Genomic DNA, 54,984 nt, shown 5'->3' with positions numbered 1-54,984 from the left:
TCAGGGCGAGGTAGGGGTTGGCGGCCAGGTCGACCGGCTTGACCTCCAGGTTGGCGGCCCGCTCGCGCAGGCCCGTGGTGCCGGTGACGATTCGCACCGCGGCCTCGCGGGTCTCGCGGCCCCAGGCGGTGAAAACCCCCGCCCACTGGGAGGGTTTGAGGCGCAGATAGCTGGCGGGGCTCGGCGCGGTGACGGCGGTGAGGGCGGGGAGGTGGGCGAGGACGCCCGCCGCGAAGGACTCGGCCTCGGCGGTCATTCCGTGGCGCCCTTCACCGCCGGAGTGCAGGTTGACGCCGTCACGCCAGGCGGAGAGGTGGATGTGGCCGCCGTTGCCGACGCCCTGCGCGAAGACCGCCGGGGCGAACGACACCACGAGCCCGTGGCGCCCGGCGACCGCCCGGATCGTCTGCCGCACCAGCATGCTGCGGTCGGCGGCGGCCACCGGGTCGAGCGCGCCCACCGAGATCTCGAACTGCCCGGCCGCGTACTCGGGATGGAGTTGTTCGACGTCCACGTCCTGCGCCGCCAGCGCGGCCAGCAGATCGGCGCCGTAGTCGCTCAACTCGACCTGCCGGGTCGCCCCGTAGGCCGGTCCGTGCAGCGCCGGCACGAAGTCCCCGGTGGCGGACGGGCCTTGGCCGACGGCCCACTCGATCTCGATGCCCGCCTCGAAGGACAGCCCGTGCCGTTCGGCGGCCTCGGTGACCAGCCGGCGCAGGACCGTGCGCGAGCACCCCGGATGCGGCTCGCCCTCCTGCGTGATCCGGTCGACCGGCGCCCACGCCCACCCGGGCTGCCCGGCCAGGACGACGAGGTGGTCGAGGTCGGGGTAGAGCCGCAGATCGCCGTCGGGGGAGCCGAGGACGTCCGTGGTGACGATGGAGTCGTTCGCCAGGAAGGTGTCGAACACCGGTGACATGCCGACGCCCCAGGCCGCGGCGGAGGCGAGCTTCGCCGTGGGGATCGTCTTCACCCGGCCGATGCCGGCGGTGTCGACGTAGGACAGCACGACGCCGTGCACGCCCTGCCCGGACAGTTCACCGCTCAGGGCCCTGGCCCGGTCGACGTCGCCGGGGCGGCCGCCGGGGACGGGATCGGCGAGGGTGGTCATACGTCCTCCACGGTCGAGACGTCCGTCAGGGTTTCACGGCCACCGCGCCGTACTGCGGGACCGCGGCGGGGGAGTCCGCCTCGGCGCGCCACCGGGAGCACGACACCAGGCCCGGCTCCAGCAGGTCGAGCCCCTCGAAGAAGGCGGCGATGTCGGTGCCGCTGCGGGCGGTGATGGGCGGGGTGGCGTTCTCGTTCCAGAACTTCATCGCCGCGATCTGCCCCTCGCCGCCGAGTTCCTCGTCGGTGGTCGGGTGGGTGAGGGCCAGACAGCTGCCGGCGGGGACCGCGGCCATGATCTGTCGGGCGATCTCCCGCGCCTTCTCCGCGTCCAGCACGAAGTTGAGGATGCCGAGCATCATCACGCCGACGGGCTTGGTGAAGTCCAGGGTGGCGGCGGCGCGTTCGACGATGGCGGCCGGGTCGTGGACGTCGGCCTCGATGTAGTCGGTGACGCCCTCGTGGGTGCCGGTCAGCAGGGTGCGGGCGTGCGCGAGCACGATGGGGTCGTTGTCGACGTAGACGATCCGCGCGTCCGGCGCGATGCGCTGGGCGATCTGGTGGGTGTTGTCCGCGGTCGGCAGTCCGGTGCCGATGTCCAGGAACTGCCGTACCCCGCGCTCCTCGGCGAGGAACCGCACCGCCCGGCCCAGGAACCAGCGGTCCGCCCGGGCTATCTCCCGGATGATCGGGAACATCCCGGCGACCTGCTCGCCGACCTGCCGGTCGACCTCGTAGTTGTCCTTGCCGCCGATCCAGTAGTTCCACACCCGCGCGTTGTGCGCCACACCGGTGTTCAGCCTGGTCGACCCGCCCGAAGGGGTGTGGCTCTCACTCACGACTCAGCTCCTTATCGCACCGCCCGCGGCTGTCGCCGCCATTGTGCCGCCCGGTGATCACACTGTCCCGGGAATCGGCTGATCAGGCGTGCGGAATCGGCCAGTCGCCGTCCGTCAGCGGGTGCGGCCGGGGCCGGGGGCCGGCGTCTTGCCCGCCTGGACCTGCTTGAGCCGCTGGGCACCTTCCCGGACGGCCTGTTCGAGGGAGTCGTGCGCGCCGCCGGCCAGACCGCCGGCGGTGACGGTGATCGCGTCGTTGCCCACGCGGACGGCGGCCACGTCCAGGGTGAGCGTGGCGGGTTCGCCGTTCGTGGTGCCCTGCACCGTCACGTGCAGTCCCTGCCGGGCGTCGCCCTGGGTGGGAACCGAGGCGGTGGTCACCTGGACCGTGCGCTTGCCGCCCTTGGCGTCGGTCGCGGTGAACTGGTCGCACTTGACCGGCAGCGTCTTCATCCAGCCCAGTGCGGCGCTCAGACGGACCGGGTTGTACGCGGCGACCTGGTACAGCAGCCGGGAGTCGCCCTGCTGGAACCCGGCCAGCGCCGAGGCGCCCGTCGGCTTGCCCAGCAGATCGTCGTCGTAGAGGGCGTCCAGCAGCCGCTGGCAGTCGGCGGCGTTCGTCTTCGCGGTCAGGAAGGCGGCGACGTCGACCTTGCCGACGAGGAGGGTGTCGTCCCAGTGCTCGGCGCCCTTGACCGGGGTCCAGCCGCCCTCCAGGTCCGTCATGGTGATCAGCGCCGCCTGCGCGCCGGCCTGGGTGAGCCGGGCGGGCGGCGTCGAGGTGGTCGCGGACGCCCGGGCGAGGGGCGAGGCGGCGAGGTCGGTGGGCGTGGCACCCCCGCCCGCGCTGTCGCCGCCGTCCGAGCAGGCCGCGGTGGTCAGCAGCGCGCCGGCGACCAGCGCCGAGGCGAGCACACGGACGGGCCGGGACGGACGTCGGATCATGGCGGAGGCCTCCTGAGCGGCAAGCGGTTCTCGCCCCAGCGCACCACCCCCCACCCTGACCCACCAGCGCACCGGTCCGGACGGGTGAGCCCGGCGCGCCGTCGGTCGGCGCACCGGGCCGGAGGGGTGAGTGCTGCCCACCGCCCGTCGGCGCGCCGGGCCGGAGGAGTGAGTGTTGCCCGTCGACGCACCGGCCTGGAGGGGGAGTGTCGCCCGTGGCCTGTCATCTGCCGGTGTACCGGGTCGGAGGGGTGGGCGCTGCCCGTCGTCCGTCGGCGTACTGGTCTGGACGGGTGGGCGCCGCCCGTTGCCCGTCGGCGTAGTGGGCTGGAGGGTGGGCGCTGCCCGTCGTCCGTCGGCGTACGGGTCTGGAGGGGTGGGCGCTGCCCGTCGTCCGTCGGCGTAGTGGGCTGGAGGGTGGGCGCTGCCCGTCGTCCGTCGGCGTAGTGGGCTGGAGGGTGGGCGCGGCCCGTCGTCCGTCGGCGTACGGGTCTGGAGGGGTGGGCGCTGCCCGTCGTCCGTCGGCGTACGGGTCTGGACGGGTGGGCGCCGCCCGTTGCCCGCCGACGCACCGGCCCGGAGGAGGGAGTGTCGCCTGTCGCCCGTCACCTGCCGTCGCACCCGGCTGGAGGGGTGGGTGCTGTCCGTTGCCCGCCGGCGCACCGGTCCGGACGGGGGAGCGTCGCCCACCGCCCACCGCCCACCGCCCACCGCCCGCCAGCGCGCGGCGCCGCACGAGTGCGCTGGCCGCCGCCAATGAGCGCACCGGGCCGAAGGGGTGAGTGCCGCTCGTCGGCGCACCGGGCCGGGCGGCTCGGTGTCGGCCGCCGCAACCCGAACGCCCCGCCCCGCATGCCCGGCCACCCGCGCGCGACGACACTGACCCCATGCCGACCCCTCCCACGGAGTGATGCGTGCTTCCCGGATTCCTCGCCCGCGCGGTCCAGTTGCTGCTCGCCCGCCAGGGCCGCTCGCTGCACGTGAGGGCGGCCGGCGGCGCCACGGTCGTGCTCGGGGCGGTGATGCTGATCGGGTCCTGGGCCGTCGTCGTCGCCGAAGAGGACGCGCGGCGCGCCAACCTGAGGACGTACCCGCAGGCGCTGTGGTGGTCGATCGAGACGGCGACGACCGTCGGATACGGCGACTTCTACCCCGTGACCCTCGGCGGCCGGATCATCGCCACCGTCGTGATGATCGTCGGCATCACCACGTACGGCATGGTCACCGCCGCCCTGGCCACCTGGTTCGTCGGCCGGGAACAGCAGCGGCGTCACCATCTCGCCCGCAGCGCCGAGGAGTTGGGCGAGCAGACCGCCCACGCCCTGCACGAACGCTTCGACCGGCTGGAGCGGTTGATGGCGGGGAAGGGCGAACCGGGCTGAAAACGTCCGGGCTACTGGCGAGTACCCCCACCCTGTGACGGACGGGACACGTGAGGTAAGGTCCCTGCGGTCTACGGGCGACAGTCGTAAGGGGGCCACGAGCCATGGAATCCCACCTGGTCGACATAGGCGGCGCGGCCTCGGGCGAGGCGCGACTCGAGGAACTCGCCCCGCAGCCGCTGCTGACCCGGGACTACGAGACCCGGCCCGCGCTCGTCTACGAGCGGCTGCGGGACCTGCACGGCCCGGTCGCCCCGGTCGACCTGCTGGGGGTGCCCGCCTGGCTGGTGCTGGGGTACCGCGAGTCGCTCGAAGTGCTCCAGGACGACGCAGCCTGGCCCAAGGGGCTGGACAACTGGCGCGCCCGCTCCGAGGGCCGGGTGCCCGCCGACTGGCCGCTGGGCCCCTCCCTGGAGGTCAACCACGTCCTGATCCAGGGCGGCCCCGCCTACCCTGCCCTCCGCTCCGCCTGGGACACCGCCCTGCGCCCGTTCCAGGACCCGCGCCAGCCGCAGGCCAAGCGCCTCAGGAACGCCGTCACCGGCTACGCCGACGAGCTGATCAGCCTCCTCGCGCAGGGCGGCCGGACCGGTCATGCGGACCTCTCGGCGCAGTTCTCCCGCCCGCTGCCGCTGATGGCGGCGAGCCATCTGCTGGGCTTCCCCGGCTCCCAGGGCGACGACGCCCTGATGGACATGTGGCGGGTCCTCGACGCGGGACCGGACGCCGAACCCGCCCTGGAACGCCTGCTGGTGACGCTCGGCGACCTCGCCGCCGCAAAGATCGAGAAGCCGGGCGACGACTTCCCCTCCCTCCTGGTCGCCGCCCACCCCGACCTCCCGGTCGACGCGCTGGCCCGGGAACTGTTCATGCTGCTCGGCATGACCTCCGATCACGTCGGCATCCTCATCTCCAACACCGTCGTCGAGGTGATCTCCGGCGACCGGGAGGGCGGGGTGCGCACCGCGCTGTCCGCGGGGATGGTCCGCGAGACCATGAACCGGGTGGTCATGCGCAAGCCGCCGCTGGTCAACTTCGTGCCGCGGTTCGCCGCCGAGGACACCCGGCTCGGCAACTACACGATCCGCGCCGGAGACCCCGTGTGGGTGTCCTCCGCCGCCGCGCACGCCGACCCGCTGTTCGCCGGGCAGATGACCACGGGCTCCAGCATCAGCAGCCGGGCCCATCTCTCCTGGGGCGCGGGACGCCGCCAGTGCCCCGCCCGCGAGCTGGCCTCCACCATCGCGATGGCCGGAGTGAGCCGCGTCTTCGAACGCTTCGACCATCTGGAACTCGCCCTGCCGGTCGACCAACTCCCGTGGCGCTCCTCGCCGTTCATGCGCGGCCTGCGCTCCCTGCCGGTGCGGTACGAACTCGCCGGGCCGGTCCCGGCCCGGTCGCCGGTGCCCGCGACGGACGTCCCGGACGTCCCCGACGCGCCTTCGGTGCCGGACCAGGCGGCCAAGCGGCGGTCCTCGCTGTGGCGGTACCTGGCCGGGCTGATCCGCTCGAACGGTTGAATCCGCCGGGGGCGTCAGGGCTGGGCGTGGCCGCTCTGCCAGGCCCGGGCCGCGATCTCGGCGTTGGTGCGCCCGAGGGCGACCAGCCGGACCACGTCGAGTTCGCGGTCGGTGAGCGGCTCGGACGGCGGCGTGGGCCGGGGCGCCGGGGCGGGCCGGTCCTCGGCGGTGAGGTGCTTGAGCAGCCGTACCGTCACGGACGGCGAGACCAGCGAGTCGCCGGCCGCGACGGCCCGCACCGTCTCCGCGAGCAGGGTGGGGCCGGAGTCCTTCAGCTCGTACCCGCAGGCGCCGCCGCGCAGCGCGCCGTACACGTACTGGTCGAGGTGGAAGGTGGTCACCACGACCACCCGCATCGGGTCCGGCACGTCCGGTCCGGCCGGCGGTCGGGTCCCCTCAAGACCGTCCATGGGTCGATCATGCCTCAGAGGTGGGCGCGGGACGGTCGGGTCTCAGCGCTCGAAGTTCCAGGTGACGGACGAGTGCGTGGCCCTCACCACGGAGACCGGGATGTCGATCGTCCTGCCGTCGCCGCCCTTGCCGACAGTGCCCGGTGGCCGTCGACCTCGACGGTGCTGAACCCGTCCGGACCGGAGGTGGACCCGGTCCCCCCGATCACTCCGACCACGACCTTGCTGCGTGCCCCGAAACGGTTGCCCCTGGTGCTGGGAGCGGCCGGAGCTGTTCAATGGTGCTGAACATTCCGCGCCCGTGAGAGGAGCCGCCGTGTCCTCTGCCGCCGTGCCGCCCGTCGGGGCGCGCATCCGGCAGGCACGCCTGGCCAAGGGCGTCAGCCTGCGGGCCCTCGCGCGGGAGATCGGCGTCTCCGCCAGCCTCGTCTCCCAGATCGAGACCGGCAAGAGCCAGCCCTCGGTGAGCACGCTCTACGCCATCACCACCGCACTGTCGATCTCCGTCGAGTCGCTCTTCGACGCGTACGAGGACCAGGGCGCCCTCGCCCCTGCGGCGACCGCGTCCGGCGCCCCCGCCACCGTCCTGCACGCCCTCGCCGCCTTCGCCGCCGACCCCGGCCGCCGCATCGGCCCGCTGGTCACCGGCGATGGGCGCGAGACGCTGGAGCTGGACTCGGGCGTGGTGTGGGAGCGCCTCGGCCATGTCCCCGGCACCGACGTGGACTTCCTGCGGGTGACCTACCGGCCCGGCGGTTCCTCCTCCAGCTCCGGCGGTCTGATGCGGCACGCCGGGACCGAGTACGGCTATCTCGTCTCCGGCGAGCTCGTCCTGACCCTCGGCTTCGACGAGCACACCCTGCGCCCCGGCGACGCCGTCTGCTTCGAGTCGACGACCCCGCACCGCTACCGCAATGATGGAGCTGAGCCGGCCGTCGGCGTCTGGTTCGTGTTCAGCCAGGGTGTTCAGTAGCACTTGACAGTCGCAGGCGGCGGTCGTCTACTCCCGAGTGGGGGTGGTCGCCATGGCGATCCGCACATATGGACCCAATGCCGTCGACTGGGAAGAGCGCATCGACCTGGACCGGCTGCGCAGGCAGCGCCTGGCCCGGCTGAACGACACCCTGAACCGCTCCTCGCTGGGCGCGGTGCTCAGTTTCGACTTCGCCAACATCCGCTACATGACCGCCACGCACATCGGCACCTGGGCGATGGACAAGCTGATCCGCTTCGCCCTGCTGGTGCGCGGCGGCGAGCCGGTCGTCTGGGACTTCGGCTCGGCGGCCCGCCACCACCAGCTCTACAACCCGTGGCTGGACTACAGCGACGGCAAGGGCGGGCCGCCCACCGGCGCCCGGGCCGGGATCTCCACCCTGCGCGGCGCCTTCCACCCGGACGCCGGGATCGCTGAGGACGTGGCCCGCAAGATAGCCACCGAGCTGCGCGAGCACGGCCTCGCGGACGAGCCGCTCGGCATCGATGTCGCCGAGATGCCGGTCCTCGCCGCCCTGCGTGCCGAGGGCATCGACGTCGTCGACGGCCAGCAGGTCTTCCTGGAGGCCCGCCGCACCAAGACCGGCGACGAGATCTCCCTGCTCACCCAGGCCTGCGCGATGGTGGACGCGGCCTATGAGGAGCTGTACGGGTATCTGCGCCCCGGGGTGCGGGAGAACGAGTGCGTCGGACTGGTGAGCAAGGTGCTGTACGACCTCGGCAGCGAGTACGTCGAAGGCGTCAACGCCATCTCCGGCGAGCGCTGTTCACCCCACCCGCACGTCTACAGCGACCGTCTGATCCGCCCCGGCGACCCCGCCTTCTTCGACATCCTGCACAGCCACCTCGGCTACCGCACCTGCTACTACCGCACCTTCGCCGTCGGCAGCGCCTCCCGCGCCCAACGCGACGCCTACGTCCGCTGCCGCGCGTACATGGACGAGGCCATCGCCCTCGTCCGCCCCGGGGCCACCACCGCCGACATCGTCCAGGTCTGGCCGCGCGCCGAGGAGTTCGGCTTCGCCGACGAGACCGCCGCGTTCGCGCTGCAGTACGGCCACGGGGTCGGCCTGTCGATCTGGGAGAAGCCCATCTTCAGCCGGCTGGTCTCCCTCGACCACCCGGAAGTCCTCGAAGAGGGCATGGTGTTCGCCCTGGAGACCTACTGGCCGGCCGCCGACGGCTGGTCCGCGGCCCGGATCGAGGAGGAACTGGTCGTCACCGCCGACGGCTGCGAGGTCATCACCAAGTTCCCGGCCGAGGAACTGCTCGTCGCGGGCCGCAAGTACTGGACGGTCGGCGGCGAGCTGAACACCCGGCGCGAGTCCCAGTCCCATCTCAACACCGGGGACCGCTGATGGAAGCGACCGAATGATGGAGGCGACCGAACTCCTCGCGCTGTACGAGCGGATGGCCCTCATCCGCCGTACGGAGAAGGCCGCGCACGACCTGTTCCTGTCCGGCCTGGTCAAGGGCACGACTCACCTGGCCGCCGGGCACGAGGCGATCGCCGTCGGCGCGAGCGCCGCCCTGCGCCCCGACGACTACGTCTTCGCCACCTACCGCGGCCACCACCACGCCCTGGCCCGCGGCGCCACCCCGGAGGAGTGCCTCGCCGAACTCATGAGCCGGGCCACGGGGTTGTGCGGGGCCAAGGGCGGCTCGATGCACCTCACCAAGGCGTCCGCGAACATGCTCGGCTCCTACGCCATCGTCGGCGCCCACCTCCCGATGGCCGTCGGCGCCGCCTGGTCGGCCCGGCTGCGGGGCACCGGACAGCTCGCGGTCGCCTTCTTCGGCGACGGCGCCACCAACATCGGCGCCTTCCACGAGGCGCTCAACCTGGCAGCCGTGTGGAAGCTGCCAGTGCTGTTCGTCTGCGAGAACAACCTGTACATGGAGTACACGCCGATCGCCGACGTCACGGCCGTGGCCCGCCCCGCCGCCGACCGGGCGCCCGCCTACGGCGTCCCCGGCGAGGTCGTCGACGGCAACGACGTCGTCGCCGTCCGGGAGACCGTGGCCGCCCTCGCCGAGCGGGCCCGTGCGGGAGACGGGCCCGCGATCGTCGAGGCCGAGACCTACCGGCACTTCGGGCACAGCCGCGCCGACCCGGCCACCTACCGCCCGGCCGAGGAGGTCGAACGCTGGCTCAAGCACGACCCGTTGGACCTGGCGCGCGGACGGCTCGCGGAGCTCGGCGTGGACGAGGAGACGCTCACCGCCGCCGACGAACGTGCCCGTGACGCCGTACAGCGGGCGGTCGACGCGGCGAAGAACGCGCCGCCGCCCGATCCGCGCGAGGCGCTGACCGACGTGTGGGCGGACGGAGGTGCGGCATGGCGGACGTGATCACCTACCGGGAGGCCGTCGCCGAGGGCATCGCCCGCGAGATGCGCCGGGACCCGGCCGTGGTCTGCCTCGGGGAGGACATCGCCGAGGCGGGCGGGGTGTTCAAGACGACCGTCGGACTGCTGAAGGAGTTCGGGCCCGAGCGGGTGTGGGACACCCCGATCTCCGAACAGGCCATCGTGGGCGCGGCGATGGGCGCCGCGATGACCGGGATGCGGCCCGTCGCCGAGATCATGTTCTCGGACTTCCTGGCCTGTTGCTGGGACTACCTCGCCAACGAAATACCCAAGGTGCGGTACATGACGGGCGGTCAGGTCACGGTCCCGCTCGTCGTGCGCACCGCCAACGGCGGCGGCCTCGGCTTCGGCGCGCAGCACTCCCAGGCCACCGAGAACTGGGCGCTGACCGTTCCCGGCCTGAAGATCGCGGCCCCGGCCACCCCCGCGGACGTCATCGGCATGATGGCGGCCGCGATCCGCAGCGACGACCCGGTGGTGTTCTTCGAGCACAAGGGGCTGCTGGCGAGCAAGGGAGCCCCGCCGCCGCCCGGCCATGTGGTGGAGCTGGGCCGCGCGGCCGTCGTCCGCGAGGGCGCCGACGTGACCCTGGTCGCCCTCGCCTCGATGGTGCCGGTGGTCCTGACGGCCGCCTCGCGGCTGGCCGAGGAGGGCATCGACGTCGAGGTCGTCGACCTGCGCTGTCTGATCCCGCTGGACACCGCCACCGTCCTCGCCTCCCTGGGAAAGACCTCGCGGCTGATGACCGTCGAGGAGAACCCGTACCAGGGGGGCTGGGGCGCGACCCTCGTGTCGGTGGTCGCCGACGAGGGGTTCGGGCTGCTGGACGCGCCGGTGCGCCGGATCGCGGCGGAGTGTGTCCCGCTGCCGTTCGCGGACGCCCTGGAGGAGCAGGTCATCCCCACCGTAGACAAGGTCGTGGCGGCCGTCCGGAGCCTCGCCGCGTACTGAACACCCCTGAGGAGGAAGCGCGATGACCGATCGGACACTGCTTCGCGCCGGGTACGTCATCTCGATGGACCCCGCCGTCGGGGATCTGCCGCGGGGGGACGTCCTCATCGAGGACGGGAGGATCGCCGCCGTACAGCCGGAGATCAGCGCCGACGCCGAGGTGCTCGACATGACCGGCAGGATCGTGATCCCCGGGTTCGTCGACACCCACCGCCACACCTGGGAGGCGCCGATCCGGGGAGTCGCCCCCGACGCCACCCTGGACGACTACTTCGTGGACATCCTCGACACCTTCGCCCCGCTCTACACCCCCGAGGACGTGTACGCGGGCAACCTCGCCGGCGCGCTGGAATGCCTCAACGCCGGGATCACCACCCTCGTCGACTGGTCCCACATCAACAACACCCCCGAGCACCCGGACGCGGCGATCCAGGCCCTCACCGAGACCGGCATCCGGGCCCAGTACGCGTACGGCAGCGCCAACACCTCCCTCGCCGAGTACTGGTTCGAGAGCAAGATCGCGATTCCGGGCGACGACGTCCGCCGGATCCGCGCCAAGTACTTCCCCTCCGACGACGGTCTGCTCACCATGGCCCTGGCCACCCGCGGCCCCGGCTTCTGCCTGAACGACGTCGTCACCTCCGAGTGGGCCCTCGCCCGCGATCTGGACATCCCGATCACCGTGCACGTGGCGATGGGTCGCCTGGCCGGCCGCTTCGGCATGGTGAAGCAGCTGAACGACCTCGGTCTGCTCCGCCCGGACACCACCTACATCCACTGCTGCTACCTCCACGAGGACGAGTGGCGGATGGTCGCCGACAGCGGCGGCACGGTGTCCGTCGCACCGCAGGTGGAGACCCAGATGGGGCACGGCTGGCCGCCCGTGATGAAGGCGATCGAGTACGGCCTGCGGCCCTCCCTGAGCATCGACGTCGTCACCACCGTCCCCGGTGACATGTTCACCCAGATCCGCGCGGCCTTCGGCGCCGAGCGGGCCCGGGTCAACGCGGACTGCTGGCAGGCCAACATGCCGGTTCCGAGCACGATGTTGACGGCACGTCAGATGCTGGAGATCGCGACGAGCAACGGCGCGCATGTCGCGGGACTGGAACACCGCACCGGTTCCCTGACCCCCGGCAAGCGCGCCGACGTCGTCGCCCTCGACGCCACCGCCCTGAATGTGGCGCCGGTGCACGACCCGGCCGCCGCGGTGACCCTGTCGGCCGACGTCTCCAATGTCGAGCTGGTCATGGTCGACGGCGTGATCCGCAAGCGCGACGGCAGGCTGACGGCCGACGTGGCGCGGGCCCGGCGGCTGGTCGAGGAGTCCCGTGACCGGCTGCTGGCCGCGAAGGAGGCGAAGAAGACGGCATGACACGGCACTTGGTGCGCCGGGCCGCCGACCTGCCCACACCGCTCTTCGACCGGCTCGACCACCGGCGGACGACGCTGGTCGGCGAGGAGGACGGCAGCGTGCACACCGGCTTCGGGCTGAACGAACTGCGGCCCGGCGGCCGGGTGCGGGCCCATGTCCACTCGTACGAGGAGAGCTTCCACCTCCTCGACGGGACCGTGATCCTCGACCTGCCCGAGGGCTCGTACCTGCTTCAGGAGGGCGACTACGGACTGCTGCCGACCGGCGTCCCGCACGCCTGGCGCGGCGCCGGGGACACGGTCGCCCACTGGGCGGACATGCTGGCGCCGGTCCCACGGGCCCGCTACGGGTACGACACCCAGACCGTGCCCGAACTGCCCGCGCGCGACCCCGTCCGCGTCGACGTCCGCGACCCGCGCACCCGCCTCTTCGGCCACTTCGAGCCCGCCCAGATGGACCCCGGCAAGCAGTCCCAGGACCTCCTCGCGGTTTCGGCGAGCATGCGCACCGCCCTGCTCGTCTACAGCGGCATCACCGTGAAGATGATGGTCGACAGCGACCTCGGCGCGGTCGCCTCGACCATGTTCATGGTCCAGTACGCCCCGGACGGGGTCGCCGGCACGCACGATCACCCCTTCGAGGAGACGTACTTCTTCCTGGAGGGGGAGGCCGAGGCGGTGTTCGACGGAGAGATCCACCGGCTCGGTCCCGGCGACTGCGCCTGGGCGGGCGCCGGCTGTGTGCACGGCTTCTCCAACACCGGTGCCGGACCCCTGCGTTGGCTGGAGACCCAGGCACCCCAGCCACCACCCCGCCACTCGTACCGGTTCACCCGGGACTGGGAGTATCTGAGGGAGGCACTGGAGTCATGAGCAGTGTGCTCGTCGTGGGCGGTACGTCGGGCATCGGCCGCGAGTTCGCCCGGGCCCGCGCGGAGCGGGGCGACGAGGTCGTCCTCACCGGCCGGGACGCCGAGCGGGCCGCCACGGTCGCGAAGGAGACCGGCGCCCGCGGTCTCGCCCTCGACCTGTCCCGGCCGCGTGAGATCGCGGAGGCGCTGGCGGACGTCGGCCGCGTCGACCACCTGGTCCTCGCGGGTGTCTCCCGTGACGAGAACCGGGCCACCGACTACGACATCACCGCGGCCCTGCGCTTGGTCACTCTCAAACTGGTCGGCTACACCGAGGTCGTGCACGTGGTGCGGCCCCGGATGACCGACGAGAGCGCCATCGTGATCTTCGGCGGTCAGGCCAAGGAGCGCCCCTATCCGGGCGCGACGACGGTGGCCACGGTCAACGCGGGCGTACGGGGCCTGGTGAACACCCTCGCCGTCGAGCTGGCGCCCGTCCGCGTCAACGCGATCCACCCCGGTGTGGTCGGCGACAGCCCGTACTGGAAGGCCAAGCCCGAGGAGGTGCTTGCCGCGCTGCGCGCCAAGACCCCGACCGGGCGGCTGGCCACCATGGCGGACGTCGTGGACGCCGTCGACTTCCTGCTGCGCAACCGGTCGGTCAACGCGGTGGAGTTGAGCGTGGACGGGGGATGGCTGCTCGGATGACCGGCATCGCAGGATGGGCACGGCCATGGCCGTCCTGCTGCGCGCGGTCGGCTTCCCGGTCACCGCGTAAACCGCACCCGCGCCAAGGCCGAGGCCACCGGGGCTGCCGTCGTGGCCACACCCGCGAGGCCGCCGCCGCGGCGGACGTCGTCCTCGTCTCGCTGGCCGACGCCAGCGCCCTCGCCGAGGCGCACGCCGCCCGGGCGCCGTTCGTGCTGCAAGAAGGAGGACCTCGACCTGGCCCTCGCCCCTGACGCGCGCGTGGGAGCGCGGGAGCAACAGACATCCCCCAAGCGGAAGTTGGCGGCCTCAGCGCTTGGCGCCGACGCCTCCGTAGAGCGACACCGGGCCCTCGCCGTCCGGAGTCTCGTCCACCGCGAGCTCGGGGCGCCAGTCCACCACGGAGACGATCCCGGGGTCGACGACCTCGAGTCCCTTGAAGAATCCGGCGGTCTCGTCCTGGGAGCGGGCCACCAGGGTCACCCCGCCCGCCGCATACGCCTCGACGCCCCGCCGCACCTGCTCCGGCTCGAAGTCGGCGGTCAGGGCGGACAGCACCAGGAAGCTGCCCGGCGCGAGGGCGTCGACGAGGGTGCCCACCAGATCGTAGGCGCCGTCCTCGTCCGCGACGAAGTGCATCAGGGCGATCAGCGACAGGGCGACCGGGCGGTCGAAGTCCAGAACCCGGGCCGCCTGTTCGAGGATCGTGGCCGGATCGCGGGCGTCGGCCTGGAGGTACTCCGTCACACCTTCCGGAGTGCCGTGCAGGAGGGCCTCGGCGTGGGCGAGGACGATGGGATCGTTGTCGACGTAGACGACGCGGGCGTCCGGCACGCTGCGCTGGGCGATCTGGTGGAGATTGGGCCGGGTGGGGATGCCCGTGCCGATGTCGAGGTACTGGCGGATTCCCGACTGCTCGGCGAGCAGCCGCGTGGCCCGCCGCATGAACCGGCGGTTGGCCCGCGCGGCCCGCGGAGCACCGCTCTCGATCGAGATGATCTGCCGGCCCAGCTCCTCGTCGACCGGATAGTTGTCCTTGCCGCCGAGGAACCAGTCATAGACCCGGGCCGGGTGCGGCCTGGTGGTGTCGATGCGCTGGGCGGCCGGCTCGGTCCCCGTCACGTACTGCTCCTCTGCTCGCGTCGTCCGCCGGTCCGACTGGACGTCCGAGCAGTCTGGCACGGTCACGCGGCGCGACGGAGACTGTCTTCGGCCACCTCCTTGTCCAGCGCGGCCCGCACCAACGCGGCCGCCAGAACGGCAGGTTGGGTGTCCCCGGCGAGCTCAACGAGCCGGCCGGGATCCTTCGGCAGCCCCAACCGCTCCGCTCCGTCGAGTGCCTTGCGGTCCAGGTACGGTCCCACTTCCGGCCACACCCGCTGGACCTCGCGCAGGAAGATGTCCGCGCCGGCCGGCCCGATCCCGGGTATCTCCTGCAGCAGCCGCCGCAGTTCACCGAGGTCGCCGTCCGCCTCCTCGCGCATCCGGCGCAGATCACCGCCCCACCGGTCGAGCAACAGCTCTGCTCCGTCGCCGAGTTGGGTGGCGGTGCGCTCGTCGTAGCGCCGGTAGCCGCCCCGGCCCAGCGCGTCGACCCGCTCCTGCCAGTCGGCATCGGCGGTCCGCCGCGGACCGCCGAGGCCGGCCCGGGACAGCTCCCGGGCCGTGGCGACGGCGATCGACCCGCGGATACGGGCGCTGAGCAGCAGAGCGAGCACCAGCAGCCGGTACAGCGGCTGCGGGGTGTCCCGCAGCGTGATGCCCGCCTCCTCGGCGAACGTCCGCCCGTGCGCGCCCACCAGCTCCCGCACCAGACGCCGCTGGTCGGTCATGGCCTGAGCGGGTCGTGCCCGAGCGTCATCAACAGGTGCCGGCGCCTGGTCTCCTCCGGCTCCGGCTCGTTCTCCACCTCCGTCTGCGCGGTCACCGTGTCCACCACCTCGTACATCACCTGGATGTCGTCCTCGGTGAGGTCGGTGCGCCGCTTCTGCAGGATCGCGAGGACGTGCTGTCCGGTCGGCGAGCCCGCGTGCTCGGGCAGCGGCTCGGTGGTCTCGTCGGCGTCGCTCACCCGCAGCCAGGCGGCGAGCTCCTGCGAGGTCATGTTCACCACGCGGTGGAAGTCCTCCCACAGCGCGTCGAGTTCGAGGGCGTCGGTCATCACGGCCCCTTTCCGTACGTACGTGTCCGGCCGCGCCCCGCTCAGTTCTCGCGGGGGAAGTTCTCGGCCGCGAACATCCACCGCTGCTTCTCCAGGTCGGCGGTGATGGCGATCAGCAGGTCCTGGGTGACCGGATCCGGCTCCTCGGTCGCGGCGATCCGCTCACGCAGCCGTCCGATGGCCGCCTCCAGCGACTCCACGACCAGCTGCACGACCTCGGTGTCCCGCTGCCAGCCGTCCTTGGAGCCCGGCAGGGTGTAGGACGCGGCGATCGTCTCCGGCCGGCCGTCCGGCGGCAGGCCCAGGGCGGCGGACCGCTCCGCCACCGTGTCGGCGTAGCTGCGGGCCGTGTCCACGACCTCGTCGAGCTGCAGATGGATCGAACGGAAGCGCGGGCCCACGATGTTCCAGTGCGCCTGCTTGCCGATCAGTGAGAGCCCGAGGAGATCGACGAGTGTGCTCTGCAGCGCCTCACCGGCGACCTCGCGGGCCTGCTCGGGCAGCGTGCTCTTCACCACGGTCATACGGTGCTTCTCCTTCTGGCGTCGGTCGTGCCGGTACGGAGCAGTGCGACGCGTTCGTCCTCGTGGGTGCCGCCCCAGACCCCGGAGTTCTGCCCGCTGCCGAGCGCGTAGTCGAGGCACTCGACGGCGACCGGGCAGCGGGCGCAGACACGTTTGGCGGCGGCGATGTCCCGCAGTGCCGGTCCTTCGGTGCCGACGGGGAAGAACAGCTCGGGGTCCTCACCCACGCAGGCCGCCCTGCGCAACCACTCCATGCGGGCGCGGGTGCCCCGGGGCATGCGCAGCAAACGCCACGTATGTCCGTCTCAGCTCTTGATCGCGTCGTCCAGGAAGCGGACGAGCTCCGCGAAGACCTCGGCCCTGTTCGTCTCGTGGAACACCTCGTGGCGGGCGCCCGGGAAGACCCGCTCGGTGAGGTCGCCGCCGCTGAGCCGCTCGACCCCGGCCCGGCTGCCGGCGAGCGGTACCAGCCGGTCGTCGTCGCCGTGTAGCCACAGCACCGGCAGCCGGCCGACGTCACCGCCCTCGGCCACCCGCTGGAGCGTGCGCGCGAACGCCTCCACGGTCGGCCGCTTCATCGGCCCGTGCCACACCAGCGGATCCGCCGCGTACGCCGCCCCCACCGCCGAGTCCCGGGACAGCGCGGCCGGACTGATCGGCGTGTCCGGGATCTCGTCGAGTGCCAGCAGCCGCCCCGGCAGCTCCCAGGCCCCGATCACCGGACCGGACAGCACGAGGGCGGCGAGCTCGTCGCCGTACCGCTGGGCGTACCGGGCGGCGATCAGCCCGCCCATCGAGTGCCCGACCATCACAAGGGGCAGCCCGGGGTACGCGCCCCGGGCCGCCTCGGCCACCGCGTGCAGGTCACCGACGACATCCTCGAAGTCCTCGACCAGCACCCGTTCGCCGGCCGACTTCCCGTGCCCGAGATGATCGGGTCCGAAGACGGCGGCCCCGTGCCGCCCGAGCACCCTGGCCGGCTCCTCGTACCGCCCGATGTGCTCCCCGTAGCCGTGTGCGATCAGCGCCAGGTACCGCGGCCGCTCATGGGGCCACTCACGGGCGACGAGGGCGCCCCGGCTCCCGGCCAGGACGTGCTCGCGGGCATCGGCCATGTCTCCTCCAACCGGCTGGGCAGGGGTCCGTCCTCGTCGGCGCCACCGAACGTCGGGTGCCAACCAGCGAGACGGTACTTACCGCACCGGTTGTCTGCACATAGCATCGGTCCCCGCATGAACACGATGACGCTCTGGCACATATCCGGCTGGGGGTTCGCCGCCCTCGCCTGCGCCGCCCTCCTCGTCGGCTTCTCCAAGACCGCCGTGAGCGGCGCCAACACGGTCAGCCTCGCCATCTTCGCCGCGGTGCTGCCCGCCCGCGCCTCCACCGGCGTCCTGCTGCCCATCCTGATCGTCGGTGACGTCCTGGCCGTCCTCACCTACCGCCGGCACGCCCACTGGCCCACCCTCTGGCGTCTGTTCCCGGCGGTCGCCGCGGGCGTGGTCGTCGGCACGCTGTTCCTGGTGTGGGCCGACGACCAGGTCGTACGGACGTCGATCGGCGCGATCCTGCTGCTCATGGCGGGGGTGACGGTGTGGCGGCGGCGCACGGCGGAGGCCGAGGACGAACCGGACTCGGTGACCACCCGGACCGGCCGTCTCAAGGCCCGCTCCTACGGTGTCCTCGGCGGCTTCACCACGATGGTCGCCAACGCGGGCGGCCCGGTGATGTCGATGTACCTGCTCTCCGCCGGCTTCCGCAAGCTGGGCTTCCTGGGCACGTCGGCGTTCTTCTTCCTGATCGTCAACGTCTCCAAGGTCCCCTTCAGTGCCGGCCTCGGCCTGATCGACGGCCGCTCGCTGCTCCTGGACGCCGCGCTCGCCGTGTTCGTCGTGCCCGGCGCCTTGATCGGCAAATGGGCTGTGAACCGCATCAACCAGCGCCTTTTCGAGCAACTCGTGATCGCGGCGACGGTCGTCGGCGGCCTCCAGCTGCTCCTGCGCTGACCCGGGAATGCGGCGGGGGCCGGGGCTGTTACACCGCATGTGATTGACATGCCTGGATCAAAGATCCTGGGCGTGGGCGAAGGGAGGACCTCATGGCACGCAGTACCGCGCGCCCCGTCGTCAAGCTGAAGTCGACGGCCGGAACCGGTGTCACCTACGTGACCCGCAAGAACCGCAGGAACGACCCCGACCGGCTCGTCCTGCGCAAGTACGACCCGGTGGCCGGCGCGCACGTCGAGTTCCGCGAGGAGCGCTGAACCAGCCGGAGCGGGCCCGCACCGTCGGGCCCGCGGTCCCCGAGGAGGTAACCCCGTGAAGCCCCGCATCCATCCCGACTCCCGGCTCGTGGTCTTCCGCGACCGCGCCGCGGACGTCGCGTTCCTGACCCGTTCCACCGCCGACTCGTCCCGGACGATCGAGTGGGAGGACGGCAACACCTACCCCCTGATCGACGTCGAGATCTCGTCGGCGTCCCACCCCTTCTACACCGGCAGGGCGCGCGTCCTGGACAGCGCCGGCCGAGTCGAACGCTTCGAGCGCCGCTACGGCCGTACCGCCGCGGCCCGCGCCTGACGCGCCAAACGATCGACACGAGGAGGACAGCCCCATGAAGGTGCGCAAGTCCCTGCGTTCCCTGAAGGCCAGGCCCGGCGCCCAGGTGGTGCGCCGACGCGGTGTGGTCTACGTGATCAACAAGAAGGAGCCGCGCTTCAAGGCCCGCCAGGGCTGACGCGGATTTCCCGCACAGGACGGCCGTCCGGCACCATCGCCGGGCGGCCGTCCTGTTCCGGCCGGCCTGGGCGCGCCCGCCCATCTCGTACGCTCCCTCCCATGTCCCCACACGTCCTCGTCCTGGGCGGCACCACCGAGGCCCGCGAACTGGCCGCCGTCCTCGCGGCACGGCCCGGTGTGCGCGTCACCACCTCGCTCGCCGGGCGGGTGAGCCGGCCGGGCGTGCTGGCCGGGGACGTACGGGTCGGCGGGTTCGGCGGGGCAGAGGGGCTCGCCGAGTGGCTGCGCGAGCAGCGGGTGGACGCGCTGGTCGACGCCACGCACCCGTTCGCCGGGACCATCACCGCGAACGCCGCGCGGGCCGCGGCGGCCACCGGAGTGCCCGCCGTCGTGCTGCGCCGCCCGGGCTGGCGGCCCGCCCCCGGAGACCACTGGCACCCGGTCCCGTCCCTGGCGGCCGCCGCCGACCTGCTGCCCCGCCTCGGTCGCCGGATCTTCCTGACCACCGGACGTCTGGGCCTGGCGGCCTTCGCGCACCTGGGCGACCTGCACTTCGTCGTACGCTCGGTGGAACCGCCCGAGCCGCCCCTGCCGCCGCACACCGAAGTACTGCTGGGCCGCGGCCCGTTCACCGTGGCCGACGAGACCACGCTCCTGCGCGAGTACCTGATCGACGTCCTGGTCACGAAGGACAGCGGGGGAGCGGCGACGGCGGCGAAACTCACGGCCGCGCGCGAACTCGCGCTGCCCGTCGTGGTCGTACGACGCCCCCCGCTGCCGGACGGCGTCACTCCCGTGCCCGACGTGGCCGCGGCCCTCGACCGGCTGGACCTCAGCCTGTCGTGACGGACGCCCGCATACGGTCGATCGTGCGCAGCACCTCGGTGCGGTTCTTGGCGCTCTTGATCCACGCGGGAAGCCGCGCGACCAGCGTCATCTTCACCCCGGTGTCGTACCAGGGTGCCCGCTCCCGCAGGTCGGCGGCGACGAACCGCCTGATGAGGTCGAGGTGTTCGAGGTTGTACGCCCACAGCTCACCGTGCCTGGTGCCGGCCCGCAGCCACAGCGGAGGCCGGTGACAGGGCCGGCTCGCGCGCGCCGACGGGCGGGCGGGACCGGTGTCGATCCGGCACAGACCACAGGACCGGCAGACCACACGCCGCTCCGGGTACCTCACCCCACGGGCATCGGAGGTGCGGCCCGGCCGCTGCTCGAAGTGGGCGACGCGGTCGCAGCGCGGGCAGCGGACGAGCAGCGACGCGCTGAAGTCGTACACCGTGCTGCGAGGGTCGCGGAACCGGACGGGTGAGGCGGACATGCGCCGAGTATGACCACCGCCGTGTCCGCGCGGCACATGGTTTTCCCGTGCCGCCGAGCGCCGGGCGTCAGGCGGCGGTGCCCGACGTCGACTCCCGCTACCCTTCCGCGAGCCCGTTGCTCGGAACCCCACCGGCAGGCGCTTCGCGAACCCGCCCCTAACGCTCCCCGGGATGTCTGCGCAGCAGATACGTGTCCATGATCCAGCCCTTGCGCTCCCGGGCCTCGGCGCGCAGCCGCTCGATGCGTGGCGCGGCCTCGGCGATCGGGCCGGAGGCGAGGATCTCGTCGGGGGTGCCTATGTAGGCGCCCCAGTAGATGTCGATGTCCTGGTCCGCGTACTGCCGGAAGGTCTGGTGGGCGTCCAGCATCACCACCACGTCGTCCACCCCCTCCGGGAAGCCCTCGGCTAGCCGCCGCCCCGTGGTGATCTGGACGGGCCGGGCGACCCGGTTGAGCCCGGTCCGGTGCCGGGCGACCAACGCCGAGACGCTGCTGATGCCGGGCACGACGTCGAACGCGAAGTCGACCGCGCCCCGCTCCAGCACCTCCTCGAGGATCCCGATCGTGCTGTCGTACAGCGCGGGGTCCCCCCACACCAGGAACGCCCCGGTCTCCTCCTCGCCCAGCTCCTCGGCGATCAGCCGCTCGTAGATGCCGGCCCGGGCGCTGCGCCAGTCGCCGACGGCGGGGGAGTAGGCCGCGCCGCCCGCCCTACGGTCCCGCTCCGGGTCTCGCGCCTCGACCACCCGGTACGACGTCCCGTCCGGCAGGTGCGCCTCCAGCATGTCCCGGCGCAGCCGTGTCAGGTCGCTCTTCACCTCGCCCTTGTCCAGGACGAAGAACACGTCCGTGTCACGCAGCGCCCGGACCGCCTGCAGGGTCAGCTGGTCGGGGTCACCCGCGCCGATACCGATGACATGAATCTTTCGCACGCCCCGAGTCTGCCGCACGCCACTGACAACGTGGGCACCGCCTCCGCCCCGGTGACCAGGAGGGACGACGCCCTGCCACGGGTCAGCCCCGAGGACGGGTCGGCCGTTCGCGGGTCGTCCCCGAGGTCGGCTCGGCCGTTCGCGGGTCGTCCCCGAGGCGGGGCCCGTTCACGGGTCATCCCCTGGAGCCGGAGTTGGCGGTTCGGGGTCAGCCGCGGAGCCGGGGTGACCGCGCCGCCGCGTCGACGAGCTCACCGCCCCGCTCGACGGCCTCCGCAAGCTCCCGGGCCCAGCCCGCCAGGGACGCCAGATCCATCCCGTACGGCATCGGCTCTCCCGCACCCGCCGCCCACTCCTCCACGGCCTCGGCGCCGCGCCGCAGCAGCCGGGGACCGCCCGTGAGGTTGCCCCGGGCGGAGTGGGTGAGCCCGACGGCGAGCTGCGCGAGCCCCCGCCACAGCTGCTGTTCCTCCTCCGGCCCCGACTTCCAGGCGTCCTCGAACACCTCGTGCGCGTGGAACGGCTTCCCCGCGTCCAGCAGCTCCTGCGCCTCGGCGACGGTCTGCGGCGGAGTCCGTACGACCCCCTCCGACTGCCGCTCCACCCCGGCCGCGCCGTACGGCAGGGGCCGCCCCAGCCCGTCCCGCGGTCGGGCGTTGCGGGCCCGGCCCTCCCCGTCCCGGTCCCGTCCCGTCACCGACCGCCCTGCGGATGCGCTGCCCATACGCCGATTGTGCCGCGCCCCACGGCCCGCTTCGAGGCCGCCCCCGTCGTGGGGTAAAGTGCTGTTCGCGTGATCACGCGGTTCACCGCGCGGCACGCACCGGGACGTGGCGCAGCTTGGTAGCGCACTTGACTGGGGGTCAAGGGGTCGCAGGTTCAAATCCTGTCGTCCCGACCAGCTCTGATGCGGGTCGGAGGCCGTTTTCTCACCATGAGAAAACGGCCTTCTTCATGTCGCCGCCCGCCCCCGCATGTCACATTCCCGGACCCTGCGGCGTCTGTCTGGTGTCGGACCCCGTCCTCTGGCTTCCGTGCGGTATCCGAGGGACGCTTTCCTCACGAGCGGTGTGGCTCAGGGCTCCGGCGCGCGCCGGGCGGGTGAGGAGGCCGCGGCATGATCATGTGGAGTTCACGTTTCCGTCGGGGGTACACCATGGACGCACGTGAGGAGGCCGCTCGCGGCCTGGGCGACATCGAGACCTTTCTGTACCGCGAGGCTCATGTGGGAGCGGCGCAGCGGCGCGTGGCATCCTTCACCGCACGGACCGAAGGGCTGACGCCGGAGCAGAAGCGCGACATCGAGCGGTGGTATCTCGCCGAGCAGACGTACGTCGCCCGCATGGTCACCGATCACATCGCCGAGCGTGTCCAGGCGGTGGAGGCGCAGCACCACGTCCGGATCCGGCAGTGGCTGCGTGGCACCCTCATCGCCATGGTCCTCATCACCGTGGCCATGATCGCGTGCGTGGCGGTGGTACTGGCGTCGCGGGGCTGAGCGGGCCCCCACCTGCGCCGGGACGGGGGACCCCGGTTGACCGAAGACTCCGGTCGATCTGAGACCCGGTTGAGCGGGGCACCTCCCGCCACCTGACTCTGTCATTGACAGCCAGCTTCAAACAGGGCTAGCTTCGATTGACATAGCCAGAGGGAGGTGACGTGACGTGACTCCAGACCGCTGCGTCCGGACGGGCGGCCCGCCCGTCACGAAGTCCACCGGCACCATCCGGGTCGACCGGACCGGAGGGCTGGTCAGGATCACCATCGACCGCCCCGAGGTCGGCAACGCCCTGACCCTGGCGATGTGCCGGGCCCTGGCCGACGCCGTCGCCGAGGCGGACGCCGATCCCGGCGTGCGAGTCGTCGTCCTCACCGGCGCCGGCGAGGACTTCTGCGCCGGCAGCGACCTCGACGACCTCGCCGCCGACCAGGAGACGGCGCTCGGCCTGCGCTCACCGCTCGCCGAGTTCCACCAGGCCGTCCTGCGCAGCGACACTGTCCTCGTCGCCGCCGTGGACGGGGCCGTCGTCGGAAGCGCCGCCACCGCCCTGCTCCACTTCGACCTCGTCTACGCCACGCGCCGCAGCCACCTCAAGTACCCGTTCGTCGCCCAGGGGCTGGCCCCGGACGGCGCCGGCACCCTGCTGCTCCCCCAGCGTCTCGGCCCCCAGCGCGCCGCCCAACTCCTGCTGCTGGGCGAGCGCGTGTCCGCGGCCCAGGCGGCCCGGCTCGGCCTGGTCACCGAGGTGGTGGAGGACCGGGAGCATCTGCACACGCGCGTGGCGGAGCAGTTGACCACCCTCCTCGCCGCCCCGGCGGCGGCCCTCCGCGCGACACGGGCGCTGCTGCGGACCGCCGACAGGGACGCGGTGCTGCAGATGGCGGCGGAGGGGGCGACATCGGCGCGGCTGTTCGCAAGCGTGGCTCGTGGTGGGCGCGCCTAGGGCGCGCTCCCTCACACGGGCGGCGCCGCCGGGATGCCTCACGTAGGCGGCTCCGGCGGGATGCCTCACGTAGGCCGCTCCGGCGGGATGCCTGGCGCGGGTGACGCTGGCGAAACACCTAGCGCCGGCCTCGGCGAGATGCCTCCCGTAGGCGGCTCCGGCGAGATACCTCGCGCGGGGTGACGTTGGCGAAACGCCTGGCGCGGGCGGCCCTGGCGGGATGCCTCGCGCTGGCAGCCCCGGCGAGATGCCTCACGTACGCGGCTCCAGCGAGATGCCTAGCGCGGGCGGCCCGGCGGGACGTCTCGCTCAGGCAGCCCGGCGAAACGCCTTGCTCAAGTGGCCCCGGCGAAACGGTCGAGCAGGGCGTCCAGCCCGGCCGCCAGCCCCTCCGCTCCACCCGGCTCGATGAGGGTGGGCGCGGCTTCCCGCAGGCCGGGCAGTTCCTGGGGCGGCATGCGATGCAGCCCCAGACGGAAGGCGGGATCGGGTTCGTCCGGGTTGTCGATCACCGGCCGCAGCTCCACGGAGACGTAGCCGAGCAGCCAGGCGGTGAAGGCGCGGAAGGCGTTGGCCGTACGGGCCTCGTCCAGCCCGGCCTCCTTGAGCAGCCTGAGCACCCGCTCGTGGTCCTTCAGCACGGCCAGCGGCCGCCGGGCGAGCGGGACGGCCAGCATGCGCGTGGTCAGCAGGGGGACCACCTGGGGATGGGCGAGGCAGACGTCGTACGTCGCCCGGGCGACGCGATGGAGGCCGGCCCGCCAGTCGACCGCCTTGGTCTCGGCGGCCAGCCGCTCCTCCAGCTCCAGATAGAGGGCCTCCACCAGGCCGTCCAGCAGACCGTCCTTGCCTTCCGCGTACCGGTAGAGGGCCATCGCCTCCACGCCGAGTTCGGCACCCAGCCGTCGCATGCTCAGCGCCGACAGGCCCTCACGGTCCACCAGCGCCAGCGCGCTGGCCAGCACGCGCTCCCGGCTCAGCCGGCCGTAGCGGCCGCGGTCGCTCGCGCGGCGGGCGGGGGACCCGGCGGGTTTTGCCATCGTCCGGTCTCCTCACCGCCCGACGAACCTCTGGCGCCAAGCCTACGGCGTACATGTACGTGGCGAGGCATGGGCGGGCCCGGGCATGATCGCCCGAGATGCCCGTCTTGTTCCCGCGGATTAGGATCGATGGGCGCAGTCAGGCGGCGCCCCAGGCAGGCAGGAAAGGCCGTGAACGCACCCGCTGTACTCCTGATCGACACGTCGGCCGGGCCCGTGCGCGTGACCACCCCGGTGCCTCGGGACACCTGGTGGGGGCTCGCCGACAAGGACGGGGCGACCAACGTCACCCAGACGCCGGCATGGCTCGACTGCGTGTGCGCCACGGGGCCGTTTCAGGACGCCGGCCGGTTGTACGAGTTCGAGAACGGCAGCCGGGTCGTGTTTCCCCTGGTGTCCAGGCGCCGGCGGCCGCCGTTCACGACGACGCAGGAGTCCTGGCCGGGGGAGTGGGGCATCGGTGGGCCGGTGTCCTCGGGAAGCGTCGGCCCGCGGGAGGCCCGGGTGGTCTTCGAGGACCTCGCGCGGCTCCCGGCCCTGCGCGTGGGTGTGCGGCTGCGTCCCGAGGACTCGGACGTGTGGGCACGTGCCGTACCCGAGGGCTTCCGGGAGGACCTCCACACGGTGCATGTGCTCGACCTGGACGGCGGCTTCGACACGATCTGGGAACGCCGCTTTCATCGGAGCGCCCGGCGCGCTGTCCGTCGCGCGGAGCGCTCGGACGTCGACGTCGAGGTGGACCGGGCCGGCCGGCTGGTCCCGGAGTTCTATCACCTGTTCGAGCAGTCCATCGTGCGCTGGGCCGCCCGTCAGCACGAGCCGCTGGCGCTCGCCCGGTGGCGCAGGAAGCGAGCCTTCCCGAGGGAGCGGCTGGAGACAGTCGTCGAGCGGCTCGGAGAGTCGTGCACGATCTGGATCGCTCGGTGCGCCGGGGAACCCGCCGCGGCGATCGTCGTCCTGCGTCGCGGTCAGCACGCCAAGTTCTGGCACGGGGCCATGAATCGGGACCTGGCGCATCCGGTCCGGGCCAACAACTTGCTGCACCGCCTCGCGATCGAGGACGCGTGTGCCGCCGGCTGCCGCTGGTACGACCTGGGTGGGTCCCGCCAGGGGGCGTCGCTCGCCGCGTTCAAGGAGTCCCTCGGCGCGGACCTCCTGCGCTCCCCCCGCTACTACCGGGAACGCCTCCCCGTCTCCGCGGTCGACCGAGGCCTGCGGACGGCCGTGAAGCGCGCCGTCCGCTTCCAGGAGGGGTGATCCGGATGGCCGGGGGAGTGAGGCTCTCCGGCCCGGCTAGCGACGAGTGTTGACGGCCTTGAGCGCGAGCCGTCGTAGGACGGGATTCCCCGCCACCAGCGCTCGTGCCTTCTGGCCCGACACCATCTGGGCGTGCCGGAGCGCGGCCGGGACGGTGCCCAGCGTCACCCACCCCTCGCCCAGGGGCAGATCGCCCGTCTTCAGCTCCTGTTTGTAGCGCTCGTCGCCCTTGCCGAGGTCGAGGTGTTCGATGCCCTGCGCCGCCGCTGCCCGCGCCATCCGCAGCAGGAGGAGGAGGCCCGGTGAGAAACGCGCCGCCTCGGGGTCGTAGGCGGGGAACCAGTACTGCAGCACCCGTCCCGAGCGCAGCCCGAAGTGCATGGCGACGGGGCGGTCACCCGCGTACAGCGTGGACAGCGTGCCCGTGCAGGTGGTCGACCTGGTGCGCATGAGCGCGTGGAGGAGCGCCACGACCGCGGGTTTCGCGAACAGGTCCACCTGGCCCTTGGCCCGGTACTGCGCGGACTTCAACCGCATGAGCGTCTCGAGACGTTCGGGTGCGGTCTCCTCGAACACCAGCCGCAGCTCGCCGACGCGACGCGTCAGCCGGCGTTCCTTGGCCTCCAGTTGACTCACCTGCGCCGGCGACCTGTCGCGCAGCCCCGCGAGGTAGGCATCGAAGCCGGTGGTCAGGTCGATGACGGGTGACGTGGAGCGGTGCATGACGCCGCTGTCGAAGGGCCGCTGGCCCGCGGTGAGATGGTCGTACCGCCACAGGCGCAGTCCGCAGGCGCGCAGCAGCGCCCGCACGTCCCAGTCGAGGCCCGGCGCGTGGACCAGCCCCTGCACGTCGCACAGCCCGCTGCCGATGGGCAGTCCCAGTCCCAGGCTGTGGTGCTCGTGCGGGAAGTAGCCCACCGGCCCGGATCCGTCCGAGAGCACGGCGACGCGGGCGGTGGGGCGGTGCCGGCCCACGGCCCGGGTGAACTCCGGCGACAGGAAGGGGCTGGCCAGGGCCGGAGTTGTGTGCTGCATGGCCTGCCAGGTGGCGATGTCCGCGGCGTGGAGGCGGTCGGGGGTGAGCACGGTCACCGTCATGGTGTGTCTCCTCTCTGCAGCTTCGTGATCACCGAGGCGTAGTCCCCGAGCGAGGATCCGGGAGTACCGTCGTACAGGTTGTGGTCGAAGGCCCACATCAGTCCCGTCAGTCCGCAGGACTTCAGCTGACGTCCGGCCTGGTTCATGACGCCGGGGTAGTAGGCGGCCACATGAGGTCCCGCGCTCTCCCCGCTGATGGGGAAGCCCTCCTGTGCCGCGATCCGGGAGATCCAGCGCACCGACGACCAGGCCCGCACGCGGGCCTGCGCGGCCGGGTCGAGAGCGTCCGGGGTGACGCTGGTGTCGGCGGCCTGGCAGGCGTTGTTCCTGGGGGTGCCCGAGCCGTCCACGAGCGCTGTGGAGACCAGTTGCACATTGGGCCGGTGGTCGATGAGCGCGATGGTGCGGAAGAAGCCGGCGCCGCGGCTGATGAGCCCCCCTTCGGCCGTCTCGCGGAGATGGCCGTCGACGGCCGCGGACAGGTCGCCGGGGTAGAACCCGGCCCCGGGGATCAGCACCAGCAGCAGTCCGCGGTAGCCCAGTGCCTCGTACTGCCCGGTCTGCCAGTTCACCGCGTCGGCGAGCGCGCCGAGGTACCAGTCGTACCACCGGGACACCTGGCGCGTGCCGAAGGCGGCGCCGTTGTAGGTGCCCTGGCCCGGTCGCCAGCCCGGATAGGGGTTCGGGGGCACGGTCGGGGGCCGGCCGGGGTCCGCGCCGCTCGCCTGCGCGTGCCGGTCGTAGGCCCAGTACGACATGGGGCCGCGGGTGCTCCGGGCCGGCGGCGGATAGGTGAACTCCCCGGCGTCGTTCACCCCGACGCGTATCGCCCAGAAGCTGCCCAGGCCGATCTCGCTGTCCAGCTGTCGTAGATAGCCGGCCACCTCGTTGCGGATCTCCTGGCTGAACACCAGGTTCGGGCTGGAGGTGAACCGTGCACCGCGCTGGTCGGTGAAGGAGTCCTCCGGGTACTTGCCGAGAAGCCAGGACGGCGGGTTGTTGAGGCCCAGGCCCGCCTCCACGCGCAGGCCCGCACTCCGGAACAACCGCACTCTCGCCCTGAGCGCGGCGACGTAGCGTTGGTCCACCTGGCCGGGAGCCGGCTCGAACCGGTCCCACTGGACGGTCAGATGCGCCACCCGTATGCCGTGGGTCTCGTCGGCGCGGGCGGTGCGCGGGCTCGTCTGCAGGGTGCCGAAGAAGTACTGCTCGCGGGGCTGGGTGGGGTCGCCGAGGCGGGTGAAGGAGACCACGGCGGCGATGACGGCGGCGACCGCCGCGTACAGCACCCACCGGCGGACGGGACGGCGCCGCCTCGTGCCACCGGACCGCACGGGCGTGGACCTGGCCGCCGTGGACCGGTCGGCCACGCCCCTCGGGCCGCTGTTCCGGTGGCCGCCTGCGTCCGTCATGGCAGCAGCTCCTCGTACAGGCGCGCGTACTGCGCCGCGAACCGTGCCACGCCGAAACGCTCCTCCACCGTCATGCGTCCCCGCTCCGCCAGGTTCCGCCACCATCGGGGCCGGTCCAGCACGTGCCGCAGCAGACGGCCGGTCTGCTCGCAGTCGCCCGGGGCGGCGCGCAGCACGGCGCCGCACAAGGACGCGAACTGCGGCAGGTCGCTCAGCACGACGGGCCGCCCCGTGGCCAGGGCCTGGAGCACGGTGAGCGGAACGTCCGCCTTGCCGCCGAGCGCGCGGGGCACGTAGAGCAGGACGTCCGCGGAGGCCAGCAGGCCGTGCATGTCGCGGACGGGGCCCAGCACCTCGGTCTCCGCCAGCCCCTGGCGGGCGGCCCGGGCACGCAGGTCCGCCTCCAGCGCGCGGGTGTTCAGTCCCGGCCGGTCGCGCAGCGCGAGGACCAGCCGGAAGCGGGCGCCGGCCCGAGCGGCGACCCCGGCCGAGGCGATGGCCTCCTCGGCGCCGCCCCCCGGGTCGTGATGACCGGTGACCAGCACGGTCGGCCGGTCCGAGGCCGGCCGGGGCAGCAGGGGCCATTCGTCCAGCCGGACGACGGGGCGGATGACCCGGACCTCCCCGAACCCCGCCGAGCGCATCCTTCCCGCGGTGTCCTCGGACAGCGCCACGGTGCGGCCCAGCGGGCGGCACCGGGCGAGAAGGGCCGGGTCCATGACGCCGGGGACGGTGTGCAGGACCGGCGTGTCGCCGACGATCCTCGGCCAGAGGCGGGAGAACGGGGGAAAGGTGGTGCCGATGGTCATCACGGCGTGCACGAGGTCGCACCGCCGGGTGAGCACGGACCCGGCGGCCACCGCCTGGACCCGCACCGGCAGCCGCGGAACGCCGTCGCGCGACAGCAGCGGAACCGACCGTCCCGGCAGGTCCCGCACCGCGTCGTCGGCTCCGGGCCACTTCCGGAACCAGAGGTGGCGCACGACCGGAATCTCCCGGGCGAGTGCCATCGCGAGATCGGTGTCGCCTCCCCTCCCGCCGTCGACGGGACCGCTGGTGAGGAGCAGCACCCGAGGAAGGCGGCGGTCACGGGCCATGGTCGGCCCCCGTCCGCCGGTGCGGGGTCGCTGCCAGATGGTGCAGGTAGGCCTTGTCGGGCAGCGGTAGCTTGTACAGCGCGAGCGTGCCGTAGGTGCGCCCGTGGAAGGAGAACAGCAGGTGGCCCTCGCGTGCGAGGTGCCGGGCGGTGCCCGCGTCCATCGTGCCGTACCCCTGGTCGATCACCTTCCACGGGACGACCAGATAACGGGCGAAGGCGCGGGTGCGGGCCTCGGGCGTGACCCAGTCGCCCATGACGTACCGGTCCCTCAGCGCCCACGACGAGATACCGCCGCTGGCCCCGCCGTCGGCCGCGATGACCGTGCTGCCGACGGGCACGTGCCGGGCCATGTAGGCGCGCAGCCGGGCGTATCCGTCGTCGCTCCCGGAGTGCACCCTGGCGTAGGAGACGCCCGAGAAGGCGACGGTCGCGGTGAGGAAGCCGACGAGGGACACGAGCAGGACGGTGCGCAGCGCCCGGCGGCCGTCCAACTGCCGGAAGCGCTCCGTCACCACGCCGAGCGCGGCACCCAGCACCACCACGGTGGGCACGATGAGCAGGTACAGCGCCTGCTCCTCCAGCGTCCCGTGGGCGAGCGCGAAGGCCAGGGTGAGACCGGCGCACAGGTGGAACAGGCCCAGCATCCGCAGCACCGGATCCTTGCGGCGCAGCAGCACCACCAGGGCGACCGGGCCGAGCAGCAGCAGCGCGTAGGTGGAGGCGAACGTCGTCACCTGGTCGATGAGCCGGCTGGTCAGCGAGGGCGTACCGGCCGCGTGGAACCCGGACTCCTGCACGATCCCGATCAGACGGGCGGCCCCGTGGCTCTTGTCGTACCAGAACGGTGTGAAGTGACCGCAGAGCCCCACCAGCGCCACATACAGCCCGTACGGCACGACGCCGGCTCCCAGCGTGATGAGCAGCAGCCGCCTGGGTGGCCCCCAGCCGAGGAGCAGCGCGAGGAGCAGCGGCAGCACGGTGATCAGCGCCGAGTGGTCCTTGGTCAGCAGGGCCAGCCCGAACAGCAGCCCGGCCGCCAGGGCCCTGAGACGGGGCCGGCCGGGCAGCGGCTGACGGGCGAGCGGGAGGAGCACCAGGTATCCGGCCAGCACGAACAGCACGGTCTGGGTGTCCAGCATCACCCGGTCGTTCTGCCGGATGATGTACGGGTCCAGGGTGAACAGCAGGGCGGCCACGACACCGCCAGTGCGGGATCCGGCCCTGCTGACCAGCAGCAGCACCAGGACCGCCGTGGCGGCTCCGAGGAAGGCGTTGATCAACCGGTCCTGGTACACACCGCTGACGAGGTCCGGGCCGGTGCCGACCAGCTTGTCCCAGCCGGCCTCCACATAGAAGTAGCCGGGGGGATGCAGGAAGAACAGGCCCTCGGAGGTGCGCGGGAATCCGCCCTGGCCGGCGCTGACACCGAGCTGCCGGTAGATCACCTCGTCCACGAAGAGGTCCGCGGAACGGCCCACGTTCACCAGGCGCAGCGTCGCGGCCAGCAGGAAGACGCCCGCCGACAGGACGGACAGCGGCACCGCGCGGCGGGTGGGCGGCGGTGCGGTCCGCGCTCGTCGTGCTTCGAGAATGGTCATGATGAGCCCCTGGGGAACAGGTAGAACTCGGGGGCGAGCGGGACCCGGCCGTCGTGGAACAGGGCCGGGGCCTGTGTGCGGTATCCGAGGATCGAGGCGGTCTTGGAGTGCAGCCCGTGGGTCCACGTCACCGGTCGGCCGAGGTCGTGGTGCCGTACGAAGTCGGAGTCCACGGTGGCGTTCCGGTTGTAGGGGAAGTCGCCGTAGTAGACGACGCGGCGCCGGCTCAGCGCTGCCGCACTCCTGACCAGCAGATGGTCGACATGCCCGCCGATGGCGAGCGGCGCCAGCAGCAGCGGCCCGGCCCCGCCCGGCGCGTCCGGGACGTCCAGCGCCCCGACAGTACGGGTGATGGCACGCAGGACGTCGTCGTCGTGAGGAGAGACGCGGCCCGCGGCGAGATGCGCGCGGTAGGTGGGGTAGACGTGGTCGCGTTCGGGCAGCAACCGGCTCGGCCGTCGTGGCTCACCCGTGCCGGGCCGGGGCTTGCGGCGGAAGAGTCCCTCTGTGAGGCCCGCGTGCCGCCAGTCGACGCCCATGGCGGTGAGCACCTCCCGGTCCTCGGCGCGACGGGCGGCGTACAGCTCCTCGGCGTCGCGCATGCCGGACAGGCGCACGAAACGGCGAGCGGACAGGGTGTACGGCGGCGGGGCGGCAGCCGTGAACAGCGTGACGACGGTGACGGGCACCTGCTCCCGGACATGCGCCATCAGGGCTCCGCAGGACAGCACCGCGTCGTCGAGGTGGGGCGAGAGCACCACCAGGGGGCCGCCACCCCGCACCACGGCAGTGAGGAGATCAGGAGTCACTGGCGATCATCTCCCGCGGAGGGATCTCCGGCGCCGCGGCGGTCGATCCGAGAACGTTCCGCACCAGCGTCAGATACCGGCCGGTCATCGCCTCCCAGGTGTAGTGCCCGGCCGCGCGATACGCCTGCCGGCCCAGAGCGCGCCGGAGGTCCGGGTCCGCGGCGAGCCGGCCGATCTCCTCGGCCAACCGGTCGACGTCGAAGGGGGGCACGCCGATGTTTCCCCTGTCCTCCATCCAGCTCAGCGTCGGCAGGGCGAAGTGGATCACCGGTTTGCCGTGGGCCATGCTCTCGAGCGCGGCGAGTCCGAACGTCTCGCTGCGCGAGGGCAGGACCATGAAGGCGCTTTCCCGGAGCAGGCGTTCCTTGCGTTCCGGGTCCGCATAGCCGAGCCAGTGGACGTTCCCGCCCGCGTCGGCGAGCAGCGTCCGCACCCTGCGCTCCTCGGCCGGCGTGCCGTGTCCGGCGATGTAGAGCGGCAGGCCCGGGGCGGCCGCCGCGTACGCGGCCAGCAGCAGGTCGAGGCCCTTGAGCCGTACGTCGACCCGGCCCAGGAAGAGGATGTGCTCGCCCCGGCCGAACTCGCTGTCGTCGACGGTCCGTTGGTCCACGCCGTTCTCGATCAGGTGCACCGCCGCCCCGGGGCTGTGGCGGCGGGCGTCGGCGGCGTCCGCCTGGTTGAGGACGACCAGGTCCCGGTAGCGGCGCAGGGCGAGGTGTTCGAGGGGAAAGACGGGAACGTGGTACTTCTGCCAGGTGGCCTCGCCGCACCGGCACTGGTTGATCCCGATGACGGGCTTCGGAGCGAAGAGGGGCAGCAGGCCCGTCGTGAACGGGGGAGTGAGGTTCTCCAGCCACACGTCGTGGGGGATCCTCTGGGCGAGAAGGGGCAGCACCGCCTGGAACAGGAGTTGGGCGGCTCGGGGGCCGGCCCGGCAGACGGGCACGAAGCGGTAGCGCAGTCCGTCGCGCACCTTTGTTCCGCCGTGCCGCGCCGCGGTGACGACGGTGACGTCGAAGTCCTGCGCCAGGCGCCGGGCCACGTGATCCACCACGGCCGAACCGCCGCCGCGGTACTCGGCGCTGCGGGTGTTGTCGAAGGCCGAGACGACCACCCGGCTTCGTGCCGGGCCGGCCGCGCAGGGCTGCTCCTCCTGCCGCAAGGTGTTCCAGCGCGCCGCCATGAGCCAGCAGGCGGCGTCCGCGGCGAGTGCCGGCGTGGTGCCGCGTGCGTCGAGGCCGACCACGTCCGCCGTGGAGCACGCCCAGCGGCGGTAACGCTCCTGCCAGTGCCGTCCGGGGTCCCCGCCGTCGTCGGCGGCTTCCTCGGCATGACTCCTCAGGAGCAGTGTCAGGTCGTACGCGCTGGCCAGACGGCGGAAGAGCGCGGCGGTCCGGGAGCCGGGCGGGGGGTCGAACTTCGCCAGGGAGTCAAGGGGGCCACGGTCGGTGAGGATCACGCGGGGGCGGCGTGCGAGGCCGCGCACGGCGGACCGCACCCTCGCGGCCAGCAGCCGTAGGGCGAGTTCGGCGGCGTCGACGCGGGCATGGAGGGCGTCGAACCGGGTTCCCAGCGGTGACGGCGGGCCCGCAGGACGTGCGGACCGGGGACGGCCCGGGAACCGGCGGCACAGCACGCAGCCGTAGCAGTAGGTCCTGGTGACCGTGCAACCCCGCTCCCGCAGTGTCGTCACGACCTCGTCCACCAGAGTGGACTTGCCGGAGTCGTCGGGGCCGGACACCGCCACCACCAGTCGGGCCGGGGTGCGCGGGCGGCTGTTCGGCCTGACGCGGATGCCGGTCATGAGGTGCCCGCCTTTCGGCTCTTGGCCACGCACAGCGGAACCCTGAGCGCTGCCTCTCGTACGGCGCCCTCGATCCGTCCCTCGCGCAGCAGACGGGGGGTGTGCTCCAGCGCCACCTGCAGGGAGACCTTCGTCGGAAGGGGCATGGGCAGGGGGACGAACTCACCCCGGTCGAGCCGTCCGACGGTCTCCACGGCGACGGCGAGGGCCTGGTCGTGGGCGGTGCCCCAGCCTTCCCGGGCAGACGCGCTCCGTGCCTCGGCCAGGACGTCCGGCCGCAGCAGCGGCCTGATGGCGAGAAGCTCCGACAGTTCGAACGACAGGTTCTGGAAGAGCGCGTGGGCCAGCCAGATGCGCAGCCGGTCCGCCGGACGGGGCTCCAGCCAGGGACGGTCGTCGCAGGCCGAGGCGCGAGCAAACAGCCGGGTGTTGGGGATCACCGGGACGCCGAACCACGAGACGGAGGCGTGCAGGTGGACGGCCGGGCCAGTGGGCGGCCACAACAGCACCTTCGTGGCCCGCTCCAACCAGTACCGCTCGCGGCGCATGCACCAGCCGGACAGCGTCTCGGCCGCCGCCGCCCATGTGCCGTCGGGGACGACCAGGTCGAAGTCGCCCCCCACGTGTTCGCCCGGTCCGTCCGCCTTGATCAGGACACTCGGGATGCCCGCCGCGAGCAGCCGCTCCGTCGCCTCGCGCGCATTGCTGCGGAAGGACGCCTCGCACTTCTCGGCCTCGGCCACGGTCTCGGCCAACTGCCGGGGATAGGCGGCGGCGAGCAGGGCTTCCGTGTTGCCGGCACGGGCCAGGGTCAGGGCGCGGCGCAGTTCCTCGTCCCCGGCGGGGCGGACGTCGTGGCGCCAGACGGCGTCGAGGAGGAGCCGGGTGGCGGCGGTGTCCCCGCTCGGGCGCCCGGCACCGTGGACCGGGCCCTCCTCGGGTCCCTTCGGGGTGTCCTGCCCGGACCCCGCGTCGTCCGAGCGGTCCTGAGACGTGGAGTTCACCCGGTGCCGCAGGAACCGCATGGCCGCCAGGGCCCCGGTGGCCGTCGCGGCGACGAGCCAGGCGACGGGAACCGGACGCAGCGCCACGAGCACGCAGGTGACGGCGAGCGGTTCGACCAGCGGTAGTCCCACGAAGACATGGAATCCCTGCCGGCGCACCAGCAGACCCATCAGCAGCAGCAACGCCGCCAGGGCGCCGCAGCAGCCGCCGAGCGCCAGTCCCGGTATCCCTCCGGCCCGCCAGCCGACCAGCAGGCCCACCAGGAAGAGCAGTACCCCGACGGCCTGACGAGGCTGGCAGGACTGGTCGTTGACCGCCTGGAAGAAGGTGGAGACGAGGTTGATACCGCCGACGGCGAACCCCGAGACCGCGGTGTACACCGCGATCCTGCTCAACATGCCGTAGTTCGCCGGGAAGATCACGCCGAACACCTCGGGTGGTGTGGTCGCGTAGACGGCCGTGAGGGGGAGGGCGACGATGAGGTACATCCGTACGGCGCTGGCGGCCAGCGGTGTACCCATCCGCCGCCGGGACAGCGCGGGAAAGAAGGCCACCGAGATGGCGCCGGCCAGGAAGAGCGGCGCCCGGCCCATCATCACGCTCGCCTGATAGCCGGCCGTGGCCGCCGCGCCGGTCGGAAGCAGCGCGACCAGGACCAGGTCGACGGTGGCCATCAGCGCCACCAGGCTCTGCACACTGCCCAGTTCCAGCGCACGGCGCCACAGGTCGCGGTTCGCCCGTGCCTGAGCCCACCACCTGCCCCCGCGCGTCATCCGGTACGGCCACCACAGCAGCAGGGCGACCGCCCCGATCCCGAACGCGGCCAGGGCCCCGGTGGCACCGAGGCCGAACACCGACACGAGCAACAGGCCCGCGAGGACCTTCAGGGCCGCCTCACCGGTGAGCACGCCGGCCAGGGTCCGCATCCGCTCGGTGCCCTGGAGCCAGCCGCCGCTGACCCGGGTGACGTAACTGAGCAGGGTGACGACGCCGAGTGTGGCGACGGTGGCCGCACCGGCGAACCGCGTGGCCACCAGGGCGACCGCACCGCCGGCCACGAGCCCGCCGGTCACCGCGATCACCACGGCGAACCGCACGGCCTCACCGCGCTCGGACTGCGAACGGGCGCGTGCCAGGGCCTGGGCCAGCACCCACGGGATGGCGACGAGAGCGATGGTCGCCGCGCACAGCACCAGTCCCTGTCCCGCGGCGAAGGTCGCGAAGTCGTGCACGTCCAGCAACCGCGTCAGCAGCAGGGCGTAGCCGTAGTTGAGGGCTCCGACGGTCAGCCACGCGGCGGTGACCCAGCGGGCTCCCTGCACGGCCCTGACGTCGTCCGGGCGTGCGACCGGGTGGGGGGCGGAGATGCGCGTGGAGGTCATGGCGTGGTGCGGTCGCTTTCGCTCTGGGGGCCGGCCGTTCCCACGAGGACGTCCTGTCGGCTGGCCAGGGTGAGTTCGCTCGGCCGGACGCCCAGACGGCGGAGGGCCCGAGCGGCGCGGACCTCGTCGCAGCCGTGCAGCAGCACCCGGAAGGTGTCCCCGCACCGGTTCCAGGCGTCGGTCAGGCGCAGGGCCTGCCTGAGCACCTGCTCCATCGCGTTGCCGTCCGTCACCCGGAAACTGCCGATGACGGAGAGATCGCTCGGCCGGCGGCGGGAGTGCCGGTGGCGCCGGGTCCGTGACATCTCCTCCAGGACCACGGCGGCAAGCCGCTCCGCGGTGTCGTCCCAGGAGAAGGTCGCGGCCCAGGAGCGGCATCGGCCGGCCACCCGCTCCCGCGCGGCGGCCTCGGTGAGCTCCGCCAGCGCGTCGGCGACTCCGCCGGCCAGGTCCGCTTCCGGTGGCAGAAGCCATCCGGTGTGCCCGGGCCGTACCGCGTCGCGCAGTCCCGGCACGTCGTAGACGACGGCGGGGGTACCGACGGCGTTGGCCTCGATGACGGTGAGGCCCCATCCCTCGGCGACGGACGGAACGACCGTCAGCCATGCCTGGGCGAGCAGCTCCCACTTGCGTTCGTCGCTCACCCGGCCGTGGAAGGTGACGGCGTCCGAGACGCCGAGCCGTGTCGCGAGGGCGCGCAGGCGGGGCAGCTCAGTGCCGTCCCCGGCGATGTCGAGCCGCACGCCGGGCATCTTGTGCACCAGCGCCGGCATGGCGTGCACCAGCAGGTCCAGGCGCTTCTGCGGCACGAGCCTGCTGACGACCGCGATGGCCGGAGTCCGGCCCCGCGGATCGTCGGCGGACCCGGCCGGTCCGTGGGAGGCGGGGGCGAGCGTGTTGCCGTTGGGGACGATGTAGACCGGGTTGCGGAAGCCGAGTTCACGCCGGATCCCCTCCAGGGTGGAGGGGGAGACCACGACGACCGGACGCCCGCGGTAGACCACCTTGCTCACCTGCTTCTCCAGGACCCTGCCGACGGTGTTCAGCGGGCGGGGCAACAGCAGGTCGAACTGGGTCTGGTGGACGTGGTGGACGACGCAGATGTCCGCGGTCCAGCGCGGTGTGAACAGCGGCGAGAAGAAGGGGATGCCGTTCTGGCAGTCGATGACGGCGTCGTAGGTGTGGCGGTGGCGCAGCAGGTGCCGGGCCGCCGCGGCGTAGACGCCGTAGGTGCCGCCGCCGCGCAGGATCCGTGTGCCGTCGGACACGGAGTGGGGTTCGGAGCCCGGGTGGCGTGCCGTGAAGACCGTGACGTGGGCGCCGGCGGCGCTGAACCGGCGGGCGGTCTCACGGCAGAACACCTCCGCGCCGCCGGCCCGTGGGTGGGAGGGGTCGCGCCAGTTGAGGAAGAGTATGTCAGCTCGGGCGAGCTCGTTCAGTGCAGTCATGGCGGTCACCGCGCTATCGAGATCCTGATCAGGTCGGCCATCGAGCGCAGCCCGTCCCGGCGGGCCGAGAACGTCGATCCCGGCACGTCGCACCAGGCGACCGGCACTTCTGTCACCCGGTGTCCCCGGCGCCCGACGCGGGCGAGGATCTCCACGTCGAAGGCGAATCCGTCGACGTGGCAACCGTCGACGATCTCGCGGATGAGGGGCCCGTCGAAGAATTTGAAGCCGCACTGGGTGTCGGCGATGCCGGGGAGGGAGAAGCGAGCCATGCGCCGGAAGAGCCAGCCGCCGCAGCGGCGCAGCGCGGACTGTTCGATCTCGTAGTGCGCGCCCGGGGCCCGCCGGGAAGCGATCACCGCCGCGTGCCCCTGCTCGAGCAGGGCCATGACGGGTTCGAGCGTCTCGATGGGGGTGGCGCTGTCGGCGTCGGCGAACCCCACGTACCGGGCCGAGGAGGTGGAGATGCCCCGGCGGACGGCGGCTCCCTTGCCGCGGTCGCTGCAGCCGATGGTGTACACGGGGACGGGCGCTCCGGCGAAACGCCGCACGACGTCGTGCGTGCGGTCGGCGCTGTCGTTGTCCACGACCACGACCGCGGAGGTCCAGGGCCGCTCGGCGAGGTAGTCGACGGTGAGCTCGATGGTGGACGGGAGGCGATGCTCCTCGTTGAGCGCCGGGAAGATGAGCTCCAGGTCGACCTCGGGGCGGCTGAGCGCGAAAGTCATGAGCAGTCCGCTCCTCTGAGAAGGATACGGTGTATACGTACACGTTCATCTCATGTCGGCACAAAGTCAAGCGGAACGGTCAGAGGTTGACGTGGACCCCTCGACGGTGGACCCTGTACATATACGACGTAAACATACGTGGCAAAGCACGGTACTCGTCATGACCTCGACCCGCATCCTCGTCACCGGCGGAGCCGGCTTCATCGGCTCGCACTACGTGCGCACGATGCTGGGCCCCGGCGGCCCCCCGGACGTGGCGGTGACCGTCCTGGACAAGCTCACCGAGGCCGGCAACCCCGCCAACCTGGACGACGTCCGTCACGCGCGGGGCTTCTCCTTCGTCCACGGCGACATCTGTGACCTCGACGTCGTCGACGCGTTGGTCGCGGCGCACGACCAGGTGGTGCACTTCGCCGCCGGCGCCCCCGCCGTCCGCACGAACGTCCTGGGGACGCAGACCCTGCTGGAGGCGGCGCTGCGGCACGGGCCGCGCAGGTTCGTGCACATCTCCTCCGCCGAGGTCTACGGCTCCGTGCGCGCCGGCTCCTGGCTCGAGACCGACCCCCTGCGGCCCAACTCGCCCTACTCCGCGTCCAAGGCGGCGTCCGACCTGCTGGCGCTGGCGTACCACCGCACGCACGGCCTCGACGTGCGGGTGACCCGGTGCTCGACGACCTACGGGCACCACCAGTTCCCCGAGCGGGTCGTCCCGCTGATCATCACCCACCTTCTGGAGGACAGGCCCGTGCTGTTGTACGGCAACGGGCTCACCGTCCGCGACTGGATCCACGTCGACGACCAGGTGCGCGGCATCGAACTGGTCCGCAGGGGCGGGCGCCCGGGCGAGGTCTACAACATCGGCGGCGGGGACGAACTCTCCCACCGGGAGCTCGCCGGGCTGGTGCTGGGCGTCTGCGGGGCCGACCCGGGGACGGTCCGGTTCGTCGATGACGGCCGGGACGGCGGCGACCACCGCCGCTCGGTCGACTGCACGAAGATCCGCACGGAACTCGCGTTCGCGCCCCGCAAGGACCTGGTCACGGGCCTTGAGGAGACGGTCGACTGGTACCGGACGCACCGCTCCTGGTGGGAGCCGCTGCTGCGGCAGGACCCCGCACGCCGGTGCGACCACGGGCGCAGCGACTCCGAACGGTGCGACTCCGAGCGGTGCGACTACGAGCGGCTCCCGTCATGAACGCGCCCATCGAGGACTACGCCCTCATCAGCGACCTGGAAACCGCCGCGATGGTCGGCCGGGACGGATCGGTCGACTGGCTGTGCCTGCCCCGGTTCGACTCGCCGGCCTGTCTCGCCGCGCTCGTGGGCACCCGGGACAACGGGTTCTGGAAGGTGGCCCCCGTCGCCGGCGGCCGGTGCACCCGCCGGACCTACCGCGGGGACACCCTGATCCTGGAGACGGAGTGGCACAGCGCGGCCGGCGCCGTGCGGGTCGTCGACTTCATGCCCCCGCGCACCCAGTCGCCGTGCCTGATCCGCATGGTGGAGGGCCTGTGGGGCCGGGTGACCGTGCGCAGCGAACTCCGGCTGCGCTTCCACCAGGGCCGCGTGCTGCCGTGGGTCCGGGTCGGCGAGTCCGGCACGGTCGCGGTCGCCGGTCCGGACGCCGTCTGGCTGCACGCCGACGGGCCGGTGCACGGGCCCGACCGGGCGGACCGCACGGTGCACGACTTCACGGTCACGGCCGGCCGTAGGCTCGCCCTGACGCTCGTCTGGTCCCCGTCGCACCTGACCGAGCCGCCCCCACCGCTGTACGTCCCGGCGGAGACGGCGCTGAAGGAGACCAGCCAGTTCTGGCGCCGCTGGAGCGCCCAATGCCGTTACGCCGGACCGTGGCGCGAGGCGGTGATGCGCTCCCTGATCACCCTCAAGGCGCTCACCTACGCCCCCACGGGCGGCGTCGTCGCGGCACCGACCACGTCCCTTCCCGGCTGCGTGGGGGGAGAGCGCAACTGGGACTACCGGTACTGCTGGCTGCGCGACTCCACCGTCACCCTGTCCTGCCTGCTGCGCAGCGGCTACCGGGAGGAGGCCACGGCCTGGCTGGACTGGCTCGTACGGGCCGTCGCGGGTGACCCGGACCATCTGCAGACCGTCTACGGTGTCGAGGGCCAACGGCTCCTGACGGAGACCGAGGCGCCGTGGCTGACCGGTTACGACGGGTCGCGGCCGGTCCGGTTCGGGACCGCGATGCCTCAGTTCCAGCTGGACGTGTACGGCGAGGTCATGGACACGCTCTGGCTGTCGCTGCGCGCCGGGATCCCCATGCCGGCTCATGTGTGGGACCTGGTGGAGGTGCTCATGGGCCACCTCGAGCGGCACTGGCGCCGGCCGGACCAGGGGATGTGGCAGGTACGGGGAGCGCCCAGACAGTTCGTCCACTCCAAGGTCATGGCCTGGGTGGCCGCCGACCGTGCCGTGCGCATGGGCGTGCTGCTCGGCAGGAACGGCTCCTCCGGTGTGTGGCGGGCCATGCGCGACGAGGTCCACCGGGACGTCTGCCGCAAGGGGTGGGACAGCGGGCAGAGGTCCTTCGTGCAGTTCTACGGCTCCTCCGCCCTCGACGCCTCGGCGCTGCTGATCCCCCGCCTCGGCTTCCTGCCCGCCGGGGACGAGCGGGTGCGCGGCACCGTGCGCGCCATGCGGCGGCTGGCTCACGGAGGGTTCGTGCGACGGTACGCCGCCGGGCGTGCCCTGGACGGCATCCGCGACTCCGAGGGGACGTTCGTCTCGTGCTCCCTGTGGTACGCCCAGAGCCTCGCCGCGACCGGGCACCCGAGGCAGGCCCGGGAGGTCTTCGAACGGGTCCTCGCCATCCGCAACGACGTCGGTCTGCTCGCCGAACAGTGGGACCCGGACGCGGGCCGTCAGCTGGGCAACGCGCCCAAGGCGTTCAGCCATGTCGCCCTGGTGGAGACGGCGTTCGCCCTGTCGTCCCTTCCCCCGGCCGGTCGCTGAGGGCGCGTCCGTCGAGCACCACCGCCGCGCCCTCCCGCACCGTCATCGGCCGCGCGAACAGGAAGCCCTGTCCGTACCGGCAGCCCATCGCCGTCAGCAGCTCGCGTTGCAAGGACGTCTCGACGCCCTCCGCGATCACCTGCACCTCGAGCGTGCTCGCGAGGCGGACGATCCCCTCGACGAGTCTGACCTGCCGGGTGTCCTCGGGGATGTCGTCGATGAACGACTTGTCGATCTTGAGGACGTCGACGGGGAAGTCGTGCAGATAGCGCAGCGAGGAGAATCCGGTGCCGAAGTCGTCCACGGCGATGCGCACGCCGAGATCCCTGAGCTCGCGGACGAGCTCGTCGATCCGCTCGTCCCGGCGCATCAGTACCGACTCCGTGAGCTCCAGCTGCAGTGAGCCCGGGGCCAGGCCCGGGGTTTCCAGAGCGCGGGAGACCTCGTCCACGAAGCCCTGTTCCTGCCACTGACGACCGGAGACGTTCACGCTGACGTACGGCGGCGTCGGCCGCCCGGTCTGGAGCTGCAGCCGGGCCATGTCGGCGGTGGCGCTGTGCAGCACCCAGGCGCCCAGCGGCGTGATGTGTCCGGTCTCCTCGGCGAGCGGGATGAACTGGCTGGGCGGTACGGGCCCGTGCCGGTGGTGCGGCCAGCGGGCCAGCGCCTCGAAGCCGACCACCTCGTCCGTGACGAGGTCCACCACGGGCTGGTACAGCAACGCGAACTCGTCCCGGGCGATCGCGTCGTCCAGCCGCACCCGCAGATCCTGACGCTGTGTCATACGGGTCCGCAGCTGGGGCCGGAAGCGCCGCCACTGGCGCTTGCCGGCCGCCTTCGCCGCGTACAGGGCCACGTCGGCGAGGGCCAGCAGTTCCTGGGCGTCCGTGGTGTCGAGAGCGGTGGCCACGCCCACGCTGGCGGAGACGTTCACGGTGTCGCCGGCCAGCCGGAAGGGCCGGCCCAGGGTCTGGATGACCTGCGCCGCCAGCAGTTCGGCGTCCAGCGGCAGCTTGGCGTCCTCCATCAGCACCGCGAACTCGTCGCCGCCGAGCCGCGCCGCCGTGTCGGTACGGCGCAGCGTCCCCTCCAGCCGTTCGCCGACCGCCTTCAGGAGCAGGTCGCCGCAGGAGTGGCCCAGGGTGTCGTTGACGTTCTTGAAGTCGTCCAGGTCGATGAAGAGCAGACAGGTCAGCGCGGGTTCGCGTCGTCCGCGCAGCAACGCACGGTGGGTCCGCTCCAGCAGCAGGGTGCGGTTGGGCAGGCCGGTGACCGGGTCGTGGAAGGCCCGCTGGGTCAGTTCCTGCTGCAGCCGGCGCTGTTCGGTCACGTCTCGCAGGGTGACGACCAGTCCGCCCACGGTCTCGTCCCGCCGCAGGTCCCGGCAGCGCACCTCCACCTCGATGTGGCCGCCGCCGCGCAGCACCCGCCAGTGGTCGTGGCTCTCCCGGCTCGCGTCGCCGTCGGGGGCCATGAGGGTGCTCTCCACCCGGTCGCGGTCCCGGGGGTCCACCAGTTCCCGCAGCGCCGTGCCGGTCAGCGCGGCGCTGCCCAGGACGGCCTCGGCGGAGGGGCTGGCGTACCGCACGGTCGTGTCGTCGCCGACGATCAGGATGACGTCCGAGGCGCTGCGGACCAGCGTGCGGAAGTAGGCCTCGCTCTCCCGGTGCACGATCTCCCGGCGCAAGGCGATACGGTCCGCGGCCAGTCCCGCGTGCGAGGCGAGTATCTCCACGGAACCGCGCACGTCGGCGAGCCGGCGCTCCGGTCCCGCGGCCACCAGCATGCTCGGGAGGTCGTCGCCGGCCCCGCGGTCGGGCTGGCCGACGGCGCACACCAGGGCGTACGGCAGCTCGCCGAGGGCGGGGGCGAGGTCCGGACCGAGCCGGTCGGCGGGGACCAGGCGGCAGCCGTGGCGAGGACCGCCCCGCGGACCCCCGGGAGCGTCGGCGCCCGCGAGGAGCCCGTGGAGGTGCCGGGACCGCCCGGGCGGCACGAGCAGGGTCAGGTGGGGCACGTCCGGCCCCACCAGGGCGGTGATCGCCGTGTCGCAGGCCCGCGCGATCTCGTGCGGTGCCATGGCCGCCACGAGGGAGGCGGTCGCAACGCGCAGCGCCTGTTCGCGTGACACGGCCTTGCGGTGGGCGACGACCATGCCCGCGAGCCGCAGGATGACCAGCAGGAACAGCATGGCCGAGAACGTGGCCGGCACGGTCGCGTGCCGCAGGCTGCCCGTCCGTGCCTCGATGACCAGGATGCCGGGTGCGATGAGCGTGGCGAAGGTGAGCACGACGAGCCTGCGCCACTGCGGGCGCAGGGACTCGGGCCGGGGTTCCGGATCGGTCAGCCGGGCCATCGAGGGGTGCAGGCCGGCCAGCCCCCACGTCAGGTAGAAGACGATCCAGCCGACGTCCAGCAGGGTGTCGGGCGGCTGGCTGTCGTCCAGCCGCAGGATGCCGTAGGCGATGTCGAAGGCGAGCAGCGTGACCATGCCCAGACCGAGCAGTTGCACGGTTCGGTTGTGCAGAGTTCCGGGGCCGGCGGCGACCAGCCGGACCAGCATGGCCAGCAGCAGGAGGTCGCCCAGCGGGTAGGCGAGGCTGATCGCGCGCTGCTGCCATGTGAGCCCGTCCAGCGCGGCGAGCGGCTGCACCAGGTAGATCCACACCGGCAGCCCCACACCGGCGGTGACGATCATGGCGTCCAGCAGACTGGGCAGGTCACGGCGGACACGGCTGTAGCGGACGAGGCCGAAGAGCCCCGCGGCGAAGAGGGGGTACACGGCGAGATAGCAGGCGTCCGCGGGAGAGGGGTCCAGAGCCCGGAAGTACTCGTTCTGCACGTCGTAGTACGTGTCACCCGCGGTGAACACCAGCAGGCCGGCGGCGAGGGCCAGCCACGGCCAGCTGCGCGCGGGACGGTGCAGTCGCACGCCGGTGAGGACGGCCGCGGCGCTGCCCAGGCCGATGAGGGCCTCGACCAGGACGTGTGCGTCGGCGAGGGTCATGGAGACACAGGTGAGGCCCGCGACGACGACGGTGTAGGCGGTCATCGACCAGCGGGTCTGCGACATCGGCACACGCCTCCGGGCGGGCACCGTCCCCGGATCACCGGGAACAGTCCGCGTAGCCATGGGGATTGAGCTGCTGGAACCGCCAGGCGTCCCGGCACATGTCGGTCAGGTCACGGGTGGGCCGCCAGCCCCAGGCCCGGGTGACGGCGCTCGCGTCGGTGACCAGTCCGGCGACGTCGCCGGGACGGCGCGGACCGATCCGGTACGGCACCTGCGCACCGCACACCTCGGAGAAGACGGCGACCACGTCCAGGACCGAACTGCCCTGACCCAGGCCGACGTTGTACACCCGCATGCCGGGCTTGTCGACGAGATGGTCGAGCGCCACGCGGTGCGCCTCGACGGTGTCCATGACGTGGATGTAGTCGCGGATCGCGGTGCCGTCGGGGGTGGGGTAGTCCCCGCCGTGGACGTCCACCAGGTTCCGGTGGCCGGCGGCGGTCCGGGCCACGGAGGGCATCAGGTTCTCGGGTTCACCCGGCGGGTCCTCGCCGAGCAGTCCGCTGGGGTGCGCGCCGGCCGGATTGGCGTACCGCAGGCACAGCACCGTGTACTCGGGGCAGCGGTGGCAGACGTCCGCCAGGATCTGCTCGCACAGCCACTTCGAGGCCGCGTCCGGCGTCACCGGCCGGGCGGGGGTGGCCTCGTCGAGCAGACCGGGGCCGGCGTCGCCGTAGACCGCGCAGGAGGAGGCGAAGACCAGGCGGTGCACACCGTGCTCGTGCATGGTCGACAGCAGGGCGGTGGTGCCGCCGACGTTGGTGTCGTAGCACTCGACGGGCCGCTTCAGGGACCCGCTCGGGGACTTGACGGCGGCCAGGTGCACCACGGCGTCCACGGAGTGCCGGGTGAAGACCGACGACAGGGCGTGCCGGTCCCGGATGTCCAGTTCGTAGACGGTGCCGACGAAACGGCCGGCGATCCGCTCGACCCGGGAGAAGACCTGCGGCGTGCTGTTGGAGTAGTCGTCGACGACGATCAGCTCGTAGCCGTGGTCCAGCAGGTCGACGCACGTGTGACTGCCGATGAAGCCCGCCCCACCGGTGACCAGGACTGTTGACGGTGCGCTCATGGGCGCTCGGCCCTTCGTAGGCATCGTACATTTACGATGTATCCATACGATTGTTCCGGCCCGCCCCCGGTGAGTCAAGGGCGGACGGGCCCGCCCTCGTCCCCGCTACGCCCGCACCAGCAGCTGGAAGTCGAACGCGTACCGCGACGCCCGGTAGATGTGCGTGCCGTACTCGACCGGGCGGCCCGTGTCGTCGTACGCCGTGCGCTGCATGGTGAGCAGGGCGGCGCCCTCCTTCTCGTCGAGGCGGCCGGCCTCCTCGGCGGTGGCGGAGCGGGCGCCGATGGTCTGGCGGGCGCTGTGGAGGGTGATGCCGGCGGTGCGCATCATCCGGTACAGGCCGGTCGACTCCAGCCGCTCGGTGTCGAGTGCGAAGAGGGCCGTCGGGAGGTAGTTGGACAGCAACGCGACCGGCTGGCCGTGCGTCAGGCGCAGCCGCTCCAGCGCGATCACCTCGCTGCCCTCCGCGATGCCGAGCGCGGCCGCGACGTCGGCGCAGGCCGCCTCGCGCTCGTTGCGCACCACCCGCGTGGTCGGGCCCTGGCCGGCCGCCTCCAGGTCGTCGTAGAGGCTGGAGAGCTCCAGCGGGCGCTTGACCTGGCTGTGCACCACCTGGGTGCCGACACCCCGGCGGCGCACCAGCAGACCCTTGTCGACCAGGGACTGGATGGCCTGCCGGACCGTGGGTCTGGACAGGCCCAGGCGGGTCGACAGGTCGATCTCGTTGCCCAGGAGGTTGCCCGGGGCGAGCGCCCCGTGCTCGATCGCCGCCTCCAGCTGCTGCGCGAGCTGGTAGTACAGCGGTACCGGGCTGCCCCGGTCCAGCGCGAAGTCCAGCGATTCGAGCGCGGGAGCGGTCGCGGCACGGGTTGCGCCACGGGTCCTCGCCATGGACGCACCTCCCTCCGATGAGTCTGACGTGACGTCAGGAGTGGCTGGGGAAACCGAGGTTGATGCCCGAGTCGGCCGGGTCCGGCCAGCGCGTGGTGATCACCTTGCCCTGGGTGTAGAAGGCGATGCCGTCGTTGCCGTAGACGTGCAGGTCACCGAAGAGGGAGTCCTTCCAGCCGCCGAAGCTGTGGTAGCCGACGGGGACGGGGATCGGGACGTTCACGCCGACCATGCCCGCCTTGACCTCCAGCTGGAAGCGGCGGGCGGCGCCGCCGTCCCGGGTGAAGATCGCGGTGCCGTTGCCCCAGCGCGAGCCGTTGATCAGCTCGATGGCCTCGTCGTACGACTCCGCGCGCACCACGGCCAGCACGGGGCCGAAGATCTCGTCCCGGTAGGCGTCCGCCGTCAGCGGCACCCTGTCGAGCAGCGACACGCCGAGGAAGAAGCCGTCCTCGTGGCCCTCGACGGTGTACCCGGTGCCGTCGACGACGACCTCCGCGCCCTGCTCGGCGGCCGAGGAGACGTAGGAGGCCACCTTGTCACGGTGCTCGCGGGTGATCAGCGGGCCCATCTCGGAGGACGGGTCGTCGCCGGGGCCGATCCGCAGGCTCTTCGCGCGCTCGGCGATCTTCGCGACCAGTTCGTCGCCGGTGTCGCCGACCGCGACCACGACGGACACGGCCATGCAGCGCTCACCCGCCGAACCGTAAGCGGCGTTGATCGCCTGGTCCGCCGCGAAGTCCAGGTCGGCGTCGGGCAGCACCAGCATGTGGTTCTTGGCGCCGCCGAGGGCCTGCACGCGCTTGCCGTGCTCCACCGCCTTGAGCTGGATGTACTTGGCGATCGGCGTCGAGCCGACGAAGGACACCGCCTCGATGTCGGGGTGCTCCAGGAGGCGGTCGACGGCCACCTTGTCGCCCTGCACGATGTTCAGGACGCCGTCGGGCAGGCCCGCCTCGGAAGCGAGTTCGGCGAGGCGGAAGGAGGCCGAGGGATCCTTCTCACTCGGCTTCAGCACGAACGTGTTGCCGCACGCGATGGCGAGGGGGAACATCCACATCGGCACCATGGCCGGGAAGTTGAACGGCGTGATGCCCGCGACCACGCCGAGCGGCTGACGGATCGAGGCCACGTCGACCCGGGTCGAGACCTGTGTCGACAGCTCGCCCTTCAGCTGCACGCTGATCCCGCAGGCCAGCTCCACGATCTCCATGCCGCGCGCGACCTCGCCGAGCGCGTCGGAGTGCACCTTGCCGTGCTCGGCGGTGATCAGCGAGGCGATCTCGTCGCGGTGCGCGTCCAGCAGCTCCCGGTACTTGAACAGGATCGCGGTGCGCCTGGCCAGCGAGGAGCTGCCCCAGGTCTCGAACGCGGCCTTCGCGGAGGCGACGGCGGCGTCCACCTCGTCGACGGTCGCGAAGCCGACCTGCTTCTCCTGCGCGCCGGTCGCCGGGTCGTAGACGGCGCCGAAGCGGCCGGAGGCGGACTCGACCGGCTTGCCGCCGATCCAGTGGGTGATGGTCTTCATGGTGCACGGGCCTTTCACAGGGTGGGGGTTCAGAGGTGGCGGCGCCGGTCGGCGACCTGACGGTCGTACTCCTCGCGGGCCCGCACGGCGGCCTCGCGGGAGGCGGTCGCGGCGACCGGCACGTCCCACCAGGCCTCGGCCGGGGGAGCGGTCGGGGTGGCGGTGTCGGTCTCGACGTAGACGCAGGTCGGGCGGTCGGAGACGCGGGCCGCGGCGAGCGCCTCGCGCAGTTCGCGGACCGTCTTGGCGCGCAGAACGTCCATGCCGAGGCTGCCCGCGTTGGCGGCCAGGTCGACGGGGAGCGGAGCGCCGGAGAAGGTGCCGTCGGCGGCCCGGTAGCGGTAGGCGGTGCCGAAGCGCTCACCGCCGACGGACTCGGACAGGCCGCCGATCGAGGCGTAGCCGTGGTTCTGGATGAGGACCAGGTTGACCGGCAGGCCCTCCTGGACGGCGGTGACGATCTCCGTCGGCATCATCAGATAGGTGCCGTCGCCGACCAGGGACCAGACCGGGGTGCCGGGGGCGGCCTGCTGGACGCCGATGCCGGCCGGGATCTCGTAGCCCATGCAGGAGTAGCCGTACTCCAGGTGGTACTGGCGCCGGCTGCGGGCCCGCCACAGCTTGTGCAGATCGCCCGGGAGCGAACCGGCCGCGTTGATCACCACGTCCTCGTCACCGACGACCGCGTCCAGGGCGCCGAGCACCTGGGTCTGGGTCGGGACGGCGCTGTCGTCGGCGGCGGTGAAAGCGGCCTCGACGACCTGCTCCCAGCGTTCCTTTCCGGCGCGGTACTCGTCCTCGTAAACCGGGTTCACACGGTGACCGGCCAGCGCGTCCGTCAACGCCGTGAGCCCGGCGCGCGCATCGCACACGACCGTGCGCGCGGCCAGCTTGTGGGCGTCGAAGGCCGCGATGTTGAGGTTGACGAAGCGGACGTCCGGCCGCTGGAAGAGCGTGTTGGAGGCGGTCGTGAAGTCCGTGTACCTGGTCCCCACACCGATCACCAGATCGGCCGTCCGTGCGATGTCGTCGCTGACCGCGGTGCCGGTGTGGCCGATGCCGCCGAGGTCGGCGGGGTGGTCGTGGCGCAGCGAGCCCTTGCCCGCCTGGGTCGAGGCGACCGGGATGCCGGTCGCGTCCACCAGCGCCTTCAGCGCGTCCTCGGCCCGGCTGTGGTGAACGCCGCCGCCCGCGACGATCAGCGGACGCTCGGCGCCCCTGATCGCCGCCACCGCCTGGGCCAGCTCCTGCGGATCGGGGGCGGGACGCCGTACGTGCCACACCCGCTCGGCGAAGAACTCCTCCGGCCAGTCGTACGCCTCGGCCTGGACGTCCTGGGGGAGGGCGAGCGTGACCGCGCCGGTCTCCACCGGGTCGGCGAGGACGCGCATGGCGTTGAGCGCGGAGGGGATCAGGGCCTCGGGGCGGGTGACGCGGTCGAAGTATCGGGAGACCGGGCGCAGGGTGTCGTTCACCGACAGGTCCGCCTCCACCGGGTGCTCCAACTGCTGCAGCAGCGGGTCGGCGACGCGCGTGGCGAAGTAGTCGCCGGGCAGGAGCAGGACCGGGAGGCGGTTGATGGTGGCGAGGGCGGCACCCGTGACCAGGTTGGTGGCGCCGGGGCCGATGGAGGTGGTGACCGCCTGCGCGGAGAGCCGGTCCAGCTGGCGGGCGTGGGCGACGGCCGCGTGCACCATCGCCTGCTCGTTGCGGCCCTGGTGGAACGGCATGGTGTCCTCGCCCGCCTCCAGGAGGGCCTGGCCGAGGCCGGCGACGTTGCCGTGGCCGAAGATGCCCCAGGTGCCGGCGATCAGCCGCTGTCGAACGCCGTCGCGCTCGGTGTACTGGGCGGACAGGAACCGCACCAGGGCCTGGGCGACGGTCAGGCGGCGGGTGGGGGTGCTCATCAGGACTTCTCCGGTGCCGTGTAGAGGGGGAGGCGGGGGTCGACCGGCCGGCCGGCCCAGGTGTCGCGGATCCAGGCGTGATCGGGGTGGTCGCAGATCAGCCAGGCGCGCTCGGGCTCGGGGCCCGCCATGACGTTGAGGTAGTACATGTGGTGGCCGGGCACGGCCATGGACGGTCCGTGCCAGCCGTCGGGGATCAGGACGACGTCGCCGTCGCGCACCTCGGCCAGGACGTCGGTGCCCCGTCCGTGCCCGGAGGGGGAGACACGCTGGTAGCCGAGGCCGGGGATGCCGTCGTGGCCCGCGAACTCGAAGTAGTAGACCTCTTCGAGGACGGACTCCTCGCCCGGCCGATGCTCGTCGTGCTTGTGCGGTGGGAACGACGACCAGTTGCCGCCCGGCGTGATCACCTCGACGGCGATGAGCTTGTCGCACTCGAAGACGCCCGCCGCGCCGAAGTTGTTGACCTGGCGGCTGCTGTTCCCGGTGCCGCGCAGTTCCACCGGCACCGAGGAGGCCGGCCCGTAGCGGGCGGGCAGCCGGCGGGTGCAGCGCGCTCCGGTGAGCGCGAACCGTCCGCCGCCGGCGCTCGTGACGGTCGTACGGGCGTCCCGCGGCACGTAGGCGAAGTCGCTGACCGCGCTGAACACGCTCTCGCGGCCGGTGAGTTCGAAGGTGTCGTGGCCGAAGTCGTCGTCGGACGTCACCGTGCAGCCGCCGCTCAGCGGCAGCACGATCCACTCGCTCTCGCCGGTGTCGAAGGAGTGCGTGCCGCCCGGCGACAGTTCCAGCACGCGCAGGCTGGAGTAGCCCCAGCCGGCCTTCTCGGGGGTGACGTCCACGACGTAGGGGCCGCCGAGGGCCTTTCCGGCGGGAAGGTGGTAGGTCATAGGGCACTCCTCGTCCGTGTCATGACAGCCGCGGTCACAGCAGCCCGACAGCCGTGTCCACCGCGTTCTCCACGTTGCCGTCGGCCGGGTAGAGCAGCGACCGGCCGACGACCATCCCCAGCACCGTCGGCAGCCGGAGCGCCTTGCGCCAGCGCTCGTAGGCGCCCTCCTGGTCCTCGCCCACCTCGCCGCCCAGCAGGACCGTCGGCAGGGTGGAGGTCTCCAGGACCTCGCCCATGGCGTCCGGGTCCTCGGTGACGGGCAGCTTCAGCCAGGTGTAGGCGGAGGTGCCGCCGAGGCCCGAGGCGATGGCGATCGACTTCGTGACGGCCTCGGCGGACAGGTCGTTGTGGACCCTGCCGTCGATCCGGTGGGAGACGAACGGCTCGACGAACAGCGGCAGCCGGCGCTCCGCCATGGCGTCGATCGCGCGGGCGGTGGACTCCAGCGTGGTCAGCGAGCCCGGGTCGGCGTAGTCGATGCGCAGCAGGAGCTTGCCCGCGTCGAAGCGGAGGCGGGCGATGTCCTCGGCGCGGTGGCCGGTGAAGCGGTCGTCCAGCTCGAAGGCGGCGCCCGCGAGGCCCCCGCGGTTCATGGAGCCCATGACAACCTTGTCGTCGAGCACGCCGAGCAGCAGCAGGTCCTCCAGGATGTCGGCGGTGGCCAGCACCCCATCGACGCCCGGCCGGGACAGCGCCACGCACAGGCGCTCCAGCAGGTCCCTCCGGTCCGCCATGGCGAGGGGTCGGCCGCCTACGCCGAGGGCGCCGCGGGCCGGGTGGTCGGCGGCCACGATCATCAGGCGGCCGCTGTCGCCGAGCAGCGGCCGGCGCCTGCGCCGGGCGGCCGCCTCGGCGATCGCCTCGGGGTGCCGGGCCCGGACCGAGACGAGCTCGGGGATGCTGAGGGTCAAGGGATGCTCCGTTTCAGGCAACAGTGGCTCGCGCCAGCAGGTCTTCGACCTCGGCCTCGGTGGGCATCGCGGAGGAGCAGGCGAGGCGGGAGGCGACCAGTGCCCCGGCCGCGCCCGCGTACCGCATGATTTCGGCCAACTCCCATCCGGACAGCAGCCCGTGCACCAGCGCTCCGCCGAAGGCGTCGCCCGCGCCGAGTCCGTTGGCCACCTCCACCGGGACCGGCGGGATCTCGGCGGTGGTGCCGTCGCGGTGCACCGCCAGCACGCCCTCGGGGCCCTGCTTGACGACGGCCAGCTGCACCCCGGCCGCAAGCAGCGCCTCGGCGCAGGCGCGCGGTTCGCGCGTGCCGGTGGCGATCTCGCACTCGTCGAGGTTGCCGACCGCGACGGTGGCGTGCTGCAGGGCCTCCGCGTAATAGGGCCGGGCCTCCTCAGGGTCACTCCAGAACGCCGGGCGCCAGTCGAGGTCGAAGACGGTGACGCCGGTCCTGCCGCGGGCCTTCAGGGCGGCCAGCGTGGCGGAGCGGCTGGGCTCCTCGCTCAGGCCGGTGCCGGTGATCCAGAAGACGCGGCTCGCCCGAATGGCGAAGAAGTCCAGGTCCCCGGTGTGTATCTCCAGGTCAGGAGCCTTAGGCTGCCGGTAGAAATAAAGAGGGAAGTTGTCCGGCGGAAAGATCTCGCAGAAGGTCACCGGTGTCGGGTACGCGGCGACGGGTGCGACCCAGCGGTCGTCGACGCCGAACTCCTTCAGCGCCTGGTGCAGAAAGGCGCCGAAGGGGTCGTCCCCGGTGCGGGTGATCACCGCGGTGGACCGGCCGAGCCGGGCGGCGGCGACCGCGACGTTCGCGGCCGAACCGCCGAGGAACTTGCCGAAGGTCTCGACCCGCGGCAGGGCCACACCCGACTGCAGGGGGTAGAGATCGACTCCGATACGGCCCATGGTGATCAAGTCGAAGGGCTGGACTGACTCGGCCATGTGTGCTCCTCGGACGGGACTGGGGACGCGGGTCCCAAGGGGCCTGCCGCCTCCCAGGTGTAGGCCCCGACCGAGGGCGCTGTCAATAGTTTGTACTTACATTCGGACTAGCTCGTGAAATGATGTCTTAACAAAGTATTGACAGCGGGCGCGGCCAGGGGTTTGATCCCGTCCCAGCGAAACCGCCGCGTTTGCGGCGGGCGACCCGAACATGCCAAGATCCCGGGCTCTGGATCTTCGAGATCCCTTCCTTTCCCCCGAAAGCACAGTGAGGTGCCAGGAAAGATGGACCGCTCTTCTCACCCCCGCTCCCGCAGACTCGTACCCCTCGTCGCGGTGGCTGCGGCGGCTGCCCTGACCCTCGCCGGCTGCTCCAGCAGTTCCGGGGGCAAGAAGTCCGAGGACAACGGCGCGGCGGCCTCCGCCGGCAAGGCCAACACCCCCCGCATGACCGTCGCGCTGGTCACGCACCAGTCGCCCGGCGACACCTTCTGGGACATCGTCCGCAAGGGCGCCGAGGCGGCCGCGGCCAAGGACAACATCAAGCTGATCTACTCGGCCGACCCGAACGCGGGCAACCAGTCCAACCTGGTGCAGAACGCGATCGACCAGAAGGTGGACGGCATCGCGGTCACCCTCGCCAAGCCGGACGCCCTCAAGGCCGTCATCGCCAAGGCCAAGTCGTCCAACATACCGGTGGTCGGCCTCAACTCCGGCGTGAGCGACTGGAAGAAGCTCGGCCTGATGGAGTTCTTCGGCCAGGACGAGACGGTGGCCGGTGAGGCCTTCGGAAAGAAGCTCAACGCGCTCGGCGCCAAGCACGCCGTCTGTGTCGTCCAGGAGCAGGGCAACATCGGTCTGACCCAGCGCTGCGACGGCCTGAAGAGCACCTTCTCCGGCAAGACCGAGGTCCTCAACGTCAACGGCACGGACATGCCGTCCGTGAAGTCGACCATCACCGCCAAGCTGAAGCAGGACACCTCCATCGACTACGTCGCCACGCTCGGCGCGCCCTTCGCGCTGACCGCGGTGCAGTCGGTGTCGGACGCCGGCTCCAAGGCGAAGGTCGCCACCTTCGACCTCAACAAGGACCTCACCACCGCCATCAGCAAGGGCACGATCCAGTTCGCGGTGGACCAGCAGCCGTACCTGCAGGGCTACCTGGCGATCGACTCGCTGTGGCTCTACAAGAACAACGGCAACTACAGCGGCGGCGGTGAGCAGCCCGTGCTGACCGGCCCGGCCTTCGTCGACAAGTCCAACGTCGCCCAGGTCGCGCAGTTCGCCGCGAAGGGCACCAGGTGACGAGTATGACCCAGCACGCCGAGCCGGCGGTGAAGACACCGCCGGCCCCCGGCCGCAAGGAGACCGACGGCCGCACGGCCGAACGTCCCCTGGCCGTACGCCTGTTGGCCCGGCCCGAGGTGGGTGTGTTCCTCGGTGCCGTGGCGGTCTACGTGTTCTTCCTGATCGCCGCCCCGCCGGTGCGCGAGGCCAGCGCCATGGCGAACATCCTCTACCAGTCCTCCACCCTCGGCATCGTGACCATCCCGGTCGCCCTGCTGATGATCGGCGGCGAGTTCGACCTGTCGTCCGGCGTCGGCGTGATCACCTCCGCGCTGACCGCGAGCATGACGGCCTACCAGCTGACCCTCAACGTCTGGGTCGGCGTGTTCGCCGCACTGATCGTGTCCTTGGCCATCGGCTTCTTCAACGGCTGGATGGTCGTCAAGACCGGTCTGCCCAGCTTCCTGGTCACCCTGGGCACCTTCCTGATCCTCCAGGGCGTCAACCTCGCGGTGACCAAGCTGGTCACCGGCAACGTCGCCACCGACGACATCAGCAACATGGACGGCTTCAACACGGCCAAGGACGTCTTCGCCTCCAGCTTCGACATCGGCGGCGTGCAGGTGAAGATCACCGTGTTCTGGTGGCTGCTGTTCGCGGCGATCGCCACCTGGGTGCTGCTGCGCACCAAGTACGGCAACTGGATCTTCGCGGTAGGCGGCAACAAGGACTCCGCCCGCGCCGTCGGTGTCCCCGTGGCCTTCACCAAGATCTCCCTGTTCATGCTGGTCGGCTTCGGCGCCTGGTTCGTCGGCATGCACCAGCTGTTCTCGTTCAACACCGTCCAGTCCGGTGAGGGCGTCGGCATCGAGCTGATCTACATCTCCGGCGCGGTGATCGGCGGCTGTCTGCTGACCGGCGGCTACGGCTCCGCCATCGGCCCGGTCTTCGGCGCGTTCATGTTCGGCATGGTGCAGCAGGGCATCGTGTACGCCGGCTGGAACCCCGACTGGTTCAAGGCCTTCCTCGGCGTCATGCTGCTCGGCGCCGTCCTGATCAATCTGTGGGTCCAGCGCACCATGACCCGGAGGTGACCCGATGACAGACAACGGAACCGGAACCCACGGAGCGATCCTCGCGGACACCCCGCCGGAGGGCGGGGACACCCCGATCGTCGAACTCCGCAACGCCGGCAAGTCCTACGGCAACATCCGCGC

At 72.1% G+C, this 54,984-nt stretch carries 51 protein-coding genes, 1 tRNA gene and 2 pseudogenes (1 of these 54 only partly in view); 23 read left to right on the top strand and 31 right to left on the bottom strand.

The annotated features are described in order from the left end of the window. From ABZZ74_RS19585 to ABZZ74_RS19575, 3 genes are all read right to left on the bottom strand, one after another. Nucleotides 1-1,111, bottom strand: partial view of a glutamine synthetase family protein gene (locus tag ABZZ74_RS19585; RefSeq protein ID WP_356766480.1) — the 5' portion only. The gene continues 293 nt to the left of window position 1, outside the view; 1,111 of the gene's 1,404 nt are visible here — the first part of the coding sequence; it begins with the start codon at nucleotides 1,109-1,111; its stop codon lies beyond the left edge, outside the window. Nucleotides 1,112-1,136: 25 nt separating this feature from the next. Then, nucleotides 1,137-1,949 (bottom strand): SAM-dependent methyltransferase, encoded by an 813-nt coding sequence (locus ABZZ74_RS19580; protein ID WP_356766478.1) that lies wholly within the window; start codon nucleotides 1,947-1,949, stop codon nucleotides 1,137-1,139. Between the two features lie 114 nt (nucleotides 1,950-2,063). Continuing rightward, on the bottom strand, nucleotides 2,064-2,894 hold the full coding sequence (locus ABZZ74_RS19575; protein ID WP_356766476.1) for a hypothetical protein: 831 nt from the start codon (nucleotides 2,892-2,894) through the stop codon (nucleotides 2,064-2,066). Between the two features lie 914 nt (nucleotides 2,895-3,808). On the opposite strand from ABZZ74_RS19575, the gene ABZZ74_RS19570 reads away from it, so the two are divergent. Both ABZZ74_RS19570 and ABZZ74_RS19565 read left to right on the top strand, forming a co-directional pair. After that, nucleotides 3,809-4,276 (top strand): potassium channel family protein, encoded by a 468-nt coding sequence (locus ABZZ74_RS19570; RefSeq protein ID WP_356766474.1) that lies wholly within the window; start codon nucleotides 3,809-3,811, stop codon nucleotides 4,274-4,276. 104 nt (nucleotides 4,277-4,380) lie between these two features. After that, entirely contained in the window at nucleotides 4,381-5,796 is a 1,416-nt protein-coding gene (locus ABZZ74_RS19565; protein WP_356766472.1) for a cytochrome, read from the top strand. A 47-nt stretch (nucleotides 5,797-5,843) separates the two neighbouring features. Here the strand turns inward: ABZZ74_RS19565 and ABZZ74_RS19560 are convergent. Continuing rightward, a pseudogene (locus tag ABZZ74_RS19560) lies at nucleotides 5,844-6,224 on the bottom strand (response regulator transcription factor); the annotation flags it as partial. A gap of 298 nt (nucleotides 6,225-6,522) precedes the next feature. Between ABZZ74_RS19560 and ABZZ74_RS19555 the strand changes: the two are divergent. From ABZZ74_RS19555 to ABZZ74_RS19525, 7 genes are read left to right on the top strand one after another with little or no spacing between them, the layout of a single operon-like run. Further along, nucleotides 6,523-7,179 (top strand): XRE family transcriptional regulator, encoded by a 657-nt coding sequence (locus ABZZ74_RS19555; protein WP_356766470.1) that lies wholly within the window; start codon nucleotides 6,523-6,525, stop codon nucleotides 7,177-7,179. 52 nt (nucleotides 7,180-7,231) lie between these two features. Then, entirely contained in the window at nucleotides 7,232-8,557 is a 1,326-nt protein-coding gene (locus ABZZ74_RS19550; protein ID WP_356766468.1) for a M24 family metallopeptidase, read from the top strand. A 16-nt stretch (nucleotides 8,558-8,573) separates the two neighbouring features. After that, nucleotides 8,574-9,551, top strand: a complete 978-nt coding sequence (locus tag ABZZ74_RS19545; RefSeq protein WP_356766721.1) for a thiamine pyrophosphate-dependent dehydrogenase E1 component subunit alpha — start codon at nucleotides 8,574-8,576, stop codon at nucleotides 9,549-9,551. Continuing rightward, a complete protein-coding gene (locus ABZZ74_RS19540; RefSeq protein ID WP_356766466.1) occupies nucleotides 9,539-10,519 on the top strand; it encodes an alpha-ketoacid dehydrogenase subunit beta in 981 nt (326 codons plus the stop codon). Before ABZZ74_RS19545 ends, ABZZ74_RS19540 begins: the two co-directional genes overlap by 13 nt. A gap of 22 nt (nucleotides 10,520-10,541) precedes the next feature. Then, the gene (locus ABZZ74_RS19535) at nucleotides 10,542-11,894 is read left to right on the top strand and encodes an amidohydrolase family protein (RefSeq protein ID WP_356766464.1); all 1,353 of its coding nucleotides are present in this window, start codon (nucleotides 10,542-10,544) and stop codon (nucleotides 11,892-11,894) included. Further along, on the top strand, nucleotides 11,891-12,766 hold the full coding sequence (locus ABZZ74_RS19530; RefSeq protein WP_356766462.1) for a cupin domain-containing protein: 876 nt from the start codon (nucleotides 11,891-11,893) through the stop codon (nucleotides 12,764-12,766). Before ABZZ74_RS19535 ends, ABZZ74_RS19530 begins: the two co-directional genes overlap by 4 nt. Then, nucleotides 12,763-13,452, top strand: coding sequence for an SDR family oxidoreductase (locus tag ABZZ74_RS19525; RefSeq protein ID WP_356766460.1), 690 nt, complete (start codon nucleotides 12,763-12,765; stop codon nucleotides 13,450-13,452). Before ABZZ74_RS19530 ends, ABZZ74_RS19525 begins: the two co-directional genes overlap by 4 nt. Before the next feature lie 309 nt (nucleotides 13,453-13,761). Here ABZZ74_RS19525 and ABZZ74_RS19520 read toward each other — a convergent pair whose 3' ends face one another. The 6 genes from ABZZ74_RS19520 to ABZZ74_RS19495 form a co-directional block, all read right to left on the bottom strand. Next, complete coding sequence (locus ABZZ74_RS19520; protein WP_356766458.1) at nucleotides 13,762-14,574, bottom strand: SAM-dependent methyltransferase; 813 nt, start codon at nucleotides 14,572-14,574, stop codon at nucleotides 13,762-13,764. Nucleotides 14,575-14,636: 62 nt separating this feature from the next. Continuing rightward, a complete protein-coding gene (locus ABZZ74_RS19515; RefSeq protein ID WP_356766456.1) occupies nucleotides 14,637-15,284 on the bottom strand; it encodes an endonuclease in 648 nt (215 codons plus the stop codon). Continuing rightward, a complete protein-coding gene (locus ABZZ74_RS19510) occupies nucleotides 15,281-15,613 on the bottom strand; it encodes a DUF3140 domain-containing protein (protein ID WP_356766454.1) in 333 nt (110 codons plus the stop codon). Before ABZZ74_RS19510 ends, ABZZ74_RS19515 begins: the two co-directional genes overlap by 4 nt. Before the next feature lie 41 nt (nucleotides 15,614-15,654). Then, a complete protein-coding gene (locus tag ABZZ74_RS19505) occupies nucleotides 15,655-16,137 on the bottom strand; it encodes a DNA starvation/stationary phase protection protein (RefSeq protein ID WP_356766452.1) in 483 nt (160 codons plus the stop codon). Next, nucleotides 16,134-16,415 (bottom strand): WhiB family transcriptional regulator, encoded by a 282-nt coding sequence (locus ABZZ74_RS19500; protein WP_356766450.1) that lies wholly within the window; start codon nucleotides 16,413-16,415, stop codon nucleotides 16,134-16,136. The genes ABZZ74_RS19505 and ABZZ74_RS19500 overlap by 4 nt, the downstream gene beginning before the upstream one ends. Before the next feature lie 27 nt (nucleotides 16,416-16,442). After that, nucleotides 16,443-17,252 (bottom strand): lysophospholipase, encoded by an 810-nt coding sequence (locus ABZZ74_RS19495; RefSeq protein WP_356766448.1) that lies wholly within the window; start codon nucleotides 17,250-17,252, stop codon nucleotides 16,443-16,445. 117 nt (nucleotides 17,253-17,369) lie between these two features. Between ABZZ74_RS19495 and ABZZ74_RS19490 the strand changes: the two genes are divergently transcribed. The 5 genes from ABZZ74_RS19490 to ABZZ74_RS19470 all read left to right on the top strand — a co-directional run bounded on the left by ABZZ74_RS19490 (nucleotide 17,370) and on the right by ABZZ74_RS19470 (nucleotide 19,721). Then, nucleotides 17,370-18,143: a sulfite exporter TauE/SafE family protein gene (locus ABZZ74_RS19490; protein WP_356766446.1), complete on the top strand. Its 774-nt coding sequence runs from the start codon at nucleotides 17,370-17,372 to the stop codon at nucleotides 18,141-18,143. Nucleotides 18,144-18,235: 92 nt separating this feature from the next. After that, nucleotides 18,236-18,400, top strand: a complete 165-nt coding sequence (gene rpmG, locus ABZZ74_RS19485; RefSeq protein ID WP_133048041.1) for a 50S ribosomal protein L33 — start codon at nucleotides 18,236-18,238, stop codon at nucleotides 18,398-18,400. 55 nt (nucleotides 18,401-18,455) lie between these two features. Then, on the top strand, nucleotides 18,456-18,716 hold the full coding sequence (locus ABZZ74_RS19480) for a type B 50S ribosomal protein L31 (protein WP_356766443.1): 261 nt from the start codon (nucleotides 18,456-18,458) through the stop codon (nucleotides 18,714-18,716). 34 nt (nucleotides 18,717-18,750) lie between these two features. Then, entirely contained in the window at nucleotides 18,751-18,873 is a 123-nt protein-coding gene (gene ykgO / locus ABZZ74_RS19475) for a type B 50S ribosomal protein L36 (protein WP_133048039.1), read from the top strand. A 101-nt stretch (nucleotides 18,874-18,974) separates the two neighbouring features. After that, the gene (locus tag ABZZ74_RS19470) at nucleotides 18,975-19,721 is read left to right on the top strand and encodes a cobalt-precorrin-6A reductase (RefSeq protein WP_356766441.1); all 747 of its coding nucleotides are present in this window, start codon (nucleotides 18,975-18,977) and stop codon (nucleotides 19,719-19,721) included. Here the strand turns inward: ABZZ74_RS19470 and ABZZ74_RS19465 are convergent. From ABZZ74_RS19465 to ABZZ74_RS19455, 3 genes are all read right to left on the bottom strand, one after another. Beyond that, nucleotides 19,708-20,193, bottom strand: coding sequence for a hypothetical protein (locus ABZZ74_RS19465; protein WP_356766439.1), 486 nt, complete (start codon nucleotides 20,191-20,193; stop codon nucleotides 19,708-19,710). The two genes, ABZZ74_RS19470 and ABZZ74_RS19465, sit on opposite strands and share 14 nt — an antisense overlap. Before the next feature lie 157 nt (nucleotides 20,194-20,350). Beyond that, nucleotides 20,351-21,127, bottom strand: a complete 777-nt coding sequence (cobF, locus tag ABZZ74_RS19460) for a precorrin-6A synthase (deacetylating) (protein WP_356766437.1) — start codon at nucleotides 21,125-21,127, stop codon at nucleotides 20,351-20,353. 208 nt (nucleotides 21,128-21,335) lie between these two features. Further along, nucleotides 21,336-21,851: a DUF309 domain-containing protein gene (locus tag ABZZ74_RS19455; protein WP_356766435.1), complete on the bottom strand. Its 516-nt coding sequence runs from the start codon at nucleotides 21,849-21,851 to the stop codon at nucleotides 21,336-21,338. A 100-nt stretch (nucleotides 21,852-21,951) separates the two neighbouring features. Here ABZZ74_RS19455 and ABZZ74_RS19450 point away from each other — a divergent pair. The 3 genes from ABZZ74_RS19450 to ABZZ74_RS19440 all read left to right on the top strand — a co-directional run bounded on the left by ABZZ74_RS19450 (nucleotide 21,952) and on the right by ABZZ74_RS19440 (nucleotide 23,571). Then, nucleotides 21,952-22,028 (top strand) — tRNA-Pro (locus ABZZ74_RS19450). A 255-nt stretch (nucleotides 22,029-22,283) separates the two neighbouring features. Continuing rightward, nucleotides 22,284-22,625, top strand: a complete 342-nt coding sequence (locus tag ABZZ74_RS19445; RefSeq protein ID WP_356766433.1) for a hypothetical protein — start codon at nucleotides 22,284-22,286, stop codon at nucleotides 22,623-22,625. Between the two features lie 166 nt (nucleotides 22,626-22,791). Continuing rightward, complete coding sequence (locus ABZZ74_RS19440; RefSeq protein WP_356766431.1) at nucleotides 22,792-23,571, top strand: enoyl-CoA hydratase/isomerase family protein; 780 nt, start codon at nucleotides 22,792-22,794, stop codon at nucleotides 23,569-23,571. Between the two features lie 335 nt (nucleotides 23,572-23,906). Here the strand turns inward: ABZZ74_RS19440 and ABZZ74_RS19435 are convergent, their stop codons facing one another. Next, nucleotides 23,907-24,611: a TetR/AcrR family transcriptional regulator C-terminal domain-containing protein gene (locus ABZZ74_RS19435; protein ID WP_356766429.1), complete on the bottom strand. Its 705-nt coding sequence runs from the start codon at nucleotides 24,609-24,611 to the stop codon at nucleotides 23,907-23,909. 171 nt (nucleotides 24,612-24,782) lie between these two features. Here ABZZ74_RS19435 and ABZZ74_RS19430 point away from each other — a divergent pair, with 171 nt between their 5' ends. Next, nucleotides 24,783-25,868: a GNAT family N-acetyltransferase gene (locus tag ABZZ74_RS19430; protein ID WP_356766427.1), complete on the top strand. Its 1,086-nt coding sequence runs from the start codon at nucleotides 24,783-24,785 to the stop codon at nucleotides 25,866-25,868. A 36-nt stretch (nucleotides 25,869-25,904) separates the two neighbouring features. Here the strand turns inward: ABZZ74_RS19430 and ABZZ74_RS19425 are convergent, their stop codons facing one another. From ABZZ74_RS19425 to ABZZ74_RS19385, 9 genes are read right to left on the bottom strand one after another with little or no spacing between them, the layout of a single operon-like run. Beyond that, the gene (locus ABZZ74_RS19425) at nucleotides 25,905-26,966 is read right to left on the bottom strand and encodes a GNAT family N-acetyltransferase (RefSeq protein ID WP_356766425.1); all 1,062 of its coding nucleotides are present in this window, start codon (nucleotides 26,964-26,966) and stop codon (nucleotides 25,905-25,907) included. After that, nucleotides 26,963-28,378 carry a beta-galactosidase gene (locus tag ABZZ74_RS19420; protein WP_356766423.1) on the bottom strand — a complete coding sequence of 472 codons (1,416 nt, stop codon included), beginning with the start codon at nucleotides 28,376-28,378 and terminating at the stop codon, nucleotides 26,963-26,965. Before ABZZ74_RS19420 ends, ABZZ74_RS19425 begins: the two co-directional genes overlap by 4 nt. Further along, on the bottom strand, nucleotides 28,375-29,475 hold the full coding sequence (locus ABZZ74_RS19415) for a glycosyltransferase (protein WP_356766421.1): 1,101 nt from the start codon (nucleotides 29,473-29,475) through the stop codon (nucleotides 28,375-28,377). The genes ABZZ74_RS19420 and ABZZ74_RS19415 overlap by 4 nt, the downstream gene beginning before the upstream one ends. Further along, nucleotides 29,465-31,075: a phospholipid carrier-dependent glycosyltransferase gene (locus ABZZ74_RS19410; protein WP_356766419.1), complete on the bottom strand. Its 1,611-nt coding sequence runs from the start codon at nucleotides 31,073-31,075 to the stop codon at nucleotides 29,465-29,467. Before ABZZ74_RS19410 ends, ABZZ74_RS19415 begins: the two co-directional genes overlap by 11 nt. Next, a complete protein-coding gene (locus ABZZ74_RS19405; protein ID WP_356766417.1) occupies nucleotides 31,072-31,884 on the bottom strand; it encodes a PIG-L family deacetylase in 813 nt (270 codons plus the stop codon). Before ABZZ74_RS19405 ends, ABZZ74_RS19410 begins: the two co-directional genes overlap by 4 nt. Beyond that, a complete protein-coding gene (locus ABZZ74_RS19400) occupies nucleotides 31,874-33,688 on the bottom strand; it encodes a glycosyltransferase (RefSeq protein ID WP_356766415.1) in 1,815 nt (604 codons plus the stop codon). Before ABZZ74_RS19400 ends, ABZZ74_RS19405 begins: the two co-directional genes overlap by 11 nt. Next, nucleotides 33,685-36,075, bottom strand: coding sequence for a lipopolysaccharide biosynthesis protein (locus ABZZ74_RS19395; RefSeq protein WP_356766413.1), 2,391 nt, complete (start codon nucleotides 36,073-36,075; stop codon nucleotides 33,685-33,687). Before ABZZ74_RS19395 ends, ABZZ74_RS19400 begins: the two co-directional genes overlap by 4 nt. Beyond that, nucleotides 36,072-37,523, bottom strand: coding sequence for a glycosyltransferase family 4 protein (locus tag ABZZ74_RS19390; protein ID WP_356766411.1), 1,452 nt, complete (start codon nucleotides 37,521-37,523; stop codon nucleotides 36,072-36,074). The genes ABZZ74_RS19395 and ABZZ74_RS19390 overlap by 4 nt, the downstream gene beginning before the upstream one ends. Before the next feature lie 5 nt (nucleotides 37,524-37,528). Continuing rightward, the gene (locus ABZZ74_RS19385) at nucleotides 37,529-38,251 is read right to left on the bottom strand and encodes a glycosyltransferase (RefSeq protein ID WP_356766409.1); all 723 of its coding nucleotides are present in this window, start codon (nucleotides 38,249-38,251) and stop codon (nucleotides 37,529-37,531) included. 160 nt (nucleotides 38,252-38,411) lie between these two features. Between ABZZ74_RS19385 and ABZZ74_RS19380 the strand changes: the two genes are divergently transcribed. Both ABZZ74_RS19380 and ABZZ74_RS19375 read left to right on the top strand, forming a co-directional pair. After that, nucleotides 38,412-39,446 carry a dTDP-glucose 4,6-dehydratase gene (locus ABZZ74_RS19380; RefSeq protein ID WP_356766407.1) on the top strand — a complete coding sequence of 345 codons (1,035 nt, stop codon included), beginning with the start codon at nucleotides 38,412-38,414 and terminating at the stop codon, nucleotides 39,444-39,446. Further along, nucleotides 39,443-41,227, top strand: coding sequence for a glycoside hydrolase family 15 protein (locus tag ABZZ74_RS19375; RefSeq protein WP_356766405.1), 1,785 nt, complete (start codon nucleotides 39,443-39,445; stop codon nucleotides 41,225-41,227). Before ABZZ74_RS19380 ends, ABZZ74_RS19375 begins: the two co-directional genes overlap by 4 nt. Here the strand turns inward: ABZZ74_RS19375 and ABZZ74_RS19370 are convergent. The 8 genes from ABZZ74_RS19370 to iolC form a co-directional block, all read right to left on the bottom strand. After that, nucleotides 41,163-44,300 carry an EAL domain-containing protein gene (locus ABZZ74_RS19370; RefSeq protein WP_356766403.1) on the bottom strand — a complete coding sequence of 1,046 codons (3,138 nt, stop codon included), beginning with the start codon at nucleotides 44,298-44,300 and terminating at the stop codon, nucleotides 41,163-41,165. The genes ABZZ74_RS19375 and ABZZ74_RS19370 overlap by 65 nt on opposite strands. Before the next feature lie 34 nt (nucleotides 44,301-44,334). Then, nucleotides 44,335-45,372, bottom strand: a complete 1,038-nt coding sequence (gene galE / locus ABZZ74_RS19365; protein ID WP_356766401.1) for a UDP-glucose 4-epimerase GalE — start codon at nucleotides 45,370-45,372, stop codon at nucleotides 44,335-44,337. Nucleotides 45,373-45,477: 105 nt separating this feature from the next. Continuing rightward, entirely contained in the window at nucleotides 45,478-46,263 is a 786-nt protein-coding gene (locus ABZZ74_RS19360) for a GntR family transcriptional regulator (RefSeq protein WP_356766399.1), read from the bottom strand. Nucleotides 46,264-46,297: 34 nt separating this feature from the next. Next, nucleotides 46,298-47,791, bottom strand: a complete 1,494-nt coding sequence (locus tag ABZZ74_RS19355) for a CoA-acylating methylmalonate-semialdehyde dehydrogenase (protein ID WP_356766397.1) — start codon at nucleotides 47,789-47,791, stop codon at nucleotides 46,298-46,300. Between the two features lie 29 nt (nucleotides 47,792-47,820). After that, nucleotides 47,821-49,698, bottom strand: a complete 1,878-nt coding sequence (iolD, locus tag ABZZ74_RS19350; RefSeq protein WP_356766395.1) for a 3D-(3,5/4)-trihydroxycyclohexane-1,2-dione acylhydrolase (decyclizing) — start codon at nucleotides 49,696-49,698, stop codon at nucleotides 47,821-47,823. Continuing rightward, the gene (gene iolB, locus ABZZ74_RS19345; RefSeq protein ID WP_356766393.1) at nucleotides 49,698-50,588 is read right to left on the bottom strand and encodes a 5-deoxy-glucuronate isomerase; all 891 of its coding nucleotides are present in this window, start codon (nucleotides 50,586-50,588) and stop codon (nucleotides 49,698-49,700) included. The genes iolD and iolB overlap by 1 nt, the downstream gene beginning before the upstream one ends. 34 nt (nucleotides 50,589-50,622) lie before the next feature. Beyond that, a complete protein-coding gene (locus ABZZ74_RS19340) occupies nucleotides 50,623-51,501 on the bottom strand; it encodes a deoxyribose-phosphate aldolase (RefSeq protein WP_356766391.1) in 879 nt (292 codons plus the stop codon). A gap of 13 nt (nucleotides 51,502-51,514) precedes the next feature. Continuing rightward, entirely contained in the window at nucleotides 51,515-52,480 is a 966-nt protein-coding gene (gene iolC / locus ABZZ74_RS19335) for a 5-dehydro-2-deoxygluconokinase (protein WP_356766389.1), read from the bottom strand. A gap of 285 nt (nucleotides 52,481-52,765) precedes the next feature. On the opposite strand from iolC, the gene ABZZ74_RS19330 reads away from it, so the two are divergent. The 3 genes and pseudogenes from ABZZ74_RS19330 to ABZZ74_RS19320 all read left to right on the top strand — a co-directional run. Next, nucleotides 52,766-53,785, top strand: coding sequence for a sugar ABC transporter substrate-binding protein (locus ABZZ74_RS19330; RefSeq protein WP_356766387.1), 1,020 nt, complete (start codon nucleotides 52,766-52,768; stop codon nucleotides 53,783-53,785). Between the two features lie 5 nt (nucleotides 53,786-53,790). Continuing rightward, nucleotides 53,791-54,861, top strand: coding sequence for an ABC transporter permease (locus ABZZ74_RS19325; protein ID WP_356766385.1), 1,071 nt, complete (start codon nucleotides 53,791-53,793; stop codon nucleotides 54,859-54,861). A gap of 4 nt (nucleotides 54,862-54,865) precedes the next feature. After that, nucleotides 54,866-54,984 (top strand): annotated as a pseudogene (locus ABZZ74_RS19320) (sugar ABC transporter ATP-binding protein); the annotation flags it as partial.

The organism is Streptomyces sp. NPDC006476 (assembly GCF_040612015.1).
GTDB lineage: Bacteria > Actinomycetota > Actinomycetes > Streptomycetales > Streptomycetaceae > Streptomyces > Streptomyces griseorubiginosus_B.
The sequence above is the reverse complement of the archived record's forward strand: the minus strand, read 5'-3'. Positions and strand labels throughout refer to the sequence as shown.

What these genes read in the sequence shown, in the direction of transcription:
- ABZZ74_RS19535 (WP_356766464.1), top strand. Translation starts at nt 10,542, where the DNA reads ATGACCGATCGGACACTGCTTCGCGCCGGGTACGTCATCTCGATGGAC.
- ABZZ74_RS19380 (WP_356766407.1), top strand. Translation starts at nt 38,412, where the DNA reads ATGACCTCGACCCGCATCCTCGTCACCGGCGGAGCCGGCTTCATCGGC.
- ABZZ74_RS19370 (WP_356766403.1), bottom strand. Translation starts at nt 44,300, where the DNA reads ATGTCGCAGACCCGCTGGTCGATGACCGCCTACACCGTCGTCGTCGCG.
- ABZZ74_RS19525 (WP_356766460.1), top strand. Translation starts at nt 12,763, where the DNA reads ATGAGCAGTGTGCTCGTCGTGGGCGGTACGTCGGGCATCGGCCGCGAG.
- ABZZ74_RS19445 (WP_356766433.1), top strand. Translation starts at nt 22,284, where the DNA reads ATGGACGCACGTGAGGAGGCCGCTCGCGGCCTGGGCGACATCGAGACC.
- ABZZ74_RS19420 (WP_356766423.1), bottom strand. Translation starts at nt 28,378, where the DNA reads ATGACGGACGCAGGCGGCCACCGGAACAGCGGCCCGAGGGGCGTGGCC.
- ABZZ74_RS19330 (WP_356766387.1), top strand. Translation starts at nt 52,766, where the DNA reads ATGGACCGCTCTTCTCACCCCCGCTCCCGCAGACTCGTACCCCTCGTC.
- ABZZ74_RS19540 (WP_356766466.1), top strand. Translation starts at nt 9,539, where the DNA reads ATGGCGGACGTGATCACCTACCGGGAGGCCGTCGCCGAGGGCATCGCC.
- galE (WP_356766401.1), bottom strand. Translation starts at nt 45,372, where the DNA reads ATGAGCGCACCGTCAACAGTCCTGGTCACCGGTGGGGCGGGCTTCATC.
- ABZZ74_RS19325 (WP_356766385.1), top strand. Translation starts at nt 53,791, where the DNA reads ATGACCCAGCACGCCGAGCCGGCGGTGAAGACACCGCCGGCCCCCGGC.
- ABZZ74_RS19545 (WP_356766721.1), top strand. Translation starts at nt 8,574, where the DNA reads ATGGAGGCGACCGAACTCCTCGCGCTGTACGAGCGGATGGCCCTCATC.
- ABZZ74_RS19415 (WP_356766421.1), bottom strand. Translation starts at nt 29,475, where the DNA reads ATGGCCCGTGACCGCCGCCTTCCTCGGGTGCTGCTCCTCACCAGCGGT.
- ABZZ74_RS19550 (WP_356766468.1), top strand. Translation starts at nt 7,232, where the DNA reads ATGGCGATCCGCACATATGGACCCAATGCCGTCGACTGGGAAGAGCGC.
- ABZZ74_RS19360 (WP_356766399.1), bottom strand. Translation starts at nt 46,263, where the DNA reads ATGGCGAGGACCCGTGGCGCAACCCGTGCCGCGACCGCTCCCGCGCTC.
- ABZZ74_RS19400 (WP_356766415.1), bottom strand. Translation starts at nt 33,688, where the DNA reads ATGACCGGCATCCGCGTCAGGCCGAACAGCCGCCCGCGCACCCCGGCC.
- ABZZ74_RS19575 (WP_356766476.1), bottom strand. Translation starts at nt 2,894, where the DNA reads ATGATCCGACGTCCGTCCCGGCCCGTCCGTGTGCTCGCCTCGGCGCTG.
- ABZZ74_RS19465 (WP_356766439.1), bottom strand. Translation starts at nt 20,193, where the DNA reads ATGTCCGCCTCACCCGTCCGGTTCCGCGACCCTCGCAGCACGGTGTAC.
- ABZZ74_RS19510 (WP_356766454.1), bottom strand. Translation starts at nt 15,613, where the DNA reads ATGACCGACGCCCTCGAACTCGACGCGCTGTGGGAGGACTTCCACCGC.
- ABZZ74_RS19455 (WP_356766435.1), bottom strand. Translation starts at nt 21,851, where the DNA reads ATGGGCAGCGCATCCGCAGGGCGGTCGGTGACGGGACGGGACCGGGAC.
- ABZZ74_RS19390 (WP_356766411.1), bottom strand. Translation starts at nt 37,523, where the DNA reads ATGACTGCACTGAACGAGCTCGCCCGAGCTGACATACTCTTCCTCAAC.
- ykgO (WP_133048039.1), top strand. Translation starts at nt 18,751, where the DNA reads ATGAAGGTGCGCAAGTCCCTGCGTTCCCTGAAGGCCAGGCCCGGCGCC.
- iolC (WP_356766389.1), bottom strand. Translation starts at nt 52,480, where the DNA reads ATGGCCGAGTCAGTCCAGCCCTTCGACTTGATCACCATGGGCCGTATC.
- ABZZ74_RS19515 (WP_356766456.1), bottom strand. Translation starts at nt 15,284, where the DNA reads ATGACCGACCAGCGGCGTCTGGTGCGGGAGCTGGTGGGCGCGCACGGG.
- ABZZ74_RS19500 (WP_356766450.1), bottom strand. Translation starts at nt 16,415, where the DNA reads ATGCCCCGGGGCACCCGCGCCCGCATGGAGTGGTTGCGCAGGGCGGCC.
- iolB (WP_356766393.1), bottom strand. Translation starts at nt 50,588, where the DNA reads ATGACCTACCACCTTCCCGCCGGAAAGGCCCTCGGCGGCCCCTACGTC.
- rpmG (WP_133048041.1), top strand. Translation starts at nt 18,236, where the DNA reads ATGGCACGCAGTACCGCGCGCCCCGTCGTCAAGCTGAAGTCGACGGCC.
- ABZZ74_RS19425 (WP_356766425.1), bottom strand. Translation starts at nt 26,966, where the DNA reads ATGACGGTGACCGTGCTCACCCCCGACCGCCTCCACGCCGCGGACATC.
- ABZZ74_RS19395 (WP_356766413.1), bottom strand. Translation starts at nt 36,075, where the DNA reads ATGACCTCCACGCGCATCTCCGCCCCCCACCCGGTCGCACGCCCGGAC.
- iolD (WP_356766395.1), bottom strand. Translation starts at nt 49,698, where the DNA reads ATGAGCACCCCCACCCGCCGCCTGACCGTCGCCCAGGCCCTGGTGCGG.
- ABZZ74_RS19565 (WP_356766472.1), top strand. Translation starts at nt 4,381, where the DNA reads ATGGAATCCCACCTGGTCGACATAGGCGGCGCGGCCTCGGGCGAGGCG.
- ABZZ74_RS19470 (WP_356766441.1), top strand. Translation starts at nt 18,975, where the DNA reads ATGTCCCCACACGTCCTCGTCCTGGGCGGCACCACCGAGGCCCGCGAA.
- ABZZ74_RS19530 (WP_356766462.1), top strand. Translation starts at nt 11,891, where the DNA reads ATGACACGGCACTTGGTGCGCCGGGCCGCCGACCTGCCCACACCGCTC.
- ABZZ74_RS19385 (WP_356766409.1), bottom strand. Translation starts at nt 38,251, where the DNA reads ATGACTTTCGCGCTCAGCCGCCCCGAGGTCGACCTGGAGCTCATCTTC.
- ABZZ74_RS19410 (WP_356766419.1), bottom strand. Translation starts at nt 31,075, where the DNA reads ATGACCATTCTCGAAGCACGACGAGCGCGGACCGCACCGCCGCCCACC.
- ABZZ74_RS19435 (WP_356766429.1), bottom strand. Translation starts at nt 24,611, where the DNA reads ATGGCAAAACCCGCCGGGTCCCCCGCCCGCCGCGCGAGCGACCGCGGC.
- ABZZ74_RS19505 (WP_356766452.1), bottom strand. Translation starts at nt 16,137, where the DNA reads ATGACCGTGGTGAAGAGCACGCTGCCCGAGCAGGCCCGCGAGGTCGCC.
- ABZZ74_RS19495 (WP_356766448.1), bottom strand. Translation starts at nt 17,252, where the DNA reads ATGGCCGATGCCCGCGAGCACGTCCTGGCCGGGAGCCGGGGCGCCCTC.
- ABZZ74_RS19375 (WP_356766405.1), top strand. Translation starts at nt 39,443, where the DNA reads ATGAACGCGCCCATCGAGGACTACGCCCTCATCAGCGACCTGGAAACC.
- ABZZ74_RS19355 (WP_356766397.1), bottom strand. Translation starts at nt 47,791, where the DNA reads ATGAAGACCATCACCCACTGGATCGGCGGCAAGCCGGTCGAGTCCGCC.
- ABZZ74_RS19490 (WP_356766446.1), top strand. Translation starts at nt 17,370, where the DNA reads ATGAACACGATGACGCTCTGGCACATATCCGGCTGGGGGTTCGCCGCC.